This is a genomic window from Methylobacterium sp. J-090, from assembly GCF_022829345.1.
GTDB lineage: Bacteria > Pseudomonadota > Alphaproteobacteria > Rhizobiales > Beijerinckiaceae > Methylobacterium.
Genome location: NZ_JAKSXV010000062.1, coordinates 1 through 41,854 on the forward strand (window position 1 = coordinate 1; position 41,854 = coordinate 41,854).

A 41,854-nucleotide genomic window follows, 5' to 3' on the forward strand; every position below is an offset into this window, starting at 1 on the left:
CAGCCAAAGCCGGATCATCCATCCGATAAATCGTCTCCAAGATGTACCGGCACCGCCGCCAGACCCTCAAGTCCCGCTGGCCGCCGCCGATGACCGGGGTATACGGACCCCCCATCGCCCCGTCAACACCCCAGATGACAGGGAAGCAAAATTTTTGCGGCGGGCCCGGCGAAAGCCGCCCTTGCGCCTCCTGGGCCGCGCAAGGGGCATTTCCGGCAGGACGGTCCGGGTCGTAGCCCCTCCCCTCGTCCGATCTTGCCGTCGTCTGATCCGGCCCCGTGTCTGAGCTTGGCTTTCCCTGGGCGCCTTGAGGTTGAGGAAGCCCGCGGAGTATGCGTCGTGGCATGACGCACCGAGAGACCGCACAAACCCGAAGCGATCGGAACCCATGAGGTTCGCCCTTCCCTGGCGCCGTGCTGCCCCTCCCCCCGCGGCGCCCATCGAGGCTCTGGCGACGACGTTCGAGAGCCTTGGCAACAATTGCGAATTCGGGCTGGTGCAACGCTATTGCGGCGCAGAGCCCCTCGGCCTGTTCCGCTTCTCGTCCGTGGATCACGACGCGCTGATCCACGCCCTCGACACGGATTTTCGGCATTACGGGGCGCCCGACGACATCGAGATCCTGGTGGCTGTGACGGGCCGGCTCTACGTCCGCAGCCGCCGCTACGGATTTGCCTACAACACCTCCGATTTCGTCGAGACCACCGCGCCGGAGTCGATCCACCGGCGCGAGGTCGGCAAAGTCGCTTATCTCAAGCGCCGCCTCCTGGAGGATCTCGCCGACGGCGAGAAGATCCTGGTGCGCAAGGGCGATTCCGGCGCGCAGGCCGATGCCCTCGCCCGTGCCGTCCGGCGTCACGGGTCCGGCACGCTCCTCAACGTGCGCGCGGCGGAGGCGGGGGAGTCGGCCGGGCGTGTCGATGAGCGGGACGGATGGCTGGCCGGACGCGTGCGCCGCTTCGCTCCCTACGAGACCGCCTACGAGATCGACCTCGAATCCTGGGTCGATCTCGCACGGGATGCCGATCGTTTCGTTCGCAAGCGTGGCGTATCCACCCCCGCGCCGACGCTGCCGAACCGCCTGGCCCGTTCGTCGGGCCGGGCCGTCACGCATGTCCTGGGAACGCCCACGGACGGCGTCTGCGTGTTCGGCGTGCGCCAGCGTACGGACCATCTCGATCCGAACGCGGTCCACGTGTTCTCCGCCTGGGTGTGGATTCCCGCCGACTTCCGTGGAAACCGCGTCGGCGCGGCCATCGGGCACTTCCGCCTGGGTTGGCGCGACGCCGATCTCGGGATGCGGGAATGCTGGCAGCGGGTCTGGGTCGCGGCGCGGATTCCCGACGGTTTCCGCGATCTGATGATGGGACTCGTCGTCGTCGGGCCGGTGGGCGAGCGCCTGTGGTCGGCCGGGCGGCGGCTCGAGGCGGCCCCCCTCCCCGGCCCGGCGCCTCAGCCCTGGGCGATGACGATGGGGCTCGGCCCCGGCCTGTAATCGGCGAGCGCGAGGCGGAAGGTCTCGCTGCCGTCGGCGTCCGTGGCAAGGGGCGTGAATCCGAGGCCGGCATAGTGGCCGCGGACCATGGCGTTCTTCGGAGTCGGCCGGTAGCGGCCGACGAGGTGGCGGCCGCCCGCCTCCCGCACGACCCCCGCCAGGACCGCGAGAACCGCCGCTTCGACCCCGCGACCGAGGACCCGGCAACTCATCAGCCAGGTCTCGATGGCATAGGTGGCCGCCTCGGTTTCCCGCGCCACCACCACGCCGATCATGCCGTTGTCGCCGAGGCGATCGACGAGGCGGACCTGCAGGGCGATGGCGTGCGGGTCGGTGATCAGGGCGCGAGCCTCGTCCTCCGTGATGCGCCGGGTGGTGAGGTTGAACTGATTGGTCTTGTTGATCAATTGCACGATGCGCGGCAGGCCGACCGCGTCGAACCGGCGCCATATCAGGCGCATGTCGAGGCCGGCGAGGTAGGCCGCGAGATCGCCGGCGTCCGACACGGCCGCCGCCCGCGCGGCATTGGCAGCATAGTGGGCGCCGCGGGCCCGGTCCTCGTCGGTGACGTGCAGGGCCTCGAAGTAGCCGGCCTCGGCGAGGCGGCCGGCGTAGAGGGCGGGGTCCTCGGGGAGTTCGGGCACCGCCACCATGGGCAGTTCGGCCCTGACCCACTCGCGCTCGAACGGGTTGTCGTCCACGAAGACGAGGGCGTCGAGGCCGATGTTCAAGGTCTCGGCGACCCGGCGCAGGTTCGTCGCCTTGTCGTCCCAGTTCGCCAGGAAACAGGCGATGTCGTCCCGGCGCAGGAGCATCTCGGGATGGTTGTCGAACACGTCGAGGGCGTTGGCCGCATCGTTCTTCGAGACCACCGCGAGGATGATCCCGCGTGACGCTAGATCACGGGCGTAGGCCTGGAGGCCGAGATAGGCCTCGCCCTCGGCGCTGCCCTGGCCGAGGACGAGGCCGGCGGTGCCGTCATCCCCCACCACCCCGCCCCACAGGGTGTTGTCGAGGTCGAGCACGAGGCATTTCTTCGACAGGCCCTGCCCTGCCGCCAGGAGCCGCGCGACGAGGTCGCCGTAGAGGGGGGCGGCCGAAGGCGCCACCGCCTGCTTGGCGCGCAGCCACCAGACCGGATCGTGCCAGGCGGCGAGGCCGTGGGTGGCGACGGCGTCGTCGATGGCTAGGATGTCGACACCCTCTTCGTCCGCCGCCGCGCGAAGGCCTGCGTTGATGAGGGGCACGGCGTGGCGGCGCGAGCCGGACAGACGATGCTCGTTGGAGCCCATGAGGGGCAGCGCCACCGGCATGAGGGTCTGCTGGATCACGCGGCAGCGGACGTTGTCCCGCGCGCTCCGCCACGCCTGCCGCAGGCGTGTGAGGGCCTGCGCGCGTGCCGCTTCCGCGTCCTGGACGCCGGGGCCGAGGACGCTCGTGACGTGCGGGGTGTCGTGGGCGAACAGCACCACGTCGGGCCGGAACGCGCGCAGGCCGGAGGCCGGATCGGCGAGATCCTGCGCGTAGGCGCCGAAGGGAGACTCGTAGGTCTCGATCCACAGGCCGCGCCGCAGGCCGCCGATGCGGATGGCCGGCAGGAGGTGCGAGACCGTGGAGGAGGACAGGACGGCCAGACGCACGGGCCGCATCGCGAGATCGGACGGCGGCCCGCCGGGGAAGGCTTTGCGCAGCGCCCGGTCGAGGACGTTCGTGCGCGACGGATCGAGGCGGGTGTTCGCCAGGGCTTCGAGGCCGCCCCAGGACGGAGCGCGGGCCATCGCGTCCGCCCAGTCCTTCGGCTCGGGCAACCAGGCGAGGGGGAGGGTCAGGGCCGGCCCGCCGTTTTCGCGGCGATGACGGCGATGAAATCGGCCACCCGGGCCATGCCGTCCACCTCGCGGGTGGTGAAGCGGATGCCGAATTCGGACTCGGCCGCGACGATGAGCTCGATCATCCGGCCCGAATCCCAGCCCTCGACGTCGTTCGCCGTGGTCTCGGGATGGATGATCAGGTCGGGGTCGCCGAACACGTCGCGAAACAGAAGGGTGAGCCGCGCCTGGACTGCGTCGGTGTGCATGAGCCGTCCTCTCCCGCCCGAGGCCAGGGGCCTAGGCCGGATCGTCCATATCAAGCCGCCTCCCGGTCGGCCACCCCGCGGTGCAGGGGGCATCGTCCGAGCAGCGCGGCGTCGACGGGGGCTCAATGCTGAGCGACGCCCGCCGCCATGTTGATGGCGAGCGCCAGGACGCTGGTGTTGAACAGGTAGGCGTAGACGGTCTGCACCGTCGCGACGCGGCGCATGCGCTTGCTGGTGATGTCCGTGTCGGAGGTCTGTGACGTCGCGCCGAGGGTCACGGAGAAGTAGAGAAAGTCCCAGAAATCCGGGTTCGCGTCGCCATTGAAGTCGAGACCGCCGCGCGGGCCGCCCTCCTCCGTCGAGCCGTAATACAGGTGGGCGTAGTGCACGGTGAAGACCACCTGCACGAACGTCCAGGCGCACAGCATCGTGGCGGCGGCGAGCCCGAGATGGGCAAGGCGGGCGGTCTCGTCCTCGTGCTGGCCGAGCACCAGCATCGCCACGGCGCCGAAGCTCGCCGCCGCCGCCAGGATCGCGAAGAGGGAGACGGCAAGGGCGCTGTCGTCGAGGCGCGAGGCCTCCCGGCGCAGGGTCGCTTCGTCCTGCCGCGTCGCCTGCCACACGATGAGGCCCGTATAGACCACGACGCCGAGGCACCAACCGACGAGGAGCCGGACGGTTAGGCTGCCGAGGGGAGCCATGGCGGCGACCACGGCCACGAGGAGGAGGGAGCCGAGGAGGCGGGGGCGCAGCCACAGGGGCCGCAGCGGATTGCGCATGGTTCAGCGCGGCCCCGGTCCGCAGGCCCCGTCGCAGGGCGTCCGGCTCCCGAGGCGGCGGGCGATCCAGGGGCGCAGGGGCAGGAACAGACGGTAGGCGCCCTCGGCCAGCCACGGGACCCCCGGAACGTGCCGAATCCAGGCAAGGCGGTGCCATCCGGGCAGGTGCGACCACAGGGTGAGGAAGCCGGCGGCCCCCGAGGCGAGGCGTCCTTCGCGGTCGCGGACGTGGAAGCGCGCCCGGGCGGCGTCGCGGGTGAGGCCGCCGAGATCCGCCGGGCCGGGCCGGCTCACATCCACCCAGGCGAGGGCGTCGGCACCCCGGCTTCGGCGATAGGTTCGGATCTCGGCGGCGCAGAGGGGGCAGGCGCCGTCGTAGTAGACGGTGAGCGGGGCGGCGGGCGTCGTGTCCATCGCGATGAGATAGGGCGGCGCCCACGAAAAACGGCCGCGACAGATGTCGCGGCCGTCCGATCTTCGATGGGCGAGGCTCAGAGGCCCGAGCGGATCTTCAGGGCGTCGCGGCCGGCGTAGCGCGCCTGCGAGCCGAGGCCTTCCTCGATGCGGATGAGCTGGTTGTACTTCGCCAACCGGTCGGAGCGGGCCAGCGACCCGGTCTTGATCTGTCCGCAATTCGTCGCGACGGCGAGATCCGCGATGGTCGAATCCTCGGTCTCGCCGGAGCGGTGGGACATCACCGCCGTGTAGCCCGCGCGCTGGGCCATATCGACGGCGGCCAGGGTCTCGGTGAGCGAGCCGATCTGGTTCACCTTCACCAGGATCGAGTTCGCCGTGCCTTCCTTGATGCCGCGCGACAGGCGGGTGACGTTGGTAACGAACAGGTCGTCGCCGACGAGCTGGCAGCGGTCGCCGACCCGGTCGGTCAGGAGCTTCCAGCCGGCCCAGTCGTCCTCGGACATGCCGTCCTCGATGGAGAGGATCGGGTAGCTGTCCACGAGCTTGGCGAGGTAGCTCACCTGGGCCTCGATGTCCCGGGTCTGGCCCTCGCCCTCGTAACGGTAGGCGCCGTCCTTGAAGAACTCGGTGGCGGCGCAATCCAGCGCCAGCACCATGTCGGTGCCGGGCTTGAAGCCGGCGGCCTGGATCGACTGCATGACGAAGTCGAGGGCGGCCTCGGCCGAGGGGAGGTTGGGGGCGAAACCGCCCTCGTCGCCGACGTTGGTGTTGTGGCCGGCCTTCTTGAGGGCGCCCTTGAGGGTATGGAACACCTCGGCGCCCATGCGCACGGCCTCGGCGAGCGAGGACGCGCCCACCGGCATGATCATGAATTCCTGGAAATCGATGGGATTGTCGGCATGCGCGCCGCCGTTGATGATGTTCATCATCGGCACCGGCAGCACTCGCCCCTGCGTGCCGCCGATGTAGCGGTAGAGCGGCAGGCCGGCGGTCTCGGCCGCCGCCTTGGCGACGGCGAGCGAGACGCCCAGGATCGCGTTGGCGCCCAGCCGCGCCTTGTTCGGGGTGCCGTCGAGCTCGATCATCGCCTCGTCGATGGCGATCTGGTCCTCGGCGTCCATGCCGCCGATGGCGTCGAGGATGTCGGACTGCACGGCGTTGACCGCCTTGCGCACGCCCTTGCCGCCGAACCGGCCCTTGTCGCCGTCGCGCAGCTCCACCGCCTCGTGGGCGCCGGTGGAGGCGCCCGAGGGCACGGCGGCGCGGCCGAAGGAGCCGTCCTCGAGGAGGACGTCGACCTCGATGGTCGGGTTGCCCCGGCTGTCGAGGATCTCGCGGGCGGCGATGTTGGTGATCGCGGTCATGCAGGAGCCTTTGCGTCGTTGCGATCCGTGAGCGAGCCCGACGTGGGGCTCGTTCCCCTCCCCTGCGTCAACGGAAGCACGGGGTCGAGATCGCGATTCTGTCGAGGCTTATCCGCCAACGTCACGCGTCGGGCAAGCGCCCCGCCTGCGCGGAGGGTGGCAAGGGGATCAAGAATGTTCGTCCCCCTATCAAGAAACTCTTGTCGCCTGCGTGTCGGCCCACCCGGCAGCGACGAAGCGGCGGATGCGCGCCGTTGCGGGGCGCGCTATAGCGAGGAACATGACGCACGCGCCCCTGAACCCCGAAACACTCCAGCTGGGGCAGGCCACCCCCCTGCCCGGTTCCCCCGAGGAAGCCCGTCTCGACCGGGTGCCGAACCCGCATTCGGGCACGGACTACCTCGCCCGTTTCACGGTGCCGGAATTCACCTCGCTCTGCCCCGTCACCGGTCAGCCGGATTTCGCCATTCTGGTCATCGACTACGTGCCGGACCAGTGGCTCGTGGAATCGAAGTCGCTCAAGCTCTACCTCACGGCCTTCCGCAACCACGGCGCCTTCCACGAGGATTGTACGGTGGGCATCGGCCTGACGCTCACCGAACTCCTCGCGCCGCGCTACCTGCGCATCGGCGGCTACTGGTACCCGCGTGGCGGCATTCCCATCGACGTGTTCTGGCAGACCGGCGAGCCGCTGAAGTCGGTCTGGCTGCCCGAGCAGGGCGTGCCGCCCTACAGGGCGCGCTGAGCTCCGGTCCCGGAGCGCCGCCTTAGATCCAGTCCGCCGCGAGGGGGCCGTGGCCGGGCCAGCCGGCCTGGAGGCTGAGGCTTTGGGCAAAGCCGGCGTCGATCCGGCGTCGCTCGGCCTCCACCGGCGGCCCCGCCAGAGCCACCGGCCGGCAGCGGCCGGGCGGTGCGCCCGCCACGCCGTCCGGATCGACGAGCGCGTCGTCGCGCGTCCCAGCCTCCGCGCCGGGATCGAACCAGGCCCGGTTGCCGCACGCGAAGTACGATTCCGCCGGCAGGCCCTCGGCGAGCAGGAGATCGTGCGCGTCGAGCTCCACGTGCCAGTAGGTCACGGCGGGCACCGGCTCGCGCCGGATGGTTGTGCCGTTGATCAGGCACATCACCGGCACCAGGACGCCGCCGGTATGGTCGGCCTCCGCGCCGACCAGCACGGGGTGGCCGGGCGACAGGCGCAGGTCTCGCCGCGGCAGGGGGCGGCCGCAGGCGTCCGTGCCGAAGGCGCCGGCCAGGATGCGGACCGGCCATTGGCTGGCGGGCGCGGGGTGGGCTTCGGGCACGATCCGGCGCGTGCCGATCCACACGATCGACCGGTGTTCCCCCGTGGCGGTCAGCGCCCGGTCACCGACCCGCAGGTCCTCGACGGGCAGGGCCATGACGGTGCCCAGGCGAACCACGTCGATGCGCGTGCCGGTGGTGAAGCAGACCGGGTTGGCGAACTCGACCGACTGGATGTTCGTCAAGGTGTCGACGGCGCCGGTGGTCTTGTCGGTGACGATCGTCGTGGCGTTCGCCTTGACCACAGTGAAGTTGGAGGCGGCGCCCGCGACGACGAAGGTGTTCGTGCCCGCTCCGCCGTTGACGACGTTGCTGCCGGCGTTGCCAAAGATGACGTCGTTGCCCGCGCCGGTGACGACCGTGTCGATCCGCGTGCCGTAGGAGATGCAGATGTTGTTGAGCATCCGGCTGTCGGCGCTGGCGGTGCTGAAGGTGCCGGGATTCAGGTTGATGGTGCAGTTCGTGTTGAAACCCGAGACGTCGAGGGTGTTGCCGGTTCCACGGTTGTAGAGGGTCACGAAGGGCACGGAGTTCTTCGTGAAATCGAAGTACCCGGCCGAGGCGCCGGTGATGTTGCTGTTGAAGCCGTAGGTCTGGCCGCCGGCGAAGGTGCGGCTGGTGGATTCGCCGTAGATCCGCTGTATGGCCAGGATGTCGAGCGCCATCGGCGTCTGGGCCACTCCGCCCTTCCAGTCGGTCGTGACGGGGTATTGCGACGCAAAGGGTCGAGTCCGATCGTCCGCGCCGACGTAGGACATCAGGGTCCAGGGCACCTGGTCGTAGGGGCCGTGCTGCGTGATGAATTCGACGCCGTTGTAATTGCCGGCGTGACCGAGCCCGAGGACGTGACCGGTCTCGTGCGCCACGGTCGACATGGTCCAGGAACTGGACAGGTCGTAGTTGTTGAACGATTCGTTCCGGGCGTTGATCGAGATGTTGGCTTGGCCTCCCGCAGCGTTGGGAGAGTTCTGCGCCGGGATTTCCCTCACGCCCTCGCCGGTCGGCCGGGATCCGTTGTTCGGGATGAACGTGATGCCTCCAGATGTGTCGCCTGCGACGTCGAACCGGATATTCGCTGTCCCGATCTCGGACACGTTCTTGAACTGAATGTCGGCGATGTCCGACCAGAGTGACAGGGCGGAGGTATAGGCCGCTTGCTGCTGAGGCGGGAGGTTGGCGGAGAACGCGTAGGTCACGGTTCCGCCCGGTGTTCCGGCCAGACTGGTCGGGGACAGTGGAGATCCGTTCCCGCCGTTGTTCCACTTGTTCAGCCACGCCCTGGTCGTGGTGACATGGGTAACCGAGTCGGTGAAGTATGTGTTCTTGGCGATGGCGCCGCTCTCATCGAGGCCCGTGAGGTAGATGAGTTCGTCCCGCTGCGCAGCGGAAAGGCTCGTCGGGTCCACCATGTCCAATCCCCCGTAGGCATCGCCGAGGATGCATCGACGCTATCGGGGAGTCTGTGGGACGAGGACGGGATTGTGGTAACGAGCCGCTTCGAGAAACGCGCCTGCGCGCCTTCGATGGGCCGGGCTGTGACCGAATCGTCACATCTGAACCCCGGCATGCGTCGGTTTCGGGCGCCGCAACGGCGGAGCGGAGCCGTTGCGACGCGGGCATCACTGGACGGGGGCCCAACTACGACAATGGGCGGCCGGCTCGCGCCGACCGCCCATTGTCATCGTCTGTCGTTCCGGAAGGATCAGTAGCCGTAACCGTAGGCCGGGGCGCCGTAGCCGTAGGCGGGGCGGTCGTAGCCGCCGCGATAGTACGAATCGCGGGCCGCGCCGGCGGCGATGGCACCCGCCGCGAGGCCGGCGATGCCGAGACCGACGGCGGCTCCGGTTCCGATCCCACGCCGTCCACCGCCGCGATAGGCATAGCCGCGATGACCGTAGCCGCCGCCATGGCCATAGCCGCCACGACCGTAGCCATGGCCGTGTCCGGGACGCGCTTCAGCAGCGGTCGCCGCCGCCATGGCGCCGAGGGAAAGGGTCATGGCCGTGATCATTGCGAGCTTGCGCATGGGAATCCTTCAAGTGTTAAGTCTCTTGAGGAGTGCAACACGAGCAGGTCGCGAAGGGTTCCTCAATCACTCGAACGAAGGCGATGTACAAGAAGCCGCTCTCAGCCGAGCGAGCGGATATCCGACGATTTCGCGAGGCGATCGAAAGCCTGCAATTGCGCCAGGAGAACGGGCATATCCTTCAGCGCAACCATGTTGGGACCGTCCGAAGGCGCGTGATCGGGATCGGGATGCGTCTCGATGAACAGGCCGGCGACGCCCACGGCCACGGCGGCGCGGGCGAGCACCGCCACGAATTCGCGCTGTCCGCCGGAGGTGGCGCCCTGCCCGCCCGGCTGCTGCACCGAGTGCGTGGCGTCGAACACCACCGGGGCGCCGTGGGTCACCCGCGCCATGATCGGCAGGCTGCGCATGTCGGACACCAGGGTGTTGTAGCCGAAGGAGGCGCCGCGCTCGGTGACCAGCACATTGGGATTGCCGGCGCCCGTCACCTTGGCGGCGACGTGGGCCATGTCCCAGGGAGCGAGGAACTGGCCCTTCTTGACGTTGACCACCCGGCCGGTGGCGGCTGCGGCCAGCAGCAGGTCGGTCTGGCGGCACAGGAAGGCCGGGATCTGGAGGACATCGATGACCTCAGCCGCGACGGCGCATTGCCCGGCCTCGTGCACGTCCGTGAGCACGGGCAGGCCGAACCGCTCTTTGATCTCGGCAAAGATCGGCAGGGCGCCCGCGAGGCCGAGGCCGCGCGCCGTGCCGCCCGAGGTGCGGTTGGCCTTGTCGAACGAGGCCTTGAACACGAGGCCGATGCCGAGCCTGTCCGTCATGCCCTTGAGGGCGTCGGCGATCTCCACGGCATGGTCGCGGCTCTCGAGCTGGCACGGGCCGGCGATGAGGGCGAAGGGCAGGTGGTTGGCGAAGGCCACGGCGCCGGCCCGGACGACGGGGCCGATGGTGTTGGGAGCGATCTCGGACATGACGCCGGTCTAGCCCGCCGGGCGGCGCACGAAAAGGCCGGCGCGGCGGCGCAGGGGCGTGGCCCCGCTCCCCGTCAGGATGCAGACCGTGATGTTGCCGGCGAGGCTGTCCGCGCGTGGCCCGGTCTCGCAGCGCAGGGCCGCCCTGCCGGCGATGCCCTGGCGGGGCGCGCCCGTCAGCAGCGAATCCTGATGCAGGGTCAGCGCCAGGACCTCGACGGCCGCGGCCTTCGCACCCGTGAGCGCTTCGGCGGCGCGCCCGATCAGGGCGAAGAACGGCCGGTCCGGTTCGCGCGCCAGGGACCCGAACACCATCCGGCGCGGTGCGCGACAGGCGAGGCTCATCCGCTCGGCGTCGGCCGCCCGGAACACGGCGCCCGATCCGGCCCGTCCGGCGAGCGATGCGCCCGTGGCGCGGATCATCCGGGCCGTGAGGGCGTCGCAGGCGTCGGCCGCGTAGGCCAGTCCTCCCACCGTGGTCATGACGAAGCCGGCCGCGAGGGCCGTGGACGCGCGTGATCTCATGGGTGATGTCTTAGAGGGAGCCGATCCGATCGCAAGGCGCGATGCACGGCGCGACGAACGTCACGGGTCCTGGCCGAGCGTCCCCGTCCGCTCCTCCGGGCAGGCCGCGTTGGGATGGGGGCGCAGGATGCGCGGCAGGCGCACCGGGTGCGCGCCTGTCTCGTCCTCGATCACGCCCGTGAGGGCATCGACGGCCAGTGTTCCGGTGAAGCGGAGGGGATGGCCGTCCGCGTTCGCCGCGAAGGCGAGTTCCCTGGTCGCGTCGTCGACGCGAATGGTCTCGGCTTGAATGGGCCCGGATAGAACGGCCGCCTCGTACACGAGGGTATCGCCCTGGGGCGAGCGGCGCAGGGTGACGCGCTGGCCGGCGGGCGCGTGGTCCGTCGTCAGGCACAGGTCGGCGTAGACGTAGGTGCCCGAGGCCCAGGACGACCGGGCCTGAACCGGGCCGGGAAGCACCGCCGACAGGGTGACGGCGAGGCCGAGGGTTCGTCGCGTGATCCTGTCCATCGTCGTCGCCTCCCGATCGCCGACGCACCATCGGGTGCGTCGGTTTCCGGTTTGCGTCGGGCCGGCTACGCGGCGTCGCGTTCGCGCACCCGGCGCTCCGCCTCGACGGATGCAAGAAGGATGCACACGGCGATGCCCTCGGCGGCGGCGGTGACGTCCTTCAGGCTCGGATAGGACGGCGCCAGGCGCAGGACGCTGTCGCGCGGGTCGCGGCCGTAGGGCGAGGTCGCCCCGGCCGGGGTCAGGGCGAGACCGGCTTCCTTGGCGAGGCGAACCACCTCGGTGGCGGTGCCGTCGCGGGCCTCCACGGTGATGAAGTAGCCGCCCTCCGGCTTCGTCCATCGGGCCGCACCGGTGCCGGCGAGGTGGCGCGTCAGGGCCTCCTCCACGGCGGTGAATTTCGGCGCCAGCAGGGCGGCGTGCGCGTCCATGTGAGCGGTGAGACCCGCCCCGTCGCGCAGGAAGCGGACGTGGCGAAGCTGGTTGAGCTTGTCCGGTCCGATGGTGCGCTTCGACGCGCGGGCGAGATACCAGCGCACGTTCTCGGGCGAGCTCGCGAAGAAGGCGAGACCGGCGCCCGCGAGCGTGATCTTCGAGGTCGAGGCGAAGACGAAGGCCCGGTCGGGGTTTCCGGCTTCGGCGCAGAGGGTGAGGATGTTCGCGACCGCGACCCGCTCGGGGGTGAGGTGGTGGACCGCGTAGGCGTTGTCCCAGAACAGGCGAAAGTCGGGGGCGGCGGCCTTCAGGGTGGCCAAGCGCCGGACGGTCGCGTCGGAATAGGTCTCGCCCGAGGGGTTGGAGTATTTCGGCACACACCACATGCCGCGCACGGCCGGGTCGGCCACGGCGGCCTCGACCGCGTCCATGTCGGGGCCGTCACCGGTCATCCGCACGGGGATCATGCGGATGCCGTAGGCCTCGCACAGGGCGAAATGTCGGTCGTAGCCCGGCACCGGACACAGGAAGGCGATGTCGCTCTCCTTTGACCAGGGCCTGACCGAGCCCGGCACGCCCGTGAGCAGCGCCCAGGCGATGCTGTCGTGCATCATGGCGAGGCTCGAATTGTCGCCGACCACGATCTGGTCGGCCGGCGCGTCGAGGAGGTGGGCGAACAGGGCACGGGCCTCGGCGATGCCCTGCTGGCCGCCGTAGTTGCGCGCGTCCTCGCCCACTTGCGTGACGTAGTCGCCGTTGCCCGCGAGCCCCAGCATGCCGGCGGCGAGGTCGAGCTGCTCGGGCGAGGGCTTGCCCCGGGTCATGTCGAGCTTGAGCCCCCGGGCCTTGAACGTCTCGTAGGCGTCGCGGGCGCGGGCATGAAGGTCCGCGAGATCGGCAGGATTCCGATCGGCGATGGTGGTCATGGTTCGGTTCCGGATGGTTGGGGTGCTGCAATCAAACGGGATGCACCATGGCCTCTCGCGGGGCGCACGTCACCCTGGCGGAGACGCGGACCCCACCGCCCTGCCCTGCGCCCCGGACAAAAGAAAGCCGGCCACGCGGGGCCGGCTTCGAGTCGCGGAGGGAGAAGTGCAGGAGGGACGGGCGGCCGTTCAGCCGCCCTGATCGGATCAGCCGGCCTTGTTCAGGGCGACGGCGACGAAACGGGTGGTGCCCTTGGCGCTCTTCACGCGCATGAGCACCGCCTTGCGGCCGCTCGATTCGGCCGAGCGGATGCGCTCGGCGACTTCCGAGGGGCGGGAGACGCTGCTGCCGGCGACATCGAGGATGATGTCGCCCTGCTCGATGCCCTTGGCGGCGGCCGGACCGTCGGGATCGACCTCCATCACGGCCACGCCCTCGTCGCCGGCACCGACCTCGGAGGCCGGGGCGAGGCTGAGGCCGAGGCGGGGCTGCCCATCGGAGGACGAACCGCTGCGCCCGCCCGTCGCCGATTTCGGGTCGTTGGGGAGTGCCCCGAGTTCCACCGTGGCGGTGTCGGACTTGCCGCCTCGGAGGTAGGCGAGCTCGACCTTGGCGCCGGGCTTGAGGCCGGCGATGCGGCGGGACAGCTCCTTGGCGTCGTTCACCGGCGTGCCGTTGACCGACTCGATGACGTCGCCGGACTTGAGACCCGCCTTGGCGGCGGGCGTCCCGGCCTCGGCATGGTCCACGAGGGCGCCCTTGGCCTTGTCGAGGCCGAGCCCATCGGCGATGTCCTTCGTCACCGGCTGGACCTGCACGCCGAGGTAGCCGCGCGCCACCTTGCCGTCGGCCCGGAGCTGGTCGACCACCGCCTGCACGGTCTCGGCGGGAATCGCGAAGGCCAAGCCCACGCTGCCGCCGGAGGGCGACGCGATGGCGGTGTTCACGCCCACCACCTCGCCGCCGACATTGAAGGTCGGGCCGCCGGAATTGCCCTTGTTGATGGGGGCGTCGATCTGCAGGAAGTCGTCGTAGGGGCCGGCGCCGATGTCGCGACCGCGGGCCGAGACGATGCCGGCGGTGACGGTGCCGCCGAGCCCGAACGGGTTGCCGATGGCCACGACCCAGTCCCCGACGCGGGGCGCCGACTTGCTGAGCGAGACGTACGGGAAGGGACCGCCCTCAGTGATCTTGAGCAGCGCCAGATCGGTCTTCGGGTCCTTGCCGATGACCTTGGCGTCGAGGGTACGGTTGTCGTCGAGCGTCACCTGCACACTCTTGGCCTTGTCGACCACGTGGTTGTTGGTCACCACGTAGCCGTCGGCCGAGATGATGAAGCCCGAGCCCATGGCGCCGCGCTGGCCCTGGCGCTTGGGACCCTGGCCGCCAAAGCCCGGGCCACCTTGCCCGCCGGGGCCTCCCTGGCCGAAGCGCTTGAAGAACTCGCGCAGCTGCGGCGGCACGTTCTGCTGGCCCTGGTTGCCCGGGCCGTCGTCGTCGTCCGCGGTCGCGCTGTCCTCGAGCTTCACCTTCACGGCGACGACGCCGGGCTTCACCTTGTCGACGACGGTGGCGAAGGAGCCCGGCGGGTGGTCGGGCGTCTCGATGGGGTTCTTCGACAGGGCCTGGGCGTAAGCCGGGGTCGAGGGCTGAGTGAAGCCGATGCCGGCGCCCGTCGCCACGAGGGCGGCCACGGCGACGGAGGCGAGGGCGTTGCGGCGCAGGCGGTTCGACTGGACGGGCATCGAGGGTCTCCGGATCGGGGGGCGCCGCCGAACGGCAGGCCGTGATCCAGGGTGTAGGGCCCGCCGGGTGACCCGCCCGTGGCGGCGAGGTTACGGTTTGGACAGGTTCGGCGCCTGGGTCAGGCCGGCGCGCCAGCGCAGATCGAGGAGGAACCCCTGGGGGTGGGTGTCGAGCATGAGGGTCACCGGCACGCCCGCCGCGTTGAGGAGCCGGGCCACCCAGTGGTTGCAGACATTGGCGTAGGAGAAGCGCCCCGCGCCCTCGTAGAACAGGCTGGGTCCGTAGAGGCCGGGACCGCCCGCGACGGGTTGTCCGTCGTCCAGGCGAAAGCTTGCGTCGAGGCGGGCGATGAGGCGCGCGAGGCCGGTGCTCGAGACTTGAACGGGCACGATGTCGGCGTGCGGAAAGCTGTTCCGTACGGTCCGCTCCAGGCCGACCACCTGGACCACACCGGCACGGCCGCCGGGGGTGAACAGAGCTTCGAGGGCGAGGCGGAGATCGAACTCGGCGAGCGTCGGCGTCGCCCGGTAGAACCGGGCCTCGCCCCAGCCGAATTCGAGGTCCGGGTAGGCCCGGAACCGCAGCGCGACGGCCCGGAGCGCCGCGCCCGCGCCCGCGCCCGTCAGGGCCTCGCGCGGGATCACGAGGCCGGAATGCCAGCCGTGGCTGACGAGGTGGATGGTCCGGGCGTCGTCGCCCGTGGCGGGATACAAAGCCGGGTCGCCGGGACTCGCCGTGAGGACCATGGCGAACAGGACGATCGCGATCAGGCCGGCAACTCCGAAAACCAGCCGGCGCACGATCACGGGGTCTGGTCGGAGAGCCGCGCCAGGGCCTCGGTGATCTTCTCCAGGCGGGCGGCCTGGGCGCTGCGGCGCTCGTGCTGCTCGTCCACGATCTCGTCGGGGGCGCGAGCCATGAAGTCGGCGTTGGCGAGCTTGGCGTCGATCTTCTCGATCTCGGCCGCGGCCTTGGCGGCTTCCTTGGTGAGGCGGGCGACCTCGGCCCCGAGATCGACGATGCCCTCCAGCGGCAGGGCGGCCACGGAGCCGCGCACGAGGAGCTGCACGGCGTTGCGCGGAGCCGCGTCCGCGAAGCTGATCTCGGAGAGGCGCGCGAGGCGCAGGAGGGTGTCGGTCCAGCGCGTGGCGCGCGCGCGCAGGGCGTCGTCGGCGCCGACCACCACGAGGGGGATCTGCGCGCCGGCCGGCACGCCGGTCTCGGAGCGGGCCGAGCGGATCTCGGAGACGAGGTCCACGAGCCAGCCGACCTCGGCCTCGGACTCGGCGTCATTCAGGGCCGCGAGATCGGGCCAGGGTGCCAGGGCGAGGAGGCCTCGATCGGGAGTGCCCGCACCCTTGATGGCCCAGAGCTCCTCCGTGAGGAACGGCATGAACGGGTGCAGGAGCTTGGCGATCTGGTCGATGAGGAAGGCGACGGTTCCTTGCGTCTCCTCTCTCACGGCCGCATCGACGTTTTCGCCCTGCAGAACGGGCTTGGCCAGCTCGACGTACCAATCGCAAAAAATGTTCCAGACGAAGCGGTAGGCGGCCGCCGCCGCGTCGTTGAAGCGGTAGGCGTCGAGCGCCGCCGTGACCTCGGCCACGGCGCGGGCCGCCTCGCCGAGGGCCCAGCGGTTCAGGGGATCGGTGGCGGCCTCGGGGCGGTAGTCGGCCCGCAGGGTGCAGCCGTTGATCTCGGCGAAGCGCGAGGCGTTCCAGAGCTTGGTCGCGAAGTTGCGGTAGCCCTCGACGCGGTTGACCGCGAGCTTGATGTCGCGCCCCTGCGCCGCCATGGCGGCCAGGGTGAAGCGCAGGGCATCGGCGCCGTACTGCTCGATGAGCCCGAGGGGATCGACGACGTTGCCCTTCGACTTCGACATCTTGGCCCCGGCGGCATCCCGCACCAGGGTGTGGAGATAGACGGTGGAGAACGGCACCCGGTCGGTGACGTGGAGGCCGAGCATCATCATCCGGGCGACCCAGAAGAAGATGATGTCCTTGCCGGTGACCAGGGTGTCGGTCGGGTAGTGGCGCGCGAGCTCGGGCGTGGCGTCCGGCCAACCCAGCGTCGAGAACGGCCACAGGGCGGAGGAGAACCACGTGTCGAGGACGTCCTCGTCCCGGCGCAGGGTGACCGGCCGGCCGTGCTTCGCGTCGGCTTGGGTCTGCGCCTCGGCTTCGCTCGGCGCGACGAAGAAGCCACCGTCCTCGTCGTACCAGACCGGGATCTGGTGGCCCCACCAGAGCTGGCGCGAGATGCACCACGGCTCGATGTTCTCCAGCCACTGGAAGAACGTCTTTTCGTAGGTCTCGGGCACGAACTTGGTCTGGCCGTCGCGCACGGCCTGGAGGGCGCGCTCGGCGAGCGGCTTGACTTTCACGTACCACTGGTCGGTGAGATAGGGCTCAATGACCACGTTCGAACGATCGCCGTGCGGCACGGCGTGGGTGTTGGGCTCCACGAGGCGAAGGCGCTCGCGGGCTTCCATGAGGGCGACGACCTGCTTTCGCGCCGCGAACCGGTCGAGGCCGTGCAGCGCCATCGCCTCCGGCTCCGGGTTCGCGCCGGCGAGGAAGGCGACGTTGTCCGCGATGCTGATCCGGGCCTCGGGGTCCAGAATGTTGATGGGCGTGCAGCCGGCGCGGCGGCCGACATCGAAATCGTTGAAGTCGTGGGCCGGGGTGATCTTGACGGCGCCCGTGCCCTTCTCCGGGTCGGAATAGGTGTCGGCCACGATGGGAATCAGGCGACCGACGAGGGGCAGCCGAACGTGCCGGCCGACGAGGTGGGTGTAGCGCTCGTCGTCCGGGTGGACCGCCACGGCGGTGTCGCCCAGCATGGTCTCGGGGCGTGTGGTCGCCACGGTGATGACCTCGCCGGTCTCGGCGCCGTCGGCATCGACGAGGGGGTAGTCGAAGTGCCAGAGATGGCCCTTCACCTCGACCTGCAGCACTTCGAGGTCCGAGATCGCCGTCTGGAACTTCGGGTCCCAGTTCACGAGGCGCTTGTCGCGGTAGATCTTATTGTCGTTGTAAAGGTCCACGAAGGTCTTCGTCACGGCCCGGACCATCTGGTCGTCGGGCGCGCCGTTCAGCCCCATGGTGAAGCGCTCGCGCGACCAGTCGCAGGAGGCGCCGAGGCGCTTCAGCTGATGGACGATGGCGCCGCCCGATTCCGCCTTCCAGGCCCAGACCTTCTCGACGAAGGCCGCGCGGCCGATCTCGCGGCGGCCGGGCTCCTTGGCTTCACTGAGCCGACGCTCCACCACCATCTGGGTGGCGATGCCGGCGTGGTCGGTGCCGGGCTGCCACAGCACGTCGCGGCCGCGCATGCGCTCGAACCGGGCCAGGATGTCCTGCAGGGTGTTGTTGAGGGCGTGGCCCATGTGAAGGCTGCCGGTGACGTTCGGCGGCGGGATCACGATGGTGAAGGGCCGGGCGTCCGCCCGATCGGGCCGGCCGGCCTTGAACGCGTCGCCCGCCTCCCAGGCGGCACTGACGCGCGCCTCGACGGCGGCGGGGTCGAAGGTCTTGTCCATCATGGGCGGGGTCGGGCCAGTTCGAGCGCTGCGGGTTGGCCCGCTTTCAACCCGTCAGGCCCGCCGCGTCAACACGAGGGGGGCGATTCCTCGACCCGCGCCATGTCAGCGCCCCCGCGCGACGCGCTCGATCTCGGCGCGCACGAGGCGCTCGACCATGGTCGGCAGGTTCTCGTCGAGCCAGCCCTTCAGCATCGGCCTGAGCATATCCTGTACGAGGTCTTCCAGGGTGCGGGGGCTGTTGGACAGAACCGTGTTGGCCAGCATGTTGAACGCCTGGCCGACGCTGGCATCGGTCACCGACGAGGTCAGGCGCTCGGCCGCCTCCGGCTCGCGATATGCCGGTGGCTCGCGATACTCTTGTCGCGGCGCTTCGTAGGCCGGTTGCGGCGCCGGACGCGGCGGCTCCGGTGCGGCCATCCGAACGGGCTCGGGCTCGGGCTCCGGCTCGTCGTCGAACGAGATGGCGTCGAAATCGAGCGTCTCGTTGGTGAAGCCGATATCGGGCTCCTCGAAGGCCACGGGTGGCGGCGGCTTGCGAACGGGCTGGGCCACTTCGGCGAGATCGAGGATGTCGTCGTTCTCAGGCGGGGGCGGTGCGGCGCGCACGGACTCCCCAACCTCGGCCTTGGCATTCTGGTCGTCGGCGATGATGCGGCGGATGGAGGCGAGGATTTCCTCCATGGAGGGTTCCTGGGCCTTGTCCGGCACCTTGGGGCTGGCTGCACTCATCCGGACGACGCTCGGCTCTCAAGGATAATAGTTCAGGGTCCCCCACAAAACTCCCGATCACCGATCGGTTCTCGCCCCGCGGGCTCCAGCGTGACGGGCGTTTTGTGAGGGACACTCACGATGTCGGCCAGTATTTCACGCTCCCGGGCGGACACAAGCGGCCGGCGGAACGGGGCGCGGGATAAGCGTCGCCATCGCGATTCCCCCTGGGCGTGTGGCCCGCGGGCGACCCCCCGGAACACCGGCGGCTCCCAGGGACGAACCATCGTGGGTGCGTCACGCCGTTGGCGGCGGGACACGATGCGTTAACCAAGGCGATCGAGGACGATGCGCCGGCCCCAAGCCAGGAAAGCCCGCTCAGCGTCCGTCGGGCGTCCGCACCCCGAACCACAGGTCCTTGACCTGATCGAAATGTTCCTTGGGGCTGTAGGTCGCCACCGGCAGCGCCGTGAAGCGCACGGTGAGGCGGCCGATGGTCTGGACCACGCCGTAGGAATTCACCACGCGGTCGCGTTGGGCCAGGATGAGGTTGACCCGCGAGTTCAGCAGTTCCTGCTGCGCGTTGAGGACGTCGAGGGTGGTGCGCTGGCCGACGCGGGCTTCCTCGCGCACGCCGTTGAGGGCCACCTCGTTGGCCTGGACCTGCGCCTGCGAGGCGATGACCTGGGCCTTCGAGGCTTCGAGCCGGCCCCACGCGGTGACGATGGCCGAGCGGATCTGATCGCGCACGTCCTCGACCTCGATCCGGCGCTGGCCCACGAGCTCCTTGGCCTGGCGGATCTGCGAGTAGGTCAGGCCGCCCTCGTAGAGCGGCACGGAGATGCGGCCGACGATCTGTGCGTTGAGGCTGCGGTCGCCGGGAAACTGACCGTCGAAGCGCTGCTGGACCGTGCCGGAGAGGCCCGCCGTCGGGGCAAGCTGACCCTCGAAGACCTTCACGCTGGCCTCGGCCACGTCGACCGCATGCATCGCGGCCAGGATCTGGGGATGCTCCTTCAGACCGATGGTCACCGCGGCATCGAGGTTGGCCGGGACGTAGCGGTCGAGGGGGCGGCCGGGGGCGAGCTGGCGCGGCTCGACGCCGATGAAGCGGCGGTAGGTGCCGATGCTGGCGCGCAGGGTCGCCTCGGCGCCGCTCACTTCCGAGCGGGCGCCGGCAAGGCGCGCCTCGGCCTGGGCGACGTCGGTGCGGGTGACCTCGCCGACGTTGAAGCGGTCGCGCGTCTGGCGCAGCTGTTCTTCCAGCACCTCGACGTTGTTGCGACGCAATTCGAGATTGGCCGTGTCGCTGAGCACGAACATGTAGGCCTGCGCCGCGCTGAACAGGGTGTTCATCTCGACGGCGCGCAGGGTCTCGCGCGTGCCGAGCACGTTCGACTCCGCCCGGCGGGTCTGGTTGTCCGTCTGAAAGCCGTTGAACAGCGTCTGGTTGACCGTAAGGGACGCTCCGCCCGGACGGGTCACGTTGTCGATGTTGAAACCCTGGACCCGGCCGTCGTTCCTGGCGATGCCGATATCGGCCGATCCGCTCACCGTCGGCCGGTAGCCGGACTTGGCCTGGGCCACGTTCTCGTCGACGCCGCGCAGGGCGGCGCGGTTGGAGTTCAGAGTCGGGTTCGCCGCGTAGGCGCGCGACAGGGCGCTCTCCAGCGTCTCGGCCTTGGCCGGATGCGCTGCAGCCAGCGCGAGGGCGACGATGCCGACGCACCGAAGCCCGTGGCGCGTCGCTGGTTTCCGTTCTCTCACGTTCATCAGCCCTTGCGGTTTCACGATGAACCGGTCAGCCGTCATCTTGCGGCTTCGCGCATTCGCGCCATCCGGGTTGCCCGCCCATCGGCAAGTCTAGCCGAACTTGGCGGAGCGGGCACCGGGTTGGGGGCTGGCCGGGTGTGGAATGGACGGCAGTGCCGCAAAAAAGCGACACCAGCCGGTCGGTCCTTGGCAGATCAGAAGGCGAAGTCGTTCGCCGCCGCGAAGGCGCCGAGCGCCGGAAGCGCCGCATCGAAGAGCGGGCGCGTGCCGAAGGCCTCGCCGGTTCGCACGAACAGCGTCGCCTTGGCGGCGCGGGGCGGGCCGAAGACGCAGACGAGGCGGCCGCCCTCCTTGAGCTGCTCGAGGAGCGCCTGCGGCCGGATCTCGACGCGGCCGTTGACGAGGATCGCGTCGTAGGGGGCGGATGCCGGGGCGCCGGCCTCCAGGGGGGCCTCCACCACCTCGATGCCGGTGAGGTCGCCCAGGCGCTCGCGGGCGCCGGCCGCCAGGGTGGCGGAGGATTCCGTGGCGACCACGTGGGCGCCGAGGTGGCGCAGGATGGCGGCCGCGTAGCCGTAGCCGGTGCCGACGTCGAGGACCTTGGCGCCGGCCTCGAGGTCCAGGGCCTGGATCATCCGGGCGAGCATCATCGGGGCCGGCATGGCCCGAACGTCGCCGCCGCCGCCGTCGAGGCTCAGGGTCTGGTCGATATAGGCGAAATCCTCACGGCCGGGCGGCACGAAGCGCTCGCGGGCCACATCCTCGAACGCGTCGAGGACGGTGACGCTGTTCACGTCGAAGGTCCGCAACTGACAATCGACCATGAGGCGTCGCGCCTGCGCGTAATCGAGCATGGATGCGGTCTCTTCCTTCGACGGCGGCCCCGCGCCCGGCGCGGCCCTCCCCGGGGAGGTGCTTGCCCAGGAAAGGTGCTTGCGGCGGCGCTTGATGCTCGCGGGTTGTCGGGGATAGGGGTCGAAAACGCAAGGTTCCCGGGGCCGCCCTGCGCGCACCGGTCCCCACTGGGAGAATAGCGGGGACAGGTTCACCGATGGAACGAAACGGGGAAGGATTTGGAGGCCTCGCCCGGAATCGAACCGGGGTGCAAGGATTTGCAGTCCTCTGCGTAACCACTCCGCCACGAGGCCTTCCCGCTCTGCCCCGACCTGCGAGGCGTCGACCCCGGCCGGGCGGTCCGTCCGGGGTGAGGGGTCTCTAGCAGAGGGTTGGGCCGATCGGCAACGGTGTTTTGCCGGCCAACGCGGGGTAAGTTGCGGGCGGGTGCCGGCGTGGTGAACTCGCCCTGTCTCGGCGCGCGTCCGCCGCCGCAGGGGCCGTTCGGTGAAATGCGACGGATTTGTCAAACGCCGGTCCCGGGGTCTTGCGTCCGGCATCGGCCCTGTGTAGAGACCCGGTCGCGGTCCCCGATAGCTCAGTTGGTAGAGCAAGCGACTGTTAATCGCTTTGTCGCAGGTTCGAGTCCTGCTCGGGGAGCCAATCTCTTCTTTCGATCCTGTACGGTGCTTGCGGACGCAAGTGCAGGGTCGCGGTCCATGGGACCTTCGTTTCGTCCCGGGTTCAGCGCAGGTCTTGCGCGACCCGGGCGGTCATGCCGCTCCCTTGCACGCCCCGTCGGGCGTGTGTAGAGACCCGGCGGTGATCCCCGATAGCTCAGCTGGTAGAGCAAGCGACTGTTAATCGCTTTGTCGCAGGTTCGAGTCCTGCTCGGGGAGCCAATCCTTCGTCCGTGCCAGAGCCGGGTGCCGTCGGGCGCCGCGTGAGCCGGATGTCTCGATCCCCCGCCAGGCTGCCGTCCGTTCGCGACCTCGCGCGGATACCTTCTCAATCTCGCTCATTCCCCGGGCGCGTCGTTCAGGGCGCGTCGTGGCCACGCCATGAAAAACGCCGCGAACCTTTGGGGCCGCGGCGTCGAGGAGGATTGATGGTGATCGTTCGGAAGCTTCGGCTTACCGGTCGCCGGCTCCGGAAAGCAGCTTCTCGATCTGCTCCATGCCGTTGCCGTAGGCCTTGGCCTCGGTGGGCAGGCTGCGGTCGGACCGCTGCACCAGCTTGCCGTTCTTGCGAATGGCCCACTGGTAGGGAGCCCCCTCGGCCTTCGGCGGCACGATCTCGAGGGTGTAGGGATGGGTGTTGATGGTTGTCTCGCTCATGGAGCCAGTATGCCACGGGCGAACGCCGCTCGCCAGACATGGGAGCGTTCAAGAAATCGATAAACCGACATTCTGGGCATTTTCCCGGGTCGAAACAGGCATTTTCGCGGGCGATCGCGTGGGTGACCGGTGCACGGCCGCCGTGGCCGGGGCAAAGCGGCGTCGTTTCAGCCCTTGATTCTCCCCGGAACATCGCCGGTGGCACCCGTTCCGGGCCGGACGCCGGACTCGGTGGGCGCCCCGTCCCGCGGGCTGGTGCGGTCGGCTTCCGCGGCGAGGGCCCGCGCCTGCCAGGAATCCCGCTCGGCCCTGGCTTCGATCAGGGCGGCTTCGGCCTTGTCGGCGCGGACCGTCTGCAGCTTGGCCAGGGCCTGCGCTCGTTCGCGCGCCCGGGTCTCGGCCGCCATCTGGACCTTGAGGTCCCTCGGCGTTCCCATCGCGTGTCCCGTCTCCGCCGTGTCCTGCCTCACGCCGTCACCGGCCCCGCGCGGGGCCGGTGACGGACGCGCTCACTGGGCGACTTCGTTGCCGGCGTAGTTGATGGCGCCGTCAGGCCCCTTCTTCCAGACGTACATGACGTAGTCCGGCCGGGTGATGTCGCCCTTCTTGTCGTAGGCGATGTCGCCGATCACCGTGTCGAAGGGCTTGCCCTGATGCAGGACGGCGGCGACCTTCTGGCCGTCGGAGGACTTGGCGGTCTCCATGGCCTGCTTCAGGATCTGCACGGCGGCGTAGGAATAGAGGGTGTAGCCCTCCGGGTCGAAGTTGATCGCCTTGAAGGCGTCCACCGTGGCCTTGGATTTCGGGTTCTTGCGGGCGTCGGGCGAGAACGTCATCAGGGTGCCGTCGGAGCCGGGGCCGGCCACCTGCGCGAACTCGCGGTCGGCGATGCCGTCGCCGCCCATGAGGGGCGCGGCGAGGCCCTGGTCGCGCATCTGGCGGATCAGCAGGCCGGCCTCCGTGTAGAGGCCGCCGAAATAGACCACGTCGATGCCCGCCTGCTTGAGCTTCGATACGAGGGAGGAGAAGTCCTTCTCGCCGGGGTTGATGCCCTCGAAGATCACGTTGGTGCCGCCCTTGGCCTTCAGCGCCTTCAGGGTCTCGTCGGCGAGCCCGCGGCCGTAGGGCGTCTTGTCGTGCACGAAGGCGATCTTCTTGCCCTTGAACTTGTCGGCGAGGTAGGCGCCCGCCACCGCGCCCTGCTGGTCGTCGCGGCCGCAGGTGCGGAACGTGTTCCAGTTGCCGCGTTCGGTGTACTTGATCGCCGTCGAGGCGGGGCTGATCTCGACGATGCCGGATTCCTGGAGGACGTCGGAGACCGGGATCGAGACGCCGGAATTGAAGGCGCCGACCACGGCCTTCACGCCCTCGGAAGCGAACTTGTTGGCGACCGAGACGCCCTGCTTCGGATCGGAGGCGTCGTCGCCCACCGTCATCACGAGCTTCTCGCCGTTCACGCCGCCGGCCTTGTTGATGTCGGCGATGGCCTGTTGCGCGCCGGTCTTGATCTGCGCGCCGAAGGCGGCGTTCGGCCCGGTGACGGGCACGACCACGCCGATCTTGATCTCCGCATGCGCTGCCGTCGCCGCGACCATCAGGCCGAGAGCGACGCCGACTGACAACACTGACTTCATGTTGGTTTCCCCTCTCGAAGCGTCGTGCCGCCCGGGAATCCCGTGACGGCAGGATCGCAGGACACGTGAATTCTAGGGCGCGGCCGGCCGGTCCCGCCAGCTCAGCGGACCGGTGCGTTCGTAGAGCCAGGCGTATTGCCGGGTCATCTGGCCGGCGCGGGTGAAGCGATAGGCGAAGGCGCCGACCGCCAGGACGACCACGGCATCGACGGCGTAGGCCGGCCCGGAGAGCAGCGTTCCCTCGAACAGGGCGTAATGCAGGAACCGCGTCACGCCCGCGATGAGCAGAAGGGCCAGCGCGCAGTGCCAGAACGGGCGCCAGCCCCGCGCCATGCCGCTCCCGGTCATCCAGGCGGCCGAGCCCCCCATGGCCACGGTGACGAGGAGGAAGATTCCGAGTGTGGCGCCGTTCAACGCGAAGGTCTCCGGCATGCTCAATGCTGTCCCCCTTCGAGGTAGGCGGCCTTCACCTGCGGATCGTCGAGGAGCGCCTGTCCGGTGCCGCTCATGGTGACGGCGCCCGTGACCATGACGTAGCCGCGATGCGCCAGCTTGAGGGCATGGTAGGCGTTCTGCTCGACGATGAATACGGTCAGTCCCTCGGTGCGGTTCAATTCGCGCACGGTGGAGAAGATCTGCTTGACCACCAGGGGCGCGAGGCCGAGCGAGGGCTCGTCGAGCATGAGCAGGCGCGGCCGGCTCATGAGGGCGCGGGCGATGGCGAGCATCTGCTGCTCGCCGCCCGACATGGTGCCGCCGCGCTGGTCGATGCGCTCACGCAGCCGCGGGAACAGGGTGCACATCCGCTCGAGATCCTCGGCGAAGTGTTTGCCCCCGTTGACGGCGGCCCCCATCTGCAGGTTCTCACGCACGGTCATCCGCGAGAAGATGCGCCGGCCCTCGGGGGACTGGGCGAGGTTGAGGCGGGCGATCTCGTGGGTCGGCAGCTTCGTGATGTCTTGCCCTGCGAAGGTGATGGTGCCCTCGCGCGCCTGGGGCTGGCCGAAGATCGTCATCATCAAGGTCGATTTGCCGGCGCCGTTGGCGCCGATGAGCGCGACGATCTCGCCCTCGTTCACGTCGATGTCGACGCCCTTGAGGGCGCGGATGCTGCCGTAATAGGCCGAGACCCCGCGCACGCTGAGGAGCGGCGCTTTCGCGGCCTCTGTCCGGGCGCGGGTCTCGTCCACGAGGACGTTGATGCCGGCGACGCTCATGCGGAAGTCCCCGTCAACCCGACTTCCGCTTCGACCGCTGCGACCTCCTCGTCGTCGACGCCGAGATAGGCGGCGATGACGCGCGTGTCGTTGCGGATCGCGTCGGGTGTGCCGTCAGCGATCTTGATGCCGTAATCGAGCACCACGATGCGGTCGGAGATCTGCATCACGACCGACATGTCGTGCTCGATGAGGAGCACCGAGGTGCCGAACTCGTCGCGGATGAGGCGCAGCAGGGTGTTGAGGTCGGCCGATTCGCGCGGGTTGAGGCCGGCGGCCGGCTCGTCGAGACAGAGCAGGACCGGCTCGGTGCACATGGCCCGGGCGATCTCCAGGCGGCGCTGGTCGCCGTAGGGCAGGTCGCCCGCCGGCTCGTCGGCCCGGTGGGTGAGGCCGATGCGCGCGATCCAGGCGGCGGCCTTCGCGATGGCCTCCTCTTGCGCCCTCCGGTAGCCCGGCAGGCCGAGGATGCCCGCGAGGCTGAAGGCCGAGGCCCGCATCAGGGGCTTGTGCATGGCGACCAGCAGGTTCTCCAGCACGGTCATCTGCGGGAACAGGCGGATGTTCTGGAAGGTGCGCGCGACCCGGGCCAGCCGGTTGACGTCGTGGCCGGGCAGGCGCTCCAGCAGGTAGGTCTCGCCGCCCTCTTGGCGCAGCCGGATCATCCCTTCGGTGGGTTTGTAGAAACCCGTGATGCAGTTGAAGACCGTGGTCTTGCCGGCGCCATTCGGGCCGATGAGGGCGGTGATGTCGCCGCGCCCGACCTTGAACGAGACGTCGCCGACGGCGGTGAGCCCGCCGAAGCGCATGGTGAGGTGATCGACGACCAGGATCGGGTCGGCCGGGCCGCCGGGCATGGCGGCGGGGGGCTCGTCCTGCAGGGTGGCGAGGCGGGCGAGGCCGGTGGCGTGAAGTCCGGTCACTTGCATCATCGGGCGCGCGCTCCCAGGCGCACGGAGGGCGTGCGCTCGGAGATGAGCCCGCGCGGGCGCCAGACCATCATGGCCACCATGGCGAGGCCGAACAGCAGCAGGCGGTACTCGTTGGGGTCGAACCCCTCGCCGAACACGGCCTTGAGGAAGCCGAGGTTGCGCAGCAGTTCCGGCGCGCCCACCATGGCGATGGCGGCCACCGCGACGCCGAGCTGGCTGCCCATGCCGCCGAGCACGACGATGGCGAGGATGATGGCGCTCTCGAGGAAGTTGAAGCTCTCGGGGCTGACGAAGCCCTGACGCACGGCGAAGAACGACCCGGCGAAGCCCGCGAACATGGCGCCCAGCGCGAAGGCCGAGAGCTTGGTGATCGTGGTGTCGATCCCGAGCGACCGGCAGGCGATCTCGTCCTCGCGGAGCGCCTCCCAGGCGCGGCCGAGCGGCAGGCGGCGCATGCGCAGGGTGACGAGGTTGGTGACGAGCGCCAGCACGAGGATGAGGTAGTAGAGGAAGACCACCCGGTGCATCGGGTTGAAGGCGAGGCCGAACACGCTGGCGAACCCGCCCTCCCCGGCCGTGAACGGAATCCCGAAGAAGCTGGCGCGCGGGATCGACGACAGGCCGGCGGACCCGCCGGAAAAGTCGACCCAGTTGATGAGAACGAGCCTGATGATCTCCCCGAAGGCGAGCGTCACGATGGCGAGGTAGTCGCCGCGCAGGCGCAGGACGGGAAAGCCGAGCAGCACGCCGAAACCCGCCGCGAACAGGCCGGCGAGCGGCAGGCAGACCCAGAACGACAGGCCGAACACCGTCGACAGCAGGGCGTAGGAATAGGCGCCGACGGCGTAGAAGGCGACGTAGCCGAGGTCGAGGAGGCCGGCGAGGCCCACCACGATGTTGAGGCCCCAGCCGAGCATCACGTAGGTGAGGATGAGGATGCCGAGATCGATCCAGTAGCGCCCCTCCGACAGGCCGCCCGACCCGAGGGCGGCGAGCAGCGGCAGGGTCAGGGCGACCCCGAGGGTGAGCGGGCCGATGATCCGGCCCGGGCGTGCAAGGCGGGCGGGGGCCGTGGACTCCGCTTGCGCCAGGGTGCGGGCGTCGCGGCGGCGCGAGACTTCGCCCAGCACCAGGCGCTGGGCGAGGCGCAGGACGAACACGGCGGCGCACAGGCCCGCGACGAGGCCCCAGCGACCGGTCAGTCCGAGGCCGGTGCCCTGGCCAAGATCCGTGCGGTAGGCGACCACGGGGATGCTCAGGCCCAGGGTCACCAGGGCGAAGAGGGCGGCATCCTTGATCATCTCGGGGAGGGCGGAGGTGGCGCGCGCGGCCACGGTCGGAGTCGCCCGTCCGATCGTCGAACCTTGAACCACGTCAGACCTTCTCCACTTCGGGGCGTCCGAGGATGCCGGACGGCTTGAAGATGAGCACCACGATCAGGATCAGGAACGCGGCCACATCCTTGTACTCGATGGAGAAGTAGGCCGACCAGAACGTCTCGATGAGGCCGATGATGAGGCCGCCGAGCACGGCACCCGGCAGGGAGCCGATGCCGCCGAGCACGGCGGCCGTGAACGCCTTCACGCCGGGCACGAACCCGTCCGAGAACGAGACCACCCCGTAATACAGGAGGTAGAGGGTGCCGGCGACGGCGGCGAGCGCGGCGCCGAGCACGAAGGTCAGCGAGATGGTGCGGTCGACGTTGATGCCGAGCAGGGCCGCCATGCGCCGGTCCTGCTCGCAGGCGCGCTGGGCCCGGCCGAAGGAGGTGCGCTGCACGAGGTACCAGAAGCCGGCGAGCAGGAGCGCCGTCGTCGTCATGATGATCGCCTGCTTGTAGGACAGGGTCACGGTGTACTGCTCGTTCTGGTAGAGGACGATCACGTCGCGCACCAGCGGCGGCACCGGCTTGTTGCGGGCGCCCTGCACCACCTGAACGAAGTTCGACAGGAAGATCGACACGCCGATGGCCGAGATCAGCGGCGCCAGGCGGAACGAGCCGCGCAGGGGCCGGTAGGCCACCCGCTCGATGGCCCAGCCCCACAGGGCGGTGAGCACCATGGCGACGATCAGCACGATGAGGAAGACGAGGGCGACGGAGGTGAGCCCGAGCCAAGTCGTGAGAATGAGGAAGAAGATCAGCGCGATGAAGGACGAGAGCATGAACACGTCGCCATGGGCGAAGTTCACCATGCCGATGATGCCGAACACCATGGTGTAGCCGAGGGCGATCAGGCCGTAGATCGATCCAAGCGTCAGCCCGTTGATGAACTGCTGGGCGAAGAATTCCATGGGTGCCTTTTCCAGGACCGGGCGTCTTCGCGGGACCGATCGATGTGAACGGGCCGTCCTCGCGAATGGCGTGCCAGCTTGGCATGTTCCGAACAGGGGGCAACGGTCAATCCTCGCTGCCCGGTCGCGGTTCACGGTCGATGGCCTCTGAAACACGAACGGCCCGGCACGCGGGGTGCCGGGCCGTCATCTGCGCGGTGCGCGCGATCCTACTTGAGGAGGGACACGAGCGCCTTGCCGGCCGGGGTCTTCAGCTCCTTGGCGTCGAGGGTACCGTCGTTGTCGGGGTCGGCCGCCTTGAAGCGGGCTTCCACGAGGGCGAGATACTCGGCCTTGTCGAGGGTGCCGTCGCTGTCCGGATCGGCGGCCTTGAGGGCGGCCTTGCTGACGCGGCCCTTGAGCTCCTTGGCATCCACGGTGCCGTCCTTGTCCGACTCGAGCTTGTCGAACAGGGCGCCGGCCACCGCCTGGGCTTCCTTGAGGTCGATGGTGCCGTCGTTGTCGGTGTCGACCATCGAGAGGACCTTCTTCGCGCCCGGCTCCTTGGCGGAGGCCGGCAGCGCCAGCGGAAGCGTGAGCGCCACGGCGCCGAGGGCGATGGACAGGCGGGACAGTTTGGACATGGATAGACCTTTCTCAGGCAATTGCCGTTGCCACTTTATCAGGTTACGGCCGGCGCCGATGCTATCTTATATCGCAGCGCAATAATTCAACCCCCCGTTCCGGGCGGGCATGCAAAATCGTGCCCGTCTCGCCGCCCGTGCCCGGCCCGATGGACAGGCGGTGGTGGGTCGCCTGTCCATCGAGGTTCGATCAGTCGCGGGATTTCGCAGCCGGCGTGGGGGACGGCATGGCCGCGAGCTTGTCGAGCAACTGCAGGGCGATGTCGGCGCAGGCCTTCATCGGCTCGTCGGCGGCGCATTTCACGTCGAGGGCGGTGTCGCCCCGCTCCAGGCGGAAATGCGCGGCCTTCGGCGGCGGAGGCGGTCCGTCGGGGCCGCCACGTGCGCCGCGGGGACCACCATGCGGACCACCCGGCGGCGGCGGTGGCGGGGCGCCGGCCTCCGGCCCGGGCTTGGGGCCGCCGGGCGGCGGTGCAGGCTGGGCCATGGCGGAGGACGCGAGCAGGATCGCGGCCGCACTCAGCAGGGCGATGGTCTTGGTCATGGGACGATCTTTCAGTGAAGGGGCCTGGGACCCCGTTGGAAGGATGGACATCGGGGGGACGCGAATCGGAACGACCGATTTCTAGAACACGCGTTTCTCCCGCATGTGTCCGTCGAAGCCGACATGGAGCTGGCGCTCGCGGCCATCCGCGCCCCGGGCGGCGACGTCGAGGTGGCGCGGCCCCCGGCCCGTGACGCGGATGTCGGAATAGCCGGCCGCCGCCACCTGGGCGGTCAGGGCGGGCACGTCGGGCTTGGCGCCGAGACCGACCTTGTCCTTGGCCCAGTCGAGGGTGCCGGGGGGCGGGCCGCCGGCGGGACCGACCAGGACCTTGGTGCCGTCCGCCCGGGTGATGAGCAGGGCGTGGAGGAAGCCGTTCTCGAACCGGCCCTGGACGGTGACGGCCTCGCCGGTCTTCACCAGGGTGCCGCTCTCCCCCCGCTTGCCCGTCTCGACCAGGGCCTTGCCGGTGGGATCCTGCACCACGAACTTGTTGCCGTAGATCTCGGCGACCTCGCCCCTGGCGGCGATGGCGGCCGACGGCGTCAGGGCCGCGATGGCGATGGGCTCCACGGGAGTCAGCGTCGCGGCGTTGTTCTGGGCCAGCGACAGACCGACGGCGCCGAAGGCGAGGGGCGCGGCGATGACGCCGGCCACGAGGGCGCGGCGGCTGGAGCGCTTGGAGGTGGCCTTCGGGGTCAGGTCGGTGGCGGTCCGGTCTATGTTGTCGGTGGTCATGGTGTCGATGTCCTGGGTCGGGTTGCCCTCTCGGGTTGACGCCGTTCTAGGGGCGTCCCGCCAATCCGATCTGAACCAGGCGGTTCAGCCCCGGTTAAACCGCACGGCGTAGCCCGCCCCTTCTGCTCAACCCGACGGACCCTGCGCCCCATGAAGATCCTGCTCGTGGAGGACGACGCGCCGCTCGCCGCCGAGATCGCCAAGGCGTTGCGCGCCGAAAACTTCGCCCTCGATCACGCCGTGAACGGCGAGGACGGCCAGCATCTCGGCGAGACCGAGACCTACGACGCCGTGGTGCTCGACCTCGGCCTGCCGAAGCGCGACGGGATCGCCGTGCTCCAGGCCTGGCGCGGCGAAGGCCGGACGGTGCCGGTGCTCATCCTCACGGCGCGGGACGGCTGGAGCGACAAGGTGGCGGGCTTCAAGGCCGGGGCCGACGACTTCCTGGTCAAGCCGTTCCGGGTCGAGGAGCTCGTGATCCGCCTGCGCGCCCTCGTGCGGCGCGCCACCGCCCACGGGGCGAGCCGCGTCGTGTGCGGGCCCCTGACCTACGATTCGGGATTGGGCACCTTCGAGCGCGATGGCCTGCCTCTGAAGCTCACGGGCCTCGAATGGCGGGTGCTGTCCTGCCTCATCCTGCGCAAGGACGGGGTGGTGCCCCGCAGCCAGCTCATCGAGCGGGTCTATGACGGCGATGCCGACGTCGATTCGAACTCCGTCGAGGTCATCATCACGCGCCTGCGCCGCAAGATCGCCCCGGCACGCATCGAGGGCGTGCGCGGCCACGGCTATCGCCTGATGCCGGGCGAGGCGGCGTGATGCCCCCCCATGGCAAGCCCGAGCCCCCTGCCCCGCCGGGGCCGTTCCACCTCGGCTCGCTCCAGCGCCGGCTGCTGCTCGCCGCCCTGGTCGCCATCACCGTCGCCCTGGTGGTGGCGGGCGTCGCCATCGGTCTCATCCTGCACCGCTTCGTCCGGGGCCAGCTCGACAGCCGCCTCGACAGCCAGCTCGTCGCCCTCGCGGCCGGCCTGGAGCGCGGTCCCGGCGACCGCCTGCGCCTGGCGCGCACCCTCGACGGACCACCCTTCGACCGCGACCGGGCCGGCTGGTACTGGCAGGTGCGCCAGGGCGACACCGTCCTGCGCTCGGGCGCCCTGGAGGGCCGCGACCTCGACCCCGGCGAACGGGCGCGCGACCGGCCTGGCCCGGATCACCCGCGCCCGGCCGAGGGCACCAGCCCGTGGGGCGAAAGCCTGATCCTGCGCGTCCTCACCCTGCCGCCCGAGGCCGGGGCGCCGCCGGCGGTCCTCGTCGCCTCGGCGCCGGCCGACGCCCTGCGCGGCCCCTTGCGCGAGGCGGGCGGCGCCCTGGCGCTGATCCTCGGCATCCTGGGCTTGAGCCTCATGGCCGGCACCGTGGCGCAGGTGCGCCTCGGCCTCAGACCGCTGGAGCGCCTGCGCCGCGACCTCACGGCGGTGCGGGCCGGGCATCGCGCCCGGGTGCCGGGCAAGCAGCCGGCCGAGATCCGCCCCGTGGTGGCGGAGGTCAACGCCCTCCTCGACCAGAACGCGGCGAATCTGGAGCGTGCCCGCACCCACGTGGCCAACCTCGCCCACGGCCTGAAGACGCCGCTCGCGACCCTGTCGCTTGCCCTGTCCGACCGCGCCCGCGACCCCGATGGGGTCCTGGGCGGCCTCGTCGGCGCCATGGATGGCCAAGTGCGCCATCACCTGCGCCGCGCCCGCGCTGCGGCACTGGGCAGCGCCACCCGCGCACGGACCTCCCTCGCCGAGCCCGTCGCGGATCTGCGCACCACCTTCGCGCGGCTCTATGCGGGCAAGGGCCTCGTCATCGACGTGAACCTCCCGTCCGGAGCGGCGGTGGCCTGCGATGCCCAGGACCTCGACGAGATGCTCGGCAACCTCATCGACAATGCCTGCCAATGGTGCCGGGGCTACGTCCGGATCGGCGCGGCCAGCACGGATGCGGGCCTCGTGATCACCGTCGAGGATGACGGGCCCGGCCTCGCACCGGAGGCCGCCGCCGAGGCGGTCCGGCGGGGCCGGCGCCTCGACGAGTCCGTACCGGGCAATGGCTTCGGCCTGTCCATCACCCAGGAACTCGCCGAGCTCTACGGCGGCGGGCTCCACCTCGACCGCTCGGGCCTCGGCGGCCTGCGCGCCGGCCTCACGTTGCCGGTATGACGTCTTTGGCCGGCGTGAGGGGCTTGTCCGCGCGGACCGGGAGTTTCCAGTTCGGCCGGACGAAGTGGCAGGTGTACCCGTCGGGGCGCTTCTCGAGGTAGTCCTGATGCTCCGGCTCGGCCTCCCAGAACGGGCCGGACGGCGTCACCTCCGTGACGACCTTGCCGGGCCACAGGCCCGAGGCGTTCACGTCGGCGATGGTCTCCTCCGCGACCTGACGCTGCGTGTCGTCGGTGTAGTAGATCGCCGAGCGGTAGCTCAGGCCCCGGTCGTTGCCCTGCCGGTTCGGCGTCGTCGGGTCGTGGATCTGGAAGAAGAATTCCAGCATCCGCCGGAAACTCGTCATGCTCGGGTCGTACGTGATCTCGATGGCCTCGGCATGGGTGCCGTGGTTGCGGTAGGTCGCGTCCGGCACGTCGCCGCCCGTGTAGCCCACGCGGGTGGACACGACCCCCTCCTGGCGCCGGATCAGGTCCTGCATGCCCCAGAAGCATCCGCCGGCGAGGATTGCGCGTTCGTTGCTCATGGTTGTCCTCTCTCGGGTCTCGATGAGACTGAGATAGGGTGCCACCGCCCGATGTCCCAGCGCGCGGGCCGCCGGGCCGCTTTGCGCAGAGCGTCGCGGGGCTTCTCGGGCCAAGTTCTTCTCAGGCGAAGTGCTTGGACAGCTTCAGCCCCTGCGCCTGGTAGTTCGAGCCGGCGCCGGCCCCGTAGAGGGTCGCCGGCACCTCGGCCATGCGCTCGTAGACGAGGCGGCCGACGATCTGGCCGTCCTCCAGCAGGAACGGCACGTCGCGCGAGCGCACCTCCAGCACGGCCCGCGCCCCCGCCCCGCCGGCCCCGGCGAAGCCGAAGCCCGGATCGAAGAAGCCGGCGTAGTGCACCCGGAACTCGCCGACGAGGGGATCGAACGGCACCATCTCGGCGGCGTGGTCCGGCGGCACCTGCACGGATTCCTTCGAGGCCAGGATGTAGAACTGGCCCGGATCGAGGATGAGCGCCCCCGAGCCGTCGGCAGCGAGCGGCTCCCAGAACTCGGACGTCCGGTGCGCGCCGGGTCTGTCGACGTCGACGAGGCCGGTGTGGCGCTTGGCCCGGTAGCCGATGAGACCGTCGAATCCGGCGAGATCGATGGAGACGGCGATGCCGCCCTGGAACGACGGGTTTGCCGCATCGACCAGGGGGGTCTTGCCGTGAAGCGCCGCGAGTTCGCCGTCCGTGAGGCGCGGCTCGCCCCGGCGGAAGCGGATCTGCGACAGGCGCGAGCCCGTGCGGACCTTCACCGGGAAGGTGCGCGGCGAGATCTCGGCGTAGAGCGGGCCGTGATAGCCGGCCTCGACCTGATCGAACGCCGTGCCCCGGTCGGTGATGACGCGGGTGAAGACGTCGATCCGCCCCGTCGAGCTTTTCGGATTCGCGCTGGCGGAGAGATCGGCCGGTAGGGCGAGGTGCTCCTGCAATTCGGCGATGTAGACGCAGCCCGTCTCCAGCACGGCGCCCTGCGTCAGGTCCATCTCGTGGAGCACGAAGGCCTGGATGCAGGCCTGGACCGTGCGGGCGCCGGGCAGGAAGCTCGTGCGGACGCGAAACACCCGGGCGCCGAGGCGGAGATCGAGGCTCGCCGGCTGGATCTGGTCGGGGGCGTAGGCGCTGTCCGGCCGGATCGCGCCCGCTTCGGTCAGGGCCGCGATCCCCTTCGCGGCCAGGATGCCTTCGGAGAGACCCGTCTGCGCATTTGTCTGCATGGCGTCCGGCATCCTCAGGGCTTCGCCCGCGCTCGATCGGGCGCCTCGTCGGGCAAGGATCGCCGGAATTCGCGCCAGTCTCCGGCGGAGCGCCTAAGACCGCGTTAATGGCAAGTTATTGATTTACTTAAGCTTTGTTCTGAATTGACACATTATGATAAAGCTAGAAGGCCTCCACAGGAAAATGTTGGCCTGAGGCCAAAATTTTCTGCGTCGGCTTTTTGAAGCATGGGTGCGCCATGGCCCAGGACTCTGAAAGCCGATCTCTCGACAAAACCGTGATCCGTGTCCCTGAGGGGATGCGCGACCGCATCGCCGCTGCCGCCAGGAGCAATGGCCGAAGCACGAACGCAGAGATCGTCCAGCTGTTGGAAATGCACTACCCGCCTGCGGACGAAGTTGCAGACCTGATCGCTGGTATATTCAGAATGTCGAACGAAAATCCACCCAAGGAGCAATGAAATAACCTTTACTCATTGCTCAGCGAATTTCACGCCTGGCTCATCCAGGATAAGCTGACCGAAAAGTACGGTGAGGACGCTGGCCTTGAGTTCGATGAGAACCGATCCAAGTAACTTCCCGCCAAAGGGGATAAAGTGAAGTAAGCGATCCCGAAACGCCGGAAGACACCCGCGCCAAGCTGGTAGCGAACGAGCGCACCAAGCTCACTGCGAATGCCCTGGACCGGGCCTCGACGGCTTGTCTTACGGTCGGGGTGTTCGGTCCCATTGTCGCCACCCTATATGGTGTTGGGGCGACGACATCGAGCGCGCACGGTGTTACGCTCGCGATTGGAAGTGTGCTGTGGTTGGCGGCGTCCGGTTCGCTTCACGGGATGGCGCATCGCACTTTAAGGAGGCTGAAATGACAGGCCTGTGGATCTACGCCTACATTGTGCTGCCCGTCGTCGTCATCGGTATGGGCTACGTCGCCATGCGCCTCAACGAGCGGGCCGAGTGACCGCATCCGAGATTTACGGGCTGGCATACCCCCTAGCCGTCCTAGCTCGCGGCTTTGGGGCGTTTTGGTTTGCCCGAAATGCGCACTAGGACCACGTAGCGTCCTCTCAAAAACCGCACCCGCTCGCTGCCGATCCAGTCGACTTTAGGCTCGTCCTTCGCCGTATGACCGGGCAAACCGAGAAGCGCACGGTGTTTTCAGGGCGCGCGCTCGGAAAACGAACGACGAACGACCCTCAGAACGCCTAAAGCCAGCTATTAGCCTGCCCAATGACTTAGCCCTTGCGGAGACCAAGACCGCGTTAAACTTCCGGCTCCTCGGGCGCCTTCAGGACGATCCGCGCCAGCGCGAGGCGGGCCAGCGCCCCCATGGCGACGAGGCCGGCAAGCGCGCTCGCCAGCACCGGAAAGCCCGCCGGCCAGACGACGAGCCCTAGGCCGAACAGGACCGCGCCGAGGCCGGCGCCCGGCCCGAAGGCCAGCACCACCGACGGCATTCCCGCGAGGCGCGGCCCCGACCCGGCCCGGCGCGCGACCCGGGTCCCGACCGCCCGCGCCAGCCCGTCGAGGACCAGGGCGGCGGCGAGCGCCGCGGCCGCCCATCCGTTGGACTCCGGCGCGCGCCAGGCGAAGGCCCCCGCCAGCCCGGCGATGGCGAGGCTGGCCAGCAGACCCCGCCGGGCGAGGAGACCACGCTTTGCAAGTGGCGCGGGAACACGCGAAATGGCCCTGTCGATCACGCAGGCTGATCCTCACGTTTGCGCGGGTGCCCCCGCATTCACCACGATTGACGCGGTTTTCGCCGGGCCGTACCACGACGCCCTGAGCGTGTCGCGATGTGGGGTCGCGCCCGGGTCAGGCCCGGCCACGGAGGCGTTGAAGGCGATGTACAAAGCTCAGACGCGCGGCATCAGCGTGACCGTGCAGCCCCGCTTCGTCGAGGAGGAATCCTCGCCCGCCGAGAGCCGCTACTTCTTCGCCTACACCGTGGAGATCGTGAACAACGGCTCCGAGCAGGTGCAGCTGCGCTCGCGCCACTGGCGCATCGTCGATGGGCGCGGATCGACCCAGGAGGTGCGCGGGGCCGGCGTCGTCGGCAAGCAGCCCGTGCTCGAACCCGGCGAGTCGTTCAGCTACACCAGCGGCTGCCCGCTCACCACGCCCGACGGCCTCATGGCCGGCAGCTACACCATGGCGACCCATGCGGGCGAGAGCTTCGAGGCCGAGATCCCCGCCTTCTCCCTCGACTCGCCCCACGTCCGCCGCAGCGTCCACTAGACCCATGCCCGGCCCGCGCCCGACGACCCTCGACCTGCTGGCGCGGCTCGTGGCCTTCGACACCGAGAGTTCGAAATCGAACCTCGCCCTCATCGACTTCGTCTGCGGCTACCTCGACGGCTTGAACGTCCCTTACGTCCGCATCCCCAACGCGGACGGCGACAAGGCGGCGGTGTTCGCCACCATCGGCCCGATGATCGACGGGGGCGTCGTGCTCTCGGGGCACACCGACGTGGTGCCGGTGACGGGGCAGGCCTGGACCACGGACCCGTTCACCCTGCGCATCGCCGACGGGCGCGCCTATGGGCGCGGCGCCGTCGACATGAAGGGGTTCTGCGCCCTGGCGCTCGCGGCGATCCCGGACTTCCTCGCCGCCGACCTCGCGCGCCCGATCCACATCCTCCTGTCCTACGACGAGGAGACCACCTGTCTCGGCGTCGCCGACACCATCGCGCGCTTCGGCGCCGACCTGCCGCGCCCCGGCGCGGTGATCGTCGGCGAGCCAACGGACCTCGAAGTGGCCGACGCCCACAAGAGCATCGTCACCTATCTGACCACCGTGCACGGGCACGAGGCGCATTCGGCCAAACCCATGCTCGGCGCCAACGCCGTGATGGCGGCGGCCGACCTCGTCTCCGAGCTGAACCGCATCGCCGACGCGATGATCGCCCGCGGCGACGCGTCCGGCCGGTTCGACCCGCCCGCCACCACGGTGCATGTCGGGACGATTTCCGGCGGCACGGCGCGCAACATCCTGCCCAAGCTCTGCACCTTCCACTGGGAGTTCCGGGGCCTGCCCGACCTCGACATGGGCGAGATTCCGGCGCTGTTCCAGGCGAAGGTCGACAGCGTGCTCGCGGGGCGGCTCAACCGCTACGGCGATTACGGGCGCATCGAGACCCTGGAGGAGGTGGCGGTGCCGGGCCTCGCACCCGAGCCGGGCTCCGAGGCCGAGCGCCTCGCCCTGCGCGTGGCGGGGCGCAACCACACCATCTCCGTGCCCTACGCCACGGAGGCCGGGCGTTTCCAGGGGGCGGGCATCCCGACGGTCGTCTGCGGCCCCGGCTCCATCGATCAGGCCCACCAGCCGGACGAGTTCATCACGCTGGCCGCCCTCGCGGCCGGCGAGGCCTTCATGGCCCGGCTGATCACGGAATGCGCAATCCCATGAGCCAAGCGAAGGGCCCGTTCGTGTCCCGCACCATCGCCGCCGATGGCCCGGTCAAGCTCCGGCCCCTGGAGCGCGAGGATCTGATGTTCGTGCATCAGCTCAACAACAACGACAGCATCATGCGCTACTGGTTCGAGGAGGCCTACGAATCCTTCGCCGAGCTGGCGCAGCTCTACGAGCGCAACATCCACAACCAGACCGAGCGGCGCTTCATCATCGCCAATTCGGACGGCGAGCCCGCCGGCCTCGTCGAACTCGTGGAGATCAACCACCTCCACCGGCGCTGCGAGTTCCAGATCGCGATCCATCCGGCCTTCCAGGGCCAGGGCTACGCCCCCCGCGCCACCCGCATCGCCATGGACTACGCCTTCAGCGTGCTCAACATCCACAAGCTCTACCTGCACGTGGACAAGGACAACGCCCGGGCCGTGCGCATCTACGAGCGCTGCGGCTTCGTGCCGGAGGGCATCCTCAAGGACGAGTTCTTCGTCAACGGCAAGTATCGCGACGCCGTGCGGATGTGCCTGTTTCAGCCGGCCTACCTGGCGCGGCGCGGCAGCGGGGACATTGCCGAGCCGGTGCTCAAGGCCTGACGGCTCTCCCAGGGGATACGGACATGATCGTCGTCTCGCTCACCTACGTCAAAAGCACCGAGGAGGCCGACCGCCACATGGCGGACCACCTGGCGTGGGTAAAGACGGGCTATGCCGAGCACGGCTTCCTCGCCTCCGGCCGCAAGGTGCCGCGCACCGGCGGGATGATCCTCGCCTGCGGCCCCCGCGCGGCGGTCGAGGCCTATGTCGCGACCGACCCCTTCCGCGTGCACGGCATCGCCGAATTCGAGATCACCGAGATCGACGTGACCACGGCGATCGAGGGACTGGACGGCCTCAAGGGCTAAACCCGGCGTCCCCGGAGCGGCACACAGTTTCCGCGGCCTCAGCCGGCCGCGACCTGCGCTTCCACCTCCGCCGGATCGAGGTCGTACCGCCGCGAGCAGAACTCGCAGGTGATGCCGATGCGGCCGTCGTCGGCGATCATGTCGTGGCGCTCCTGCGCCGAGAACGAGACGATCATCGCCATCACCCGCTCGGGCGAACAGCGGCACTGCTCGCGCACGCCTTGCGCCTCGAACACCCGCACGCCGCGCTCGTGGAACAGGCGGTAGAGCAGGGTCTCGGACGACACCGCCGGATCGACGAGCTCGTGGTCCTCGATGGTGGAGACGAGGCTGCGCGCCTCGACCCAGGCATCGTCCTCGGCGACACCCTGGGCGTCGAAATGGGCGTGGCCCTCCGGGATGTCGCCGGGGGGCAGGTCGGCGAGCCGCGCCCGGTCGACGGATTGCGGCAGGAACTGCACCAATAGGCCGCCGGCCCGGTAGGTGGTGGCGCCGTTCGCGAATTCCTCCGCCACGGCGAGGCGGACCTGGGTCGGGATCTGCTCGGACTGGCGGAAATACTGGTGGGCCGCCTCCTCCAGGCTCTGACCTTCCAGGGCGACGACGCCCTGGTAACGGCTGCTCTGCGGCCCCTGGTCGATGGTCATGGCGAGGTGCCCCTGCCCGATCAGGTCGTGGCTTTTCAAAGGGGTGCTTCCCAGCGCCTCGACGCGCGCGGCGTCGAAGCGCGCCGTGGCGCGGACCCGGTCGGGGGCCTCGAAATCGACGACGATCATCTCGACGGGGCCGTCGGTCTTGGTCTGGAGCTGGAACCGGCCCTCGAACTTCAGGGACGAGCCGAGGAGCACGGTGAGCGCCGCCGCCTCGCCCAGGAGGCGGGCCACCGCATCGGGGTAGCCGTGACGGCGCAGGATGGTGTCGACGGACGGCCCGAGGCGCACGACCCGGCCGCGCACGTCGAGGGCCTCAACGGAGAAGGGCAGCACCACATCGTCGTCGCCCTCGATGACGGGGGCTTGGGCGACGTGGGACTGGGCAACGGGTTCGTATCCGGCGGTCATGGCATCTCCCTTCGGGCGCAACGGACCAGCGTCCGCGAGCACAGGGAGCATCGCCCCCGGCCCGGCGCTCCGGCCCATCCGTCGTCCGGCCTTCCGCGTTCATATAGGACGCGCCGGCCGCCCGCGCGACGGGGGCTCCGCGTCGCGCCCCCGCGACGGGGGCCGCGCGTCGCGCCCCCGCCGACAGGTCTTCCTGCTCAGAGGCCCTGAGCGCGCAGGCACCAAGCCAGGATGCCCTTCTGGGCATGCAGGCGGTTCTCGGCCTCGTCGAAGATCACCGATTGCGGACCGTCGATCACCTCGGCCGTGACCTCCTCGCCGCGATGGGCCGGCAGGCAGTGCATGAACAGGGCGTCCTTGGCCGCCGCCGCCATGAGCTTGGCGTTGACCTGGTAGGGCGAGAGCAGGTTGTGGCGGTGGTGGTCGTCCTCGTCGCCCATGGAGACCCAGCAATCGGTCACCACGGCGTCGGCGCCGTCCACGGCCGCGTAGGCATCGGTGGTCACGTTGAGGGTGGCGCCCTCCCGGCGCGCCCAGTCGAGGAGCGGCTGCGGGGTGGCGAGTTCGGGTGGGGCGGCGATGTTCAAGGTGAAGTCGAACCGCGCGGCCGCGTGCACCCAGCTCGCCAGGACGTTGTTGGCGTCGCCCGACCACGCGACGGTGCGGCCCCTGATCGGTCCGCGATGCTCTTCGAAGGTGAGCACGTCGGCCATGATCTGGCACGGATGGGAAACCTTGGTGAGCGCGTTGATCACCGGCACCTCGGCGTGCTCGGCGAGTTCCAGCATGAGGTCGTGGTCGAGGATGCGGATCATGATCGCGTCGACGTAGCGCGACAGCACCCGGGCGGTGTCGCCCACGGTCTCGCCCCGGCCGAGCTGCATCTCGCCGCCCGTCAGCATCAGGGTCTCGCCGCCGAGTTCGCGCATGCCGACGTCGAACGAGACGCGGGTGCGGGTGGACGGCCGGTCGAACACCATCGCGAGGGTCTTGCCGATGAGTGGACGCTCGGCCGCGACCTCGCCCTTGCGCCGGCGCGCCTTGATGCCAGCCGCGGTGTCCAGCACCGTGCGCAGCTGCTCGGCCGAGAAATCCTTGAGGTCGAGGAAGTGGCGCGGGCCGTGTCCGGTCCCGTTGAGGGTCGTGGTCATGGATCCGTTCTTCGTCTGACGGTTCGTCGCGGGGCCGGCCGTCACGCGGCTGCCCCCTGTGTCCGGGTCTCGAGGGTGGTGGCCGTCGCATCGAGGCGCGATACGGCCTCGGCCACGTCCGCATCGGTGATGATGAGCGGCGGCAGCAGGCGCACGACGTTGTCGCCCGCCGGGATGACGAGGAGGTGCATGTCCCGTGCCGTCGCCGCGAAGTCGGTGTTGGGCACGCTGAGCTTGAGCCCGAGCATGAGCCCGTCGCCGCGGATCTCCTGAATCACACCGGGATGGCGGTCCTGCAGGGCGGCCAGACGCTGCTTTAGCAGCAGGCCCACCTGTCCGACCCGGTCGAGGAAGCCGTCGGCCAGCACCACGTCGAGCACGGCGTTGCCCACCGCCATGGCCAGCGGATTGCCCCCGAAGGTGGTGCCGTGGGTACCGGCCGTCATGCCGCGCGCGGCTTGCGCCGTGGCGAGGCAGACGCCGAGGGGAAAGCCGCCGCCGATGCCCTTGGCGGCACTCATGATATCCGGCGTCACACCGGACCATTCATGCGCGAACAGCCGGCCCGTGCGCCCGACCCCGGTCTGGACCTCGTCCATGATGAGCAGCAGGCCGTGGGCGTCGCAGAGCGCGC

43 protein-coding genes and 3 tRNA genes are annotated in these 41,854 nt (G+C 69.6%); 11 read left to right on the forward strand and 35 right to left on the reverse strand.

The genetic code is table 11. The annotated features are described in order from the left end of the window. Positions 1 to 388: 388 nt before the first annotated feature. Positions 389 to 1,495, forward strand: a complete 1,107-nt coding sequence (locus tag MKK49_RS08930; protein ID WP_244027809.1) for a hypothetical protein — start codon at positions 389 to 391, stop codon at positions 1,493 to 1,495. Here the strand turns inward: MKK49_RS08930 and MKK49_RS08935 are convergent. From MKK49_RS08935 to eno, 5 genes are all read right to left on the reverse strand, one after another. Continuing rightward, the gene (locus tag MKK49_RS08935) at positions 1,453 to 3,273 is read right to left on the reverse strand and encodes an HAD-IIIC family phosphatase (protein WP_244027812.1); all 1,821 of its coding nucleotides are present in this window, start codon (positions 3,271 to 3,273) and stop codon (positions 1,453 to 1,455) included. The two genes, MKK49_RS08930 and MKK49_RS08935, sit on opposite strands and share 43 nt — an antisense overlap. A 47-nt stretch (positions 3,274 to 3,320) precedes the next feature. After that, complete coding sequence (locus MKK49_RS08940) at positions 3,321 to 3,572, reverse strand: acyl carrier protein (protein ID WP_244027813.1); 252 nt, start codon at positions 3,570 to 3,572, stop codon at positions 3,321 to 3,323. A 122-nt stretch (positions 3,573 to 3,694) separates the two neighbouring features. Beyond that, positions 3,695 to 4,351: a DUF1345 domain-containing protein gene (locus MKK49_RS08945; RefSeq protein WP_244027814.1), complete on the reverse strand. Its 657-nt coding sequence runs from the start codon at positions 4,349 to 4,351 to the stop codon at positions 3,695 to 3,697. Between the two features lie 3 nt (positions 4,352 to 4,354). Further along, positions 4,355 to 4,765: a thiol-disulfide oxidoreductase DCC family protein gene (locus tag MKK49_RS08950; RefSeq protein WP_244027815.1), complete on the reverse strand. Its 411-nt coding sequence runs from the start codon at positions 4,763 to 4,765 to the stop codon at positions 4,355 to 4,357. Positions 4,766 to 4,842: 77 nt separating this feature from the next. Next, complete coding sequence (gene eno / locus MKK49_RS08955; RefSeq protein ID WP_244027816.1) at positions 4,843 to 6,132, reverse strand: phosphopyruvate hydratase; 1,290 nt, start codon at positions 6,130 to 6,132, stop codon at positions 4,843 to 4,845. Between the two features lie 280 nt (positions 6,133 to 6,412). Here eno and queF point away from each other — a divergent pair, with 280 nt between their 5' ends. Further along, positions 6,413 to 6,877 (forward strand): preQ(1) synthase, encoded by a 465-nt coding sequence (gene queF, locus MKK49_RS08960; RefSeq protein ID WP_244027817.1) that lies wholly within the window; start codon positions 6,413 to 6,415, stop codon positions 6,875 to 6,877. A gap of 22 nt (positions 6,878 to 6,899) precedes the next feature. On the opposite strand, the gene MKK49_RS08965 is transcribed toward queF, so the two are convergent. From MKK49_RS08965 to MKK49_RS09025, 13 genes are all read right to left on the reverse strand, one after another. Continuing rightward, the gene (locus tag MKK49_RS08965; RefSeq protein WP_244027818.1) at positions 6,900 to 8,840 is read right to left on the reverse strand and encodes a Hint domain-containing protein; all 1,941 of its coding nucleotides are present in this window, start codon (positions 8,838 to 8,840) and stop codon (positions 6,900 to 6,902) included. Positions 8,841 to 9,133: 293 nt separating this feature from the next. After that, positions 9,134 to 9,457 carry a hypothetical protein gene (locus tag MKK49_RS08970; RefSeq protein WP_056095187.1) on the reverse strand — a complete coding sequence of 108 codons (324 nt, stop codon included), beginning with the start codon at positions 9,455 to 9,457 and terminating at the stop codon, positions 9,134 to 9,136. 101 nt (positions 9,458 to 9,558) lie between these two features. Continuing rightward, positions 9,559 to 10,431, reverse strand: coding sequence for a 3-deoxy-8-phosphooctulonate synthase (gene kdsA, locus MKK49_RS08975; RefSeq protein WP_244027820.1), 873 nt, complete (start codon positions 10,429 to 10,431; stop codon positions 9,559 to 9,561). A 9-nt stretch (positions 10,432 to 10,440) separates the two neighbouring features. Further along, the gene (locus MKK49_RS08980) at positions 10,441 to 10,956 is read right to left on the reverse strand and encodes a hypothetical protein (protein ID WP_409565043.1); all 516 of its coding nucleotides are present in this window, start codon (positions 10,954 to 10,956) and stop codon (positions 10,441 to 10,443) included. 60 nt (positions 10,957 to 11,016) lie between these two features. Continuing rightward, positions 11,017 to 11,466 carry a hypothetical protein gene (locus MKK49_RS08985; RefSeq protein WP_244027822.1) on the reverse strand — a complete coding sequence of 150 codons (450 nt, stop codon included), beginning with the start codon at positions 11,464 to 11,466 and terminating at the stop codon, positions 11,017 to 11,019. Between the two features lie 65 nt (positions 11,467 to 11,531). Continuing rightward, entirely contained in the window at positions 11,532 to 12,827 is a 1,296-nt protein-coding gene (locus tag MKK49_RS08990) for an aminotransferase class I/II-fold pyridoxal phosphate-dependent enzyme (RefSeq protein ID WP_244027823.1), read from the reverse strand. Between the two features lie 207 nt (positions 12,828 to 13,034). Then, positions 13,035 to 14,573: a Do family serine endopeptidase gene (locus MKK49_RS08995; protein WP_244027824.1), complete on the reverse strand. Its 1,539-nt coding sequence runs from the start codon at positions 14,571 to 14,573 to the stop codon at positions 13,035 to 13,037. 90 nt (positions 14,574 to 14,663) lie between these two features. Continuing rightward, positions 14,664 to 15,380 (reverse strand): DUF2459 domain-containing protein, encoded by a 717-nt coding sequence (locus MKK49_RS09000; protein WP_409565044.1) that lies wholly within the window; start codon positions 15,378 to 15,380, stop codon positions 14,664 to 14,666. After that, on the reverse strand, positions 15,377 to 18,118 hold the full coding sequence (locus MKK49_RS09005) for a valine--tRNA ligase (protein ID WP_244027825.1): 2,742 nt from the start codon (positions 18,116 to 18,118) through the stop codon (positions 15,377 to 15,379). Before MKK49_RS09005 ends, MKK49_RS09000 begins: the two co-directional genes overlap by 4 nt. A gap of 102 nt (positions 18,119 to 18,220) precedes the next feature. Further along, complete coding sequence (locus MKK49_RS24630) at positions 18,221 to 18,847, reverse strand: DUF2497 domain-containing protein (RefSeq protein ID WP_313899153.1); 627 nt, start codon at positions 18,845 to 18,847, stop codon at positions 18,221 to 18,223. A gap of 357 nt (positions 18,848 to 19,204) precedes the next feature. Beyond that, a complete protein-coding gene (locus tag MKK49_RS09015) occupies positions 19,205 to 20,599 on the reverse strand; it encodes a TolC family outer membrane protein (RefSeq protein WP_244027826.1) in 1,395 nt (464 codons plus the stop codon). 194 nt (positions 20,600 to 20,793) lie between these two features. Continuing rightward, complete coding sequence (locus MKK49_RS09020) at positions 20,794 to 21,453, reverse strand: protein-L-isoaspartate O-methyltransferase family protein (RefSeq protein ID WP_244027827.1); 660 nt, start codon at positions 21,451 to 21,453, stop codon at positions 20,794 to 20,796. Between the two features lie 220 nt (positions 21,454 to 21,673). Further along, positions 21,674 to 21,747 (reverse strand) — tRNA-Cys (locus MKK49_RS09025). A 273-nt stretch (positions 21,748 to 22,020) separates the two neighbouring features. Between MKK49_RS09025 and MKK49_RS09030 the strand changes: the two genes are divergently transcribed. Next, positions 22,021 to 22,096, forward strand: a tRNA-Asn gene (locus MKK49_RS09030). Between the two features lie 163 nt (positions 22,097 to 22,259). Then, positions 22,260 to 22,335: transfer RNA gene (locus MKK49_RS09035), tRNA-Asn, on the forward strand. 231 nt (positions 22,336 to 22,566) lie between these two features. Here the strand turns inward: MKK49_RS09035 and MKK49_RS09040 are convergent. The 11 genes from MKK49_RS09040 to MKK49_RS09090 form a co-directional block, all read right to left on the reverse strand. After that, positions 22,567 to 22,770, reverse strand: coding sequence for a hypothetical protein (locus MKK49_RS09040; RefSeq protein ID WP_056095218.1), 204 nt, complete (start codon positions 22,768 to 22,770; stop codon positions 22,567 to 22,569). Positions 22,771 to 22,937: 167 nt separating this feature from the next. Continuing rightward, a complete protein-coding gene (locus tag MKK49_RS09045) occupies positions 22,938 to 23,207 on the reverse strand; it encodes a hypothetical protein (RefSeq protein WP_244027828.1) in 270 nt (89 codons plus the stop codon). Positions 23,208 to 23,279: 72 nt separating this feature from the next. Next, positions 23,280 to 24,404 (reverse strand): branched-chain amino acid ABC transporter substrate-binding protein, encoded by a 1,125-nt coding sequence (locus MKK49_RS09050; protein ID WP_244027830.1) that lies wholly within the window; start codon positions 24,402 to 24,404, stop codon positions 23,280 to 23,282. A gap of 72 nt (positions 24,405 to 24,476) precedes the next feature. Then, the gene (locus MKK49_RS09055; protein WP_244027832.1) at positions 24,477 to 24,836 is read right to left on the reverse strand and encodes a DUF6867 family protein; all 360 of its coding nucleotides are present in this window, start codon (positions 24,834 to 24,836) and stop codon (positions 24,477 to 24,479) included. 2 nt (positions 24,837 to 24,838) lie between these two features. Continuing rightward, positions 24,839 to 25,621 carry an ABC transporter ATP-binding protein gene (locus tag MKK49_RS09060; protein WP_244027834.1) on the reverse strand — a complete coding sequence of 261 codons (783 nt, stop codon included), beginning with the start codon at positions 25,619 to 25,621 and terminating at the stop codon, positions 24,839 to 24,841. Then, entirely contained in the window at positions 25,618 to 26,478 is an 861-nt protein-coding gene (locus MKK49_RS09065) for an ABC transporter ATP-binding protein (protein WP_244027860.1), read from the reverse strand. Before MKK49_RS09065 ends, MKK49_RS09060 begins: the two co-directional genes overlap by 4 nt. A gap of 71 nt (positions 26,479 to 26,549) precedes the next feature. After that, complete coding sequence (gene livM / locus MKK49_RS09070; RefSeq protein WP_244027861.1) at positions 26,550 to 27,854, reverse strand: high-affinity branched-chain amino acid ABC transporter permease LivM; 1,305 nt, start codon at positions 27,852 to 27,854, stop codon at positions 26,550 to 26,552. A 73-nt stretch (positions 27,855 to 27,927) separates the two neighbouring features. After that, positions 27,928 to 28,845 (reverse strand): branched-chain amino acid ABC transporter permease, encoded by a 918-nt coding sequence (locus MKK49_RS09075; RefSeq protein WP_244027836.1) that lies wholly within the window; start codon positions 28,843 to 28,845, stop codon positions 27,928 to 27,930. Between the two features lie 209 nt (positions 28,846 to 29,054). Beyond that, positions 29,055 to 29,468 carry an EF-hand domain-containing protein gene (locus MKK49_RS09080; protein WP_244027838.1) on the reverse strand — a complete coding sequence of 138 codons (414 nt, stop codon included), beginning with the start codon at positions 29,466 to 29,468 and terminating at the stop codon, positions 29,055 to 29,057. Positions 29,469 to 29,658: 190 nt separating this feature from the next. Then, positions 29,659 to 30,012 carry a hypothetical protein gene (locus MKK49_RS09085; protein ID WP_244027840.1) on the reverse strand — a complete coding sequence of 118 codons (354 nt, stop codon included), beginning with the start codon at positions 30,010 to 30,012 and terminating at the stop codon, positions 29,659 to 29,661. 81 nt (positions 30,013 to 30,093) lie between these two features. Continuing rightward, positions 30,094 to 30,750 (reverse strand): DNA-binding protein, encoded by a 657-nt coding sequence (locus MKK49_RS09090; RefSeq protein WP_244027841.1) that lies wholly within the window; start codon positions 30,748 to 30,750, stop codon positions 30,094 to 30,096. 150 nt (positions 30,751 to 30,900) lie between these two features. On the opposite strand from MKK49_RS09090, the gene MKK49_RS09095 reads away from it, so the two are divergent. Together MKK49_RS09095 and MKK49_RS09100 are read left to right on the forward strand one after the other, a co-directional pair. Further along, on the forward strand, positions 30,901 to 31,569 hold the full coding sequence (locus MKK49_RS09095; protein ID WP_244027842.1) for a response regulator transcription factor: 669 nt from the start codon (positions 30,901 to 30,903) through the stop codon (positions 31,567 to 31,569). Beyond that, positions 31,569 to 32,954, forward strand: coding sequence for a sensor histidine kinase (locus tag MKK49_RS09100; protein ID WP_244027862.1), 1,386 nt, complete (start codon positions 31,569 to 31,571; stop codon positions 32,952 to 32,954). Before MKK49_RS09095 ends, MKK49_RS09100 begins: the two co-directional genes overlap by 1 nt. Here MKK49_RS09100 and msrA read toward each other — a convergent pair. Both msrA and MKK49_RS09110 read right to left on the reverse strand, forming a co-directional pair. Beyond that, entirely contained in the window at positions 32,938 to 33,480 is a 543-nt protein-coding gene (gene msrA / locus MKK49_RS09105) for a peptide-methionine (S)-S-oxide reductase MsrA (protein WP_244027843.1), read from the reverse strand. The genes MKK49_RS09100 and msrA overlap by 17 nt on opposite strands. Before the next feature lie 121 nt (positions 33,481 to 33,601). Next, the gene (locus MKK49_RS09110) at positions 33,602 to 34,699 is read right to left on the reverse strand and encodes a 2'-deoxycytidine 5'-triphosphate deaminase (RefSeq protein WP_244027844.1); all 1,098 of its coding nucleotides are present in this window, start codon (positions 34,697 to 34,699) and stop codon (positions 33,602 to 33,604) included. Between the two features lie 239 nt (positions 34,700 to 34,938). Between MKK49_RS09110 and MKK49_RS09115 the strand changes: the two genes are divergently transcribed. Further along, entirely contained in the window at positions 34,939 to 35,160 is a 222-nt protein-coding gene (locus tag MKK49_RS09115) for an Arc family DNA-binding protein (protein WP_244027845.1), read from the forward strand. Between the two features lie 800 nt (positions 35,161 to 35,960). Here MKK49_RS09115 and MKK49_RS09120 read toward each other — a convergent pair. After that, positions 35,961 to 36,398 carry a hypothetical protein gene (locus MKK49_RS09120; RefSeq protein ID WP_244027846.1) on the reverse strand — a complete coding sequence of 146 codons (438 nt, stop codon included), beginning with the start codon at positions 36,396 to 36,398 and terminating at the stop codon, positions 35,961 to 35,963. A 145-nt stretch (positions 36,399 to 36,543) separates the two neighbouring features. Between MKK49_RS09120 and apaG the strand changes: the two genes are divergently transcribed. The 4 genes from apaG to MKK49_RS09140 are packed head-to-tail and all read left to right on the forward strand — an operon-like array spanning position 36,544 to position 39,008. Further along, positions 36,544 to 36,936 carry a Co2+/Mg2+ efflux protein ApaG gene (gene apaG, locus MKK49_RS09125; RefSeq protein WP_056095256.1) on the forward strand — a complete coding sequence of 131 codons (393 nt, stop codon included), beginning with the start codon at positions 36,544 to 36,546 and terminating at the stop codon, positions 36,934 to 36,936. A 4-nt stretch (positions 36,937 to 36,940) separates the two neighbouring features. Next, positions 36,941 to 38,107 carry an acetylornithine deacetylase gene (gene argE, locus MKK49_RS09130; RefSeq protein WP_244027847.1) on the forward strand — a complete coding sequence of 389 codons (1,167 nt, stop codon included), beginning with the start codon at positions 36,941 to 36,943 and terminating at the stop codon, positions 38,105 to 38,107. Further along, positions 38,104 to 38,700, forward strand: coding sequence for a spermidine N1-acetyltransferase (gene speG, locus MKK49_RS09135; RefSeq protein WP_244027848.1), 597 nt, complete (start codon positions 38,104 to 38,106; stop codon positions 38,698 to 38,700). Before argE ends, speG begins: the two co-directional genes overlap by 4 nt. Before the next feature lie 23 nt (positions 38,701 to 38,723). Then, positions 38,724 to 39,008, forward strand: coding sequence for a YciI family protein (locus MKK49_RS09140; RefSeq protein WP_244027850.1), 285 nt, complete (start codon positions 38,724 to 38,726; stop codon positions 39,006 to 39,008). 38 nt (positions 39,009 to 39,046) lie between these two features. Here MKK49_RS09140 and MKK49_RS09145 read toward each other — a convergent pair whose 3' ends face one another. From MKK49_RS09145 to MKK49_RS09155, 3 genes are all read right to left on the reverse strand, one after another. Beyond that, positions 39,047 to 40,069: an Hsp33 family molecular chaperone gene (locus MKK49_RS09145; protein WP_244027852.1), complete on the reverse strand. Its 1,023-nt coding sequence runs from the start codon at positions 40,067 to 40,069 to the stop codon at positions 39,047 to 39,049. A 197-nt stretch (positions 40,070 to 40,266) separates the two neighbouring features. Further along, a complete protein-coding gene (gene argF / locus MKK49_RS09150) occupies positions 40,267 to 41,220 on the reverse strand; it encodes an ornithine carbamoyltransferase (RefSeq protein ID WP_244027853.1) in 954 nt (317 codons plus the stop codon). A gap of 41 nt (positions 41,221 to 41,261) precedes the next feature. Continuing rightward, positions 41,262 to 41,854: aminotransferase class III-fold pyridoxal phosphate-dependent enzyme (locus tag MKK49_RS09155; protein WP_244027855.1), on the reverse strand; the 593-nt coding region annotated here is incomplete at its 5' end.

Excerpts from the sequence above, each read along its gene's own strand:
- MKK49_RS09080 (WP_244027838.1), bottom strand. The coding sequence starts at position 29,468 with ATGTCCAAACTGTCCCGCCTGTCCATCGCCCTCGGCGCCGTGGCGCTC.
- MKK49_RS09090 (WP_244027841.1), bottom strand. The coding sequence starts at position 30,750 with ATGACCACCGACAACATAGACCGGACCGCCACCGACCTGACCCCGAAG.
- MKK49_RS09060 (WP_244027834.1), bottom strand. The coding sequence starts at position 25,621 with ATGAGCGTCGCCGGCATCAACGTCCTCGTGGACGAGACCCGCGCCCGG.
- argF (WP_244027853.1), bottom strand. The coding sequence starts at position 41,220 with ATGACCACGACCCTCAACGGGACCGGACACGGCCCGCGCCACTTCCTC.
- msrA (WP_244027843.1), bottom strand. The coding sequence starts at position 33,480 with ATGAGCAACGAACGCGCAATCCTCGCCGGCGGATGCTTCTGGGGCATG.
- MKK49_RS09020 (WP_244027827.1), bottom strand. The coding sequence starts at position 21,453 with ATGCTCGATTACGCGCAGGCGCGACGCCTCATGGTCGATTGTCAGTTG.
- MKK49_RS08990 (WP_244027823.1), bottom strand. The coding sequence starts at position 12,827 with ATGACCACCATCGCCGATCGGAATCCTGCCGATCTCGCGGACCTTCAT.
- MKK49_RS08945 (WP_244027814.1), bottom strand. The coding sequence starts at position 4,351 with ATGCGCAATCCGCTGCGGCCCCTGTGGCTGCGCCCCCGCCTCCTCGGC.
- MKK49_RS09115 (WP_244027845.1), top strand. The coding sequence starts at position 34,939 with ATGGCCCAGGACTCTGAAAGCCGATCTCTCGACAAAACCGTGATCCGT.
- MKK49_RS09065 (WP_244027860.1), bottom strand. The coding sequence starts at position 26,478 with ATGCCCGGCGGCCCGGCCGACCCGATCCTGGTCGTCGATCACCTCACC.
- MKK49_RS09085 (WP_244027840.1), bottom strand. The coding sequence starts at position 30,012 with ATGACCAAGACCATCGCCCTGCTGAGTGCGGCCGCGATCCTGCTCGCG.
- kdsA (WP_244027820.1), bottom strand. The coding sequence starts at position 10,431 with ATGTCCGAGATCGCTCCCAACACCATCGGCCCCGTCGTCCGGGCCGGC.
- MKK49_RS09015 (WP_244027826.1), bottom strand. The coding sequence starts at position 20,599 with ATGAACGTGAGAGAACGGAAACCAGCGACGCGCCACGGGCTTCGGTGC.
- MKK49_RS09100 (WP_244027862.1), top strand. The coding sequence starts at position 31,569 with ATGCCCCCCCATGGCAAGCCCGAGCCCCCTGCCCCGCCGGGGCCGTTC.
- apaG (WP_056095256.1), top strand. The coding sequence starts at position 36,544 with ATGTACAAAGCTCAGACGCGCGGCATCAGCGTGACCGTGCAGCCCCGC.
- MKK49_RS09040 (WP_056095218.1), bottom strand. The coding sequence starts at position 22,770 with ATGAGCGAGACAACCATCAACACCCATCCCTACACCCTCGAGATCGTG.
- argE (WP_244027847.1), top strand. The coding sequence starts at position 36,941 with ATGCCCGGCCCGCGCCCGACGACCCTCGACCTGCTGGCGCGGCTCGTG.
- MKK49_RS08995 (WP_244027824.1), bottom strand. The coding sequence starts at position 14,573 with ATGCCCGTCCAGTCGAACCGCCTGCGCCGCAACGCCCTCGCCTCCGTC.
- MKK49_RS09095 (WP_244027842.1), top strand. The coding sequence starts at position 30,901 with ATGAAGATCCTGCTCGTGGAGGACGACGCGCCGCTCGCCGCCGAGATC.
- MKK49_RS09110 (WP_244027844.1), bottom strand. The coding sequence starts at position 34,699 with ATGCAGACAAATGCGCAGACGGGTCTCTCCGAAGGCATCCTGGCCGCG.
- queF (WP_244027817.1), top strand. The coding sequence starts at position 6,413 with ATGACGCACGCGCCCCTGAACCCCGAAACACTCCAGCTGGGGCAGGCC.
- livM (WP_244027861.1), bottom strand. The coding sequence starts at position 27,854 with ATGATCAAGGATGCCGCCCTCTTCGCCCTGGTGACCCTGGGCCTGAGC.
- speG (WP_244027848.1), top strand. The coding sequence starts at position 38,104 with ATGAGCCAAGCGAAGGGCCCGTTCGTGTCCCGCACCATCGCCGCCGAT.
- MKK49_RS09005 (WP_244027825.1), bottom strand. The coding sequence starts at position 18,118 with ATGATGGACAAGACCTTCGACCCCGCCGCCGTCGAGGCGCGCGTCAGT.
- MKK49_RS09050 (WP_244027830.1), bottom strand. The coding sequence starts at position 24,404 with ATGAAGTCAGTGTTGTCAGTCGGCGTCGCTCTCGGCCTGATGGTCGCG.
- MKK49_RS09145 (WP_244027852.1), bottom strand. The coding sequence starts at position 40,069 with ATGACCGCCGGATACGAACCCGTTGCCCAGTCCCACGTCGCCCAAGCC.
- MKK49_RS09140 (WP_244027850.1), top strand. The coding sequence starts at position 38,724 with ATGATCGTCGTCTCGCTCACCTACGTCAAAAGCACCGAGGAGGCCGAC.
- MKK49_RS08935 (WP_244027812.1), bottom strand. The coding sequence starts at position 3,273 with ATGGCCCGCGCTCCGTCCTGGGGCGGCCTCGAAGCCCTGGCGAACACC.
- MKK49_RS08970 (WP_056095187.1), bottom strand. The coding sequence starts at position 9,457 with ATGCGCAAGCTCGCAATGATCACGGCCATGACCCTTTCCCTCGGCGCC.
- MKK49_RS08950 (WP_244027815.1), bottom strand. The coding sequence starts at position 4,765 with ATGGACACGACGCCCGCCGCCCCGCTCACCGTCTACTACGACGGCGCC.
- MKK49_RS08985 (WP_244027822.1), bottom strand. The coding sequence starts at position 11,466 with ATGGACAGGATCACGCGACGAACCCTCGGCCTCGCCGTCACCCTGTCG.
- MKK49_RS24630 (WP_313899153.1), bottom strand. The coding sequence starts at position 18,847 with ATGAGTGCAGCCAGCCCCAAGGTGCCGGACAAGGCCCAGGAACCCTCC.
- eno (WP_244027816.1), bottom strand. The coding sequence starts at position 6,132 with ATGACCGCGATCACCAACATCGCCGCCCGCGAGATCCTCGACAGCCGG.
- MKK49_RS08980 (WP_409565043.1), bottom strand. The coding sequence starts at position 10,956 with ATGAGATCACGCGCGTCCACGGCCCTCGCGGCCGGCTTCGTCATGACC.
- MKK49_RS09045 (WP_244027828.1), bottom strand. The coding sequence starts at position 23,207 with ATGGGAACGCCGAGGGACCTCAAGGTCCAGATGGCGGCCGAGACCCGG.
- MKK49_RS09055 (WP_244027832.1), bottom strand. The coding sequence starts at position 24,836 with ATGCCGGAGACCTTCGCGTTGAACGGCGCCACACTCGGAATCTTCCTC.
- MKK49_RS09075 (WP_244027836.1), bottom strand. The coding sequence starts at position 28,845 with ATGGAATTCTTCGCCCAGCAGTTCATCAACGGGCTGACGCTTGGATCG.
- MKK49_RS08940 (WP_244027813.1), bottom strand. The coding sequence starts at position 3,572 with ATGCACACCGACGCAGTCCAGGCGCGGCTCACCCTTCTGTTTCGCGAC.
- MKK49_RS08930 (WP_244027809.1), top strand. The coding sequence starts at position 389 with ATGAGGTTCGCCCTTCCCTGGCGCCGTGCTGCCCCTCCCCCCGCGGCG.
- MKK49_RS08965 (WP_244027818.1), bottom strand. The coding sequence starts at position 8,840 with ATGGTGGACCCGACGAGCCTTTCCGCTGCGCAGCGGGACGAACTCATC.